This window comes from Streptomyces sp. NPDC016309, from assembly GCF_043077235.1.
Lineage (GTDB): Bacteria > Actinomycetota > Actinomycetes > Streptomycetales > Streptomycetaceae > Streptomyces.
In genome coordinates this window covers 1-56,956 of sequence record NZ_JBIBSG010000013.1, presented here as the reverse complement: position 1 = coordinate 56,956, position 56,956 = coordinate 1, and the positions used below count along the sequence as shown (strand labels likewise).

General features: G+C 71.9%; 53 protein-coding genes, 5 tRNA genes and 1 pseudogene (1 of these 59 cut by a window edge). 17 read left to right on the top strand and 42 right to left on the bottom strand.

Features of this window, described 5'->3' with window-relative positions:
• The 6 genes from ftsH to ACF068_RS27885 all read right to left on the bottom strand — a co-directional run.
• Positions 1–943 carry the 5' portion of an ATP-dependent zinc metalloprotease FtsH gene (gene ftsH, locus ACF068_RS27910; RefSeq protein ID WP_392277050.1) on the bottom strand. 941 nt of this gene lie to the left of the window's left edge, so the window shows 943 of its 1,884 coding nt (coding positions 1–943); its start codon is at positions 941–943; its stop codon lies beyond the left edge, outside the window.
• A gap of 272 nt (positions 944–1,215) precedes the next feature.
• Complete coding sequence (gene ffh, locus ACF068_RS27905) at positions 1,216–2,766, bottom strand: signal recognition particle protein (protein ID WP_392277049.1); 1,551 nt, start codon at positions 2,764–2,766, stop codon at positions 1,216–1,218.
• A 145-nt stretch (positions 2,767–2,911) separates the two neighbouring features.
• Positions 2,912–5,341 carry a [protein-PII] uridylyltransferase gene (locus tag ACF068_RS27900; RefSeq protein ID WP_392277048.1) on the bottom strand — a complete coding sequence of 810 codons (2,430 nt, stop codon included), beginning with the start codon at positions 5,339–5,341 and terminating at the stop codon, positions 2,912–2,914.
• Positions 5,342–5,353: 12 nt separating this feature from the next.
• Positions 5,354–5,692, bottom strand: a complete 339-nt coding sequence (locus ACF068_RS27895; protein WP_037689863.1) for a P-II family nitrogen regulator — start codon at positions 5,690–5,692, stop codon at positions 5,354–5,356.
• Positions 5,689–7,050 (bottom strand): ammonium transporter, encoded by a 1,362-nt coding sequence (locus ACF068_RS27890; RefSeq protein WP_392277047.1) that lies wholly within the window; start codon positions 7,048–7,050, stop codon positions 5,689–5,691. The genes ACF068_RS27895 and ACF068_RS27890 overlap by 4 nt, the downstream gene beginning before the upstream one ends.
• A gap of 392 nt (positions 7,051–7,442) precedes the next feature.
• Entirely contained in the window at positions 7,443–8,915 is a 1,473-nt protein-coding gene (locus tag ACF068_RS27885) for a hypothetical protein (RefSeq protein ID WP_392277046.1), read from the bottom strand.
• Between the two features lie 430 nt (positions 8,916–9,345).
• On the opposite strand from ACF068_RS27885, the gene ACF068_RS27880 reads away from it, so the two are divergent.
• Positions 9,346–9,996 (top strand): bifunctional DNA primase/polymerase, encoded by a 651-nt coding sequence (locus ACF068_RS27880; RefSeq protein ID WP_392277045.1) that lies wholly within the window; start codon positions 9,346–9,348, stop codon positions 9,994–9,996.
• Positions 9,997–10,185: 189 nt separating this feature from the next.
• Here the strand turns inward: ACF068_RS27880 and ftsY are convergent, their stop codons facing one another.
• A complete protein-coding gene (gene ftsY, locus ACF068_RS27875; RefSeq protein WP_392277044.1) occupies positions 10,186–11,412 on the bottom strand; it encodes a signal recognition particle-docking protein FtsY in 1,227 nt (408 codons plus the stop codon).
• Between ftsY and ACF068_RS27870 the strand changes: the two are divergent.
• Positions 11,384–11,572: pseudogene (locus ACF068_RS27870) on the top strand (cytosine permease); the annotation flags it as partial. The gene ftsY and the pseudogene ACF068_RS27870 overlap by 29 nt on opposite strands.
• Before the next feature lie 100 nt (positions 11,573–11,672).
• Here the strand turns inward: ACF068_RS27870 and ACF068_RS27865 are convergent.
• The 4 genes from ACF068_RS27865 to ACF068_RS27850 form a co-directional block, all read right to left on the bottom strand.
• Positions 11,673–13,091, bottom strand: a complete 1,419-nt coding sequence (locus tag ACF068_RS27865; RefSeq protein ID WP_392277043.1) for a sugar porter family MFS transporter — start codon at positions 13,089–13,091, stop codon at positions 11,673–11,675.
• A 221-nt stretch (positions 13,092–13,312) separates the two neighbouring features.
• Positions 13,313–16,933 (bottom strand): chromosome segregation protein SMC, encoded by a 3,621-nt coding sequence (smc, locus tag ACF068_RS27860; RefSeq protein WP_392277042.1) that lies wholly within the window; start codon positions 16,931–16,933, stop codon positions 13,313–13,315.
• Positions 16,934–17,159: 226 nt separating this feature from the next.
• Complete coding sequence (locus tag ACF068_RS27855; RefSeq protein ID WP_073754570.1) at positions 17,160–17,369, bottom strand: hypothetical protein; 210 nt, start codon at positions 17,367–17,369, stop codon at positions 17,160–17,162.
• A 411-nt stretch (positions 17,370–17,780) separates the two neighbouring features.
• Positions 17,781–18,062 carry an acylphosphatase gene (locus ACF068_RS27850; RefSeq protein ID WP_392277041.1) on the bottom strand — a complete coding sequence of 94 codons (282 nt, stop codon included), beginning with the start codon at positions 18,060–18,062 and terminating at the stop codon, positions 17,781–17,783.
• 150 nt (positions 18,063–18,212) lie between these two features.
• On the opposite strand from ACF068_RS27850, the gene ACF068_RS27845 reads away from it, so the two are divergent.
• Positions 18,213–19,064: a CAP domain-containing protein gene (locus ACF068_RS27845; RefSeq protein WP_392277040.1), complete on the top strand. Its 852-nt coding sequence runs from the start codon at positions 18,213–18,215 to the stop codon at positions 19,062–19,064.
• A gap of 23 nt (positions 19,065–19,087) precedes the next feature.
• Here the strand turns inward: ACF068_RS27845 and ACF068_RS27840 are convergent, their stop codons facing one another.
• The 11 genes from ACF068_RS27840 to ACF068_RS27790 all read right to left on the bottom strand — a co-directional run bounded on the left by ACF068_RS27840 (position 19,088) and on the right by ACF068_RS27790 (position 28,925).
• Positions 19,088–19,309, bottom strand: a complete 222-nt coding sequence (locus tag ACF068_RS27840) for a tyrosine-type recombinase/integrase (RefSeq protein ID WP_392277039.1) — start codon at positions 19,307–19,309, stop codon at positions 19,088–19,090.
• Positions 19,310–19,333: 24 nt separating this feature from the next.
• Positions 19,334–19,528 (bottom strand): hypothetical protein, encoded by a 195-nt coding sequence (locus tag ACF068_RS27835; RefSeq protein ID WP_392277038.1) that lies wholly within the window; start codon positions 19,526–19,528, stop codon positions 19,334–19,336.
• A 383-nt stretch (positions 19,529–19,911) separates the two neighbouring features.
• Positions 19,912–20,784, bottom strand: coding sequence for a bifunctional DNA-formamidopyrimidine glycosylase/DNA-(apurinic or apyrimidinic site) lyase (mutM, locus tag ACF068_RS27830; RefSeq protein ID WP_392277037.1), 873 nt, complete (start codon positions 20,782–20,784; stop codon positions 19,912–19,914).
• A gap of 121 nt (positions 20,785–20,905) precedes the next feature.
• Complete coding sequence (gene rnc / locus ACF068_RS27825) at positions 20,906–21,790, bottom strand: ribonuclease III (RefSeq protein ID WP_392277036.1); 885 nt, start codon at positions 21,788–21,790, stop codon at positions 20,906–20,908.
• Positions 21,791–21,798: 8 nt separating this feature from the next.
• Positions 21,799–21,972, bottom strand: coding sequence for a 50S ribosomal protein L32 (rpmF, locus tag ACF068_RS27820; protein WP_030496967.1), 174 nt, complete (start codon positions 21,970–21,972; stop codon positions 21,799–21,801).
• A 2-nt stretch (positions 21,973–21,974) separates the two neighbouring features.
• Entirely contained in the window at positions 21,975–22,610 is a 636-nt protein-coding gene (locus ACF068_RS27815) for a YceD family protein (RefSeq protein ID WP_392277111.1), read from the bottom strand.
• Between the two features lie 141 nt (positions 22,611–22,751).
• Complete coding sequence (locus ACF068_RS27810; RefSeq protein ID WP_392277035.1) at positions 22,752–23,792, bottom strand: cell division initiation protein; 1,041 nt, start codon at positions 23,790–23,792, stop codon at positions 22,752–22,754.
• Between the two features lie 99 nt (positions 23,793–23,891).
• Positions 23,892–24,371, bottom strand: coding sequence for a pantetheine-phosphate adenylyltransferase (gene coaD, locus ACF068_RS27805; RefSeq protein ID WP_392277034.1), 480 nt, complete (start codon positions 24,369–24,371; stop codon positions 23,892–23,894).
• A gap of 26 nt (positions 24,372–24,397) precedes the next feature.
• Complete coding sequence (gene rsmD / locus ACF068_RS27800; RefSeq protein WP_392277033.1) at positions 24,398–24,982, bottom strand: 16S rRNA (guanine(966)-N(2))-methyltransferase RsmD; 585 nt, start codon at positions 24,980–24,982, stop codon at positions 24,398–24,400.
• Between the two features lie 65 nt (positions 24,983–25,047).
• Positions 25,048–27,165: an ATP-dependent DNA helicase RecG gene (gene recG, locus ACF068_RS27795; protein ID WP_392277110.1), complete on the bottom strand. Its 2,118-nt coding sequence runs from the start codon at positions 27,163–27,165 to the stop codon at positions 25,048–25,050.
• A gap of 173 nt (positions 27,166–27,338) precedes the next feature.
• Positions 27,339–28,925, bottom strand: a complete 1,587-nt coding sequence (locus ACF068_RS27790) for a DAK2 domain-containing protein (protein WP_392277032.1) — start codon at positions 28,923–28,925, stop codon at positions 27,339–27,341.
• Positions 28,926–29,167: 242 nt separating this feature from the next.
• Between ACF068_RS27790 and rpmB the strand changes: the two genes are divergently transcribed.
• The gene (gene rpmB / locus ACF068_RS27785) at positions 29,168–29,353 is read left to right on the top strand and encodes a 50S ribosomal protein L28 (protein ID WP_031074643.1); all 186 of its coding nucleotides are present in this window, start codon (positions 29,168–29,170) and stop codon (positions 29,351–29,353) included.
• A gap of 100 nt (positions 29,354–29,453) precedes the next feature.
• Here the strand turns inward: rpmB and thiD are convergent, their stop codons facing one another.
• Positions 29,454–30,260: a bifunctional hydroxymethylpyrimidine kinase/phosphomethylpyrimidine kinase gene (thiD, locus tag ACF068_RS27780; RefSeq protein WP_392277031.1), complete on the bottom strand. Its 807-nt coding sequence runs from the start codon at positions 30,258–30,260 to the stop codon at positions 29,454–29,456.
• Positions 30,257–31,219 carry a thiamine-phosphate kinase gene (locus ACF068_RS27775; protein ID WP_392277030.1) on the bottom strand — a complete coding sequence of 321 codons (963 nt, stop codon included), beginning with the start codon at positions 31,217–31,219 and terminating at the stop codon, positions 30,257–30,259. Before ACF068_RS27775 ends, thiD begins: the two co-directional genes overlap by 4 nt.
• A 203-nt stretch (positions 31,220–31,422) precedes the next feature.
• Between ACF068_RS27775 and ACF068_RS27770 the strand changes: the two genes are divergently transcribed.
• Both ACF068_RS27770 and ACF068_RS27765 read left to right on the top strand, forming a co-directional pair.
• Complete coding sequence (locus ACF068_RS27770) at positions 31,423–31,656, top strand: Lrp/AsnC family transcriptional regulator (protein WP_028802415.1); 234 nt, start codon at positions 31,423–31,425, stop codon at positions 31,654–31,656.
• A 20-nt stretch (positions 31,657–31,676) separates the two neighbouring features.
• Complete coding sequence (locus ACF068_RS27765) at positions 31,677–32,168, top strand: DUF3515 domain-containing protein (RefSeq protein WP_392277029.1); 492 nt, start codon at positions 31,677–31,679, stop codon at positions 32,166–32,168.
• Positions 32,169–32,292: 124 nt separating this feature from the next.
• Here the strand turns inward: ACF068_RS27765 and ACF068_RS27760 are convergent, their stop codons facing one another.
• From ACF068_RS27760 to ACF068_RS27750, 3 genes are all read right to left on the bottom strand, one after another.
• Entirely contained in the window at positions 32,293–33,441 is a 1,149-nt protein-coding gene (locus ACF068_RS27760) for a D-alanine--D-alanine ligase family protein (RefSeq protein ID WP_392277028.1), read from the bottom strand.
• Positions 33,442–33,504: 63 nt separating this feature from the next.
• The gene (locus tag ACF068_RS27755) at positions 33,505–34,542 is read right to left on the bottom strand and encodes an NAD(P)H-dependent glycerol-3-phosphate dehydrogenase (RefSeq protein WP_392277027.1); all 1,038 of its coding nucleotides are present in this window, start codon (positions 34,540–34,542) and stop codon (positions 33,505–33,507) included.
• Positions 34,539–35,291 carry a lysophospholipid acyltransferase family protein gene (locus ACF068_RS27750; protein WP_392277026.1) on the bottom strand — a complete coding sequence of 251 codons (753 nt, stop codon included), beginning with the start codon at positions 35,289–35,291 and terminating at the stop codon, positions 34,539–34,541. Before ACF068_RS27750 ends, ACF068_RS27755 begins: the two co-directional genes overlap by 4 nt.
• 177 nt (positions 35,292–35,468) lie before the next feature.
• Between ACF068_RS27750 and cofC the strand changes: the two genes are divergently transcribed.
• Together cofC and ACF068_RS27740 are read left to right on the top strand one after the other, a co-directional pair.
• Positions 35,469–36,167: a 2-phospho-L-lactate guanylyltransferase gene (gene cofC / locus ACF068_RS27745; RefSeq protein ID WP_392277025.1), complete on the top strand. Its 699-nt coding sequence runs from the start codon at positions 35,469–35,471 to the stop codon at positions 36,165–36,167.
• 10 nt (positions 36,168–36,177) lie between these two features.
• Positions 36,178–36,381 (top strand): hypothetical protein, encoded by a 204-nt coding sequence (locus tag ACF068_RS27740; protein WP_392277024.1) that lies wholly within the window; start codon positions 36,178–36,180, stop codon positions 36,379–36,381.
• Between the two features lie 328 nt (positions 36,382–36,709).
• Here ACF068_RS27740 and ACF068_RS27735 read toward each other — a convergent pair whose 3' ends face one another.
• From ACF068_RS27735 to leuC, 4 genes are all read right to left on the bottom strand, one after another.
• Positions 36,710–37,378 carry an HU family DNA-binding protein gene (locus ACF068_RS27735; protein ID WP_392277023.1) on the bottom strand — a complete coding sequence of 223 codons (669 nt, stop codon included), beginning with the start codon at positions 37,376–37,378 and terminating at the stop codon, positions 36,710–36,712.
• A gap of 140 nt (positions 37,379–37,518) precedes the next feature.
• Complete coding sequence (locus tag ACF068_RS27730) at positions 37,519–37,746, bottom strand: hypothetical protein (protein WP_392277022.1); 228 nt, start codon at positions 37,744–37,746, stop codon at positions 37,519–37,521.
• Positions 37,747–38,231: 485 nt separating this feature from the next.
• Complete coding sequence (gene leuD / locus ACF068_RS27725; protein ID WP_392277021.1) at positions 38,232–38,825, bottom strand: 3-isopropylmalate dehydratase small subunit; 594 nt, start codon at positions 38,823–38,825, stop codon at positions 38,232–38,234.
• A gap of 6 nt (positions 38,826–38,831) precedes the next feature.
• Positions 38,832–40,256: a 3-isopropylmalate dehydratase large subunit gene (gene leuC, locus ACF068_RS27720; RefSeq protein WP_392277020.1), complete on the bottom strand. Its 1,425-nt coding sequence runs from the start codon at positions 40,254–40,256 to the stop codon at positions 38,832–38,834.
• A 188-nt stretch (positions 40,257–40,444) separates the two neighbouring features.
• Between leuC and ndgR the strand changes: the two genes are divergently transcribed.
• Positions 40,445–41,161, top strand: coding sequence for an IclR family transcriptional regulator NdgR (gene ndgR / locus ACF068_RS27715; RefSeq protein ID WP_017947593.1), 717 nt, complete (start codon positions 40,445–40,447; stop codon positions 41,159–41,161).
• Positions 41,162–41,302: 141 nt separating this feature from the next.
• On the opposite strand, the gene ACF068_RS27710 is transcribed toward ndgR, so the two are convergent.
• The 9 genes from ACF068_RS27710 to ACF068_RS27670 all read right to left on the bottom strand — a co-directional run bounded on the left by ACF068_RS27710 (position 41,303) and on the right by ACF068_RS27670 (position 45,272).
• Positions 41,303–41,375 (bottom strand) — tRNA-Glu (locus ACF068_RS27710).
• Positions 41,376–41,395: 20 nt separating this feature from the next.
• Positions 41,396–41,467: transfer RNA gene (locus ACF068_RS27705), tRNA-Gln, on the bottom strand.
• A gap of 16 nt (positions 41,468–41,483) precedes the next feature.
• Positions 41,484–41,556, bottom strand: a tRNA-Glu gene (locus tag ACF068_RS27700).
• 60 nt (positions 41,557–41,616) lie between these two features.
• Positions 41,617–41,689 (bottom strand) — tRNA-Glu (locus ACF068_RS27695).
• A 40-nt stretch (positions 41,690–41,729) separates the two neighbouring features.
• Positions 41,730–41,801 (bottom strand) — tRNA-Gln (locus tag ACF068_RS27690).
• Positions 41,802–41,890: 89 nt separating this feature from the next.
• Positions 41,891–42,610, bottom strand: a complete 720-nt coding sequence (locus ACF068_RS27685) for an HAD family hydrolase (RefSeq protein ID WP_392277019.1) — start codon at positions 42,608–42,610, stop codon at positions 41,891–41,893.
• Positions 42,611–42,755: 145 nt separating this feature from the next.
• Positions 42,756–44,228, bottom strand: coding sequence for a glutamate--tRNA ligase (gltX, locus tag ACF068_RS27680; RefSeq protein ID WP_392277018.1), 1,473 nt, complete (start codon positions 44,226–44,228; stop codon positions 42,756–42,758).
• On the bottom strand, positions 44,221–45,009 hold the full coding sequence (locus ACF068_RS27675) for a fumarylacetoacetate hydrolase family protein (protein WP_392277017.1): 789 nt from the start codon (positions 45,007–45,009) through the stop codon (positions 44,221–44,223). Before ACF068_RS27675 ends, gltX begins: the two co-directional genes overlap by 8 nt.
• Positions 45,010–45,089: 80 nt before the next feature.
• Entirely contained in the window at positions 45,090–45,272 is a 183-nt protein-coding gene (locus ACF068_RS27670) for a hypothetical protein (protein ID WP_392277016.1), read from the bottom strand.
• Between the two features lie 588 nt (positions 45,273–45,860).
• On the opposite strand from ACF068_RS27670, the gene ACF068_RS27665 reads away from it, so the two are divergent.
• The 8 genes from ACF068_RS27665 to ACF068_RS27630 all read left to right on the top strand — a co-directional run bounded on the left by ACF068_RS27665 (position 45,861) and on the right by ACF068_RS27630 (position 56,445).
• Positions 45,861–49,661 (top strand): nitrate- and nitrite sensing domain-containing protein, encoded by a 3,801-nt coding sequence (locus ACF068_RS27665; RefSeq protein ID WP_392277015.1) that lies wholly within the window; start codon positions 45,861–45,863, stop codon positions 49,659–49,661.
• 9 nt (positions 49,662–49,670) lie between these two features.
• Complete coding sequence (locus ACF068_RS27660; protein WP_392277014.1) at positions 49,671–50,084, top strand: roadblock/LC7 domain-containing protein; 414 nt, start codon at positions 49,671–49,673, stop codon at positions 50,082–50,084.
• A gap of 121 nt (positions 50,085–50,205) precedes the next feature.
• A complete protein-coding gene (locus ACF068_RS27655) occupies positions 50,206–50,613 on the top strand; it encodes a DUF742 domain-containing protein (RefSeq protein ID WP_392277013.1) in 408 nt (135 codons plus the stop codon).
• Positions 50,594–51,181 (top strand): ATP/GTP-binding protein, encoded by a 588-nt coding sequence (locus tag ACF068_RS27650; RefSeq protein WP_392277012.1) that lies wholly within the window; start codon positions 50,594–50,596, stop codon positions 51,179–51,181. The genes ACF068_RS27655 and ACF068_RS27650 overlap by 20 nt, the downstream gene beginning before the upstream one ends.
• A gap of 341 nt (positions 51,182–51,522) precedes the next feature.
• Positions 51,523–54,786: a nitrate- and nitrite sensing domain-containing protein gene (locus ACF068_RS27645; protein WP_392277011.1), complete on the top strand. Its 3,264-nt coding sequence runs from the start codon at positions 51,523–51,525 to the stop codon at positions 54,784–54,786.
• 10 nt (positions 54,787–54,796) lie between these two features.
• Complete coding sequence (locus tag ACF068_RS27640) at positions 54,797–55,210, top strand: roadblock/LC7 domain-containing protein (RefSeq protein ID WP_030980891.1); 414 nt, start codon at positions 54,797–54,799, stop codon at positions 55,208–55,210.
• A gap of 97 nt (positions 55,211–55,307) precedes the next feature.
• On the top strand, positions 55,308–55,883 hold the full coding sequence (locus ACF068_RS27635) for a DUF742 domain-containing protein (RefSeq protein WP_392277010.1): 576 nt from the start codon (positions 55,308–55,310) through the stop codon (positions 55,881–55,883).
• Positions 55,864–56,445, top strand: coding sequence for an ATP/GTP-binding protein (locus ACF068_RS27630; RefSeq protein ID WP_014048542.1), 582 nt, complete (start codon positions 55,864–55,866; stop codon positions 56,443–56,445). The genes ACF068_RS27635 and ACF068_RS27630 overlap by 20 nt, the downstream gene beginning before the upstream one ends.
• A 151-nt stretch (positions 56,446–56,596) precedes the next feature.
• Here ACF068_RS27630 and ACF068_RS27625 read toward each other — a convergent pair whose 3' ends face one another.
• Both ACF068_RS27625 and ACF068_RS27620 read right to left on the bottom strand, forming a co-directional pair.
• Positions 56,597–56,794: an acyl-CoA carboxylase subunit epsilon gene (locus tag ACF068_RS27625; RefSeq protein ID WP_392277009.1), complete on the bottom strand. Its 198-nt coding sequence runs from the start codon at positions 56,792–56,794 to the stop codon at positions 56,597–56,599.
• Positions 56,795–56,807: 13 nt separating this feature from the next.
• Positions 56,808–56,956: carboxyl transferase domain-containing protein (locus ACF068_RS27620; protein WP_392277109.1), on the bottom strand; the 149-nt coding region annotated here is incomplete at its 5' end.

Genomic DNA, 56,956 nt, shown 5'->3' with positions numbered 1-56,956 from the left:
TGAGGATCTGGTTCAGCGTCTGTTCCCGCTCGTCGTGCCCGCCCATGGCGGCGCCGCCGCCCCGGGCGCGGCCGATGGTGTCGATCTCGTCGATGAAGACGATCGCGGGGGCGACCTTGCGGGCCTCGTTGAACAGCTCGCGCACCCGGGAGGCGCCGACGCCGACGATCATCTCGATGAACTCGGAGGCGGAGGCCGAGAAGAACGGCACGCCCGCCTCCCCCGCCACCGCCCGCGCCAGCAGCGTCTTGCCGGTGCCGGGCGGGCCCGCCAGCAGCACACCGCGCGGCATCTTTGCGCCCATCCGGCGGTACGCCTGCGGGTTGCGGAGGAAGTCGACGACGTCGTTGAGTTCCTCGGCCACCTCGTCGATCCCGGCGACGTCGGCGAAGGTGGTGCGCTGCCCCACTTCCAGCTCGACCGGCTTGGGCGGGGCCTTGCGGCCGAGCATGCCGCCGGCCCCGAGCCCGGTGCCCCGCATCCGCCGGGCGACGAGCAGCCACAGCACGACCAGCAGCAGGATGGGGGCGAGCGAGTACAGCAGGTTGGCCAGGACGCTCGGCTTGGAGACGACCGGCTTGGCCGTGACGGTGACCTTCCGCTTCGTCAGCTGGGCCCAGAGGTCGTCGTCGGCGAACGCGGGCCGCTGGGTGGTGAAGCGCTCCTTGTTCTTGAGCTCGCCCTCGATGGCGTCGCCCTTGGAGTAGATCTTGGTGACGTTCCCGTCCGCCACCTGCCGGCTGAACTCGGTGTAGGAGAGGCTCCGCTCGTCCCCCTCACCGAAGACGGACAGGGCCAGATTGGTCAGGCCGAAGACGGCCAGGGCCGCGAGGAGCAGCCAGACCCAGTTGGGGGTCTTGCGGCGCGTCGGGGACGGCGGCGGTGCTCCTTCGGAGCGCCAGGGCTGGTCGGTGCGATCGCGCGGGGGTACGGAATTGGCCACGGAGCCATGATGCGAGCTACCGGCGCGAGCGGCATGGCGGACACATCGCCCGGCCCTCACCGGTGCCCGGCAGTGCGCCGGACGGACCAACCGGAGCCGGGTCGGCGAGGAGACCGGGCGGCCAAAGCCCCCGGACGGACGGGGAAGACCGTACGGCCGGAGTCCCCGGAACGGACCGGGAAGGCCGGACGGACCGGGCCCGGAACGGACCGGGCCCCCGGAACGGACGAAGGGCGCCCACCCCGCGGGTGGACGCCCTTCATGACCGCTGGTCAGCCCATGAACTTCTTGAACTCGTCGGGGAGCTCGAAGTCCTGGCCGGGCTGCCCGGCCGGGAGGCCGAACGCCCCGCCCTGCTGGGCCTGCTCGCGGCGGGCGGCCTCGGCCTGCTCCTCGGCCTTCCGCTTCATCGGGTTGCCGCTCTTGCGCTTGCCCTTGGCCTGCTTCTGCTGCTTCTTCTGCCGGCCCGGCCCGCCGCCCATGCCCGGGATGCCCGGCATGCCGGGCATGCCGCCGCCCTGGGCCATGCGCGACATCATCTTGCGGGCGTCGAAGAACCGCTCGACCAGCGACTTGACCGCGCTGACCTCGACGCCGGAACCGCGGGCGATGCGCGCCCGGCGGGAGCCGTTGATGATCGTGGGGTCCTGGCGCTCGGAGGGCGTCATCGACTTGATGATCGCGGCCGTACGGTCCACGTCACGCTCGTCGATGTTGTTGATCTGCTCCTTCATCTGGGCCATGCCGGGGAGCATGCCGAGCAGCTTGGAGATGGAGCCCATCTTCCTGACCTGCTCCATCTGGGCCAGGAAGTCGTCGAGGGTGAAGTCCTTGCCCTTGCTGCTCGCCAGCTTGGAGGCCATCTTGGCGGCCTCTTCCTGGCTGAAGGTCTGCTCGGCCTTCTCGATGAGCGAGAGCACGTCGCCCATGCCGAGGATGCGGGACGCCATGCGGTCCGGGTGGAACGCGTCGAACTCGTCCAGCTTCTCGCCGTTGGAGGCGAACATGATCTGGCGGCCGGTGACGTGCGCGATGGAGAGCGCGGCACCACCGCGGGCGTCGCCGTCGAGCTTGGAGAGCACCACGCCGTCGAAGCCGACGCCGTCCCGGAAGGCCTCGGCCGTGTTGACCGCGTCCTGACCGATCATGGCGTCGACGACGAAGAGGACCTCGTCCGGGTTGACGGCGTCGCGGATGTCCGCGGCCTGCCGCATCAGCTCCTGGTCGATGCCGAGGCGGCCGGCGGTGTCGACGATGACGATGTCGTACTGCTTGGTGCGGGCGTACTCGACGGAGTCCTTGGCGACCTGCACCGGGTCCCCGACGCCGTTGCCCGGCTCCGGCGCGTAGACGCCGACCCCGGCGCGCTCGGCGACGACCGAGAGCTGGTTGACGGCGTTGGGGCGCTGGAGGTCACAGGCGACGAGCAGCGGCGAGTGGCCCTGGCCCTTGAGCCAGAGGCCGAGCTTGCCGGCGAGGGTGGTCTTACCGGCACCCTGGAGACCGGCGAGCATGATCACGGTCGGGGCGGTCTTGGCGAACCGCAGCCGGCGGGTCTCGCCGCCGAGGATGCCGACGAGCTCCTCGTTGACGATCTTGATGACCTGCTGGGCGGGGTTCAGCGCCTGGGAGACCTCGGCCCCGAGCGCCCGCTCCTTGACCTGCTTGATGAAGGACCGCACGACGGGCAGCGCCACGTCGGCTTCCAGCAGTGCGATACGGATCTCGCGGGCGGTGGCGTCGATGTCCGCCTCGGACAGGCGCCCCTTGCCCCGGAGGTTCTTGAATGTCGCTGCAAGGCGGTCGGAGAGGGTATCGAACACGGTGGTCGCGGATCCTCGGGTGTCGGTGGCGGGTCCCCCCGGTTCGAGCGGAGCCGAGAACTGGGGGGAAGGCGGATGGTCGTCCCCCAGGGTATCCGCCCCGCGCGGCTGAGCATCAGCCCCGCCCGGAAGCGGACCCCCTGGGCTACCGGTCGCGCAGGTCGGCCTCCAGGCCGCGGGCCACCTCGGAGGCCTCCGCGGCGGGGAGCGGGGCGCCGGCCGCGTCCGTGACGTAGAACGCGTCGACCGCGTTGGCGCCCAGGGTCGAGACGTGGGCGCTGCGCACGCGCACGGCGGCCGTCTCCAGGGCGTGGCCGATGCGGTACAGCAGGCCGGGGGCGTCGTGGGCGCGGACCTCGATGACCGTGGCCAGCGTGGAGCCGGCCGCCGCGACGGTGACCCGCGGCGGCGGGGCGGCGACCCCGCGGCGGCGCGGGTAGGCCGCCTCGCGCTCGGCCAGCCGGGCGGTGACGTCCAGGGAGCCGTCGAGGACGCGCACGAGGTCGGCGCGCAGCCGGGTGGCCTGCGGGAGGGACCCGTACTCGGCGGCGACACGCCAGTTCAGGACCAGGACGGCGGCCGGGCCCAGCTCGGTGGGCAGGTCGATGGCGCGGAGGTCGGCGGAGCGGACGGTGAGGCGGTGCAGGGCGAGCACCCCGGCGACGGCGGGCAGGACGCCCGGCTGGTCGGGCAGGGCGATGAGGAGCTCGACGCCGACCGGTTCGGGCTCCGTGGTGTCGGACGGGTGCTCGGCGTGCAGGGTGAGCACGGGCTCCCCGGTGCGGAGGGCCTCGACGGCGAGACGTTCCTCCTCGGCGCCGGGTGCCGGGGGCTCCGGTGCGGGCGGGGTCTCGCCGGCGAGGACGCCCGCGACCCGTTTGACCAGGTCGGCGACGAGCGAGGCGCGCCAGGAGGACCAGGCGGCGGGGCCGGTGGCCAGGGCGTCGGCCTCGGTGAGGGCGTGCAGCAGCTCCAGGGTCGAGGGGGAGCCGACGGCGGCGGCGACGGACCGGATGGTCGCCGGGTCGTCCAGGTCGCGGCGGGTGGCGGTGTCCACGAGCAGGAGGTGGTGGCGTACGAGGGTGGCGAGCACGGCCGCGTCGGCGGCGTCGAAGCCGATCCGGCCGGCCACGTCCCGGGCGATGGTCTCGCCCGCCACCGAGTGGTCGCCGGGCCAGCCCTTGCCGATGTCGTGCAGGAGCGCGGCGACCAGGAGGAGGTCGGGGCGGCCGACGCGGCGGGTGAGCGCGGAGGCGCGTACGGCGGTCTCCACCAGGTGGCGGTCGACGGTCCAGGTGTGCACCGGGTTGCGCTGCGGGCGGCAGCGGACGCGCTCCCAGTCCGGGACGAGACGGCTGACCAGGCCCCCGGCCTCCAGCGCCTCCCAGACCGGGACGGTGGACTCGCCCGCGCCGAGGAGGGTGACGAGCTGCTCGCGGGCGTCGGCCGGCCAGGGCTCGGGCAGCGGCTTGGCGGTGGCGGCCAGTAGGCGTACGGCGTACGGCGACAGCGGCAGGGCGGACTGGGCGGCCGCGGCGGCGGCGCGCAGCGGGAGGACCGGGTCGCGTTCGGGCCGGGCGGTACGGGCGAGGACGACCTCGCCGTCCATCTCGACGACGCCCTCGGCGAGCGGGGTGCGCTCGATGGGCGGTTTGCCGCCCAGCATCTTCCGCAGCCGGGGGCGTACGGACCGGGCGCGCAGCACGCGGTTCACCTCGCGCCAGGTGACGTCACCGGCGTACGAGATGGTGCGGGCGGCCTCGTACACCTGGCGGAGCAGAACGTCGGCGTCCAGGACGCCGAGGGCGCCGGCCACCTGGTCCTGCTCCTGGAGGGCGAGGCGGTCGGTGGCCCGCCCGGTGACGAGGTGGAGCGCGTCGCGGGTGTCGAGCAGGGTGCGGCGCGCGTCGGCGAGCCCTTCGCGCGGGGCGTCGGCGAGCCAGGAGGCGGCGACCGCGCGGAGGGCGGTGGCGTCGCGCAGGCCGCCGCGGGCCTCCTTGAGGTCGGGTTCGAGGAGGAACTGGAGCTCGCCCTGGCGTTCGGCGCGCTCGCGGCACAGTGCGTCGAGTTCGGGCAGCCGCTTGGGGGCCTGGTTGCGCCAGTCGGCGAGGACGGTCGTACGCAATCCGGCGACCAGTCCGTGGTCGCCGGCGACGGCGCGGGCGTCGAGCAGGCCGAGCTGGACCCTGAGGTCCTCGGCGGCGGCCTTGCGCGCCTCGGCGGGGGTGCGGACGGAGTGGTCGAGGGCCAGGCCGAGGTCCCAGACCGGGTACCAGATGCGGTCGGCGAGGGCCGCGACGGTGGCGGGGTCGGCGCTGCCGTCGTGGAGGAGGAGCAGGTCGAGGTCGCTGCGGGGGGAGAGTTCGCCGCGGCCGTAGCCGCCGACGGCGACCAGGGCGGTGCCCCGGGGCGGGGCGGCGGCCGCGTGGAGGGCGCTCAGCCAGTCGTCGGTGAGCCGCGCGAGGGCGGCGCGGCGCGGCGGCCCGGACCGCGTCTCCTCCGTGAGGAGTCGCAGCCGGGCCGCCGCGTAGCCGCTGGGTCCCGAGTCGTCGCCGGTCACATCGGTACTCGTCACCCAAGGGCTCCTTTACAGTGCGTCGGGTCCGCGTTCGCCGGTGCGGACGCGTACGGCGGTCTCGACGGGGACGCTCCACACCTTCCCGTCACCGATCTTGCCGGTCCGGGCCGCCTTCACCACCACGTCGATGAGCTGTTCGGCGTCCTCGTCCTCGACCAGCACCTCGATGCGGATCTTGGGGACGAGGTCGACGGTGTACTCGGCGCCCCGGTAGACCTCGGTGTGGCCGCGCTGGCGTCCGTAGCCGCTGGCCTCGGTGACGGTCAGGCCCTGGATGCCGAAGGCCTGGAGGGCCTCCTTGATCTCGTCCAGCCGGTGCGGCTTGACGACCGCGGTGATGAGCTTCATGCGTCCACCTTCTTGTTCCGCTGCTGAGCTGCTGCCCCGGTCTCCGCCCCGGTCGGCACGGCCTTGCGCGATCCGGCGCCGCCGCCCGCTCCGCTGAAGTCGTACGCGGTCTCGGCGTGCTCGGCCTGGTCGATGCCCCGGACCTCGTCGTCCTCGCTGACGCGCATGCCCATCACCTTGTCGATGACGAAGGCGAGGAGCGCGGAGACGGCCAGGGAGTAGGCGAGGACCGCGAAGACCCCGGTGGCCTGCTTGCCGAGCTGCTCCAGGCCGCCACCGTAGAAGAGGCCCTTGGCGTCGGACTGGACACCGCCGGTGGCGAAGAAGCCGACGAGCAGGGAGCCGACCACACCGCCGACCAGGTGGACGCCGATCACGTCGAGGGAGTCGTCGTAGCCGAACCGGTACTTCAGGCCGACGGCCATGGCGCAGAGCAGACCGGCGATCGCGCCGATGGCGATCGCGCCGAGCGGCGAGCAGGAGCCGCCGGCGGGGGTGATGGCGACGAGGCCGGCGACCGCGCCGGAGGCGGCACCCAGGGTGGTGAAGGCGCCGTGGCGGATCTTCTCGTACGCGAGCCAGGCCAGCATGGCGGCGGCGGTGGCCACCTGGGTGTTGACGAACATCACCGCGCCGACGCCGTCGTCGTTGCCGAGCCAGGAGCCGGCGTTGAAGCCGAACCAGCCGAACCACAGCAGGCCGGCGCCGAGCATGACCAGCGGCAGGCTGTGCGGGCGCATCGGGTCCTTCTTGAAGCCGACGCGCTTGCCGATGACCAGGATGACGCCCAGCGCTGCGGCGCCGGCGTTGATGTGGACGGCGGTGCCGCCCGCGAAGTCGATGACGCCCATCTCGAAGAGCCAGCCGCCGGTGCCCCACACCCAGTGGGCGACGGGGAAGTAGACGACGGTGACCCACAGGGTGATGAACAGCGCCCAGGCGGTGAACTTCACGCGGTCGGCGAGGGCGCCGCTGATCAGCGCGGGGGTGATGATCGCGAACATGAGCTGGAAGACGGCGAAGACGTACACCGGGATGGTGTAGCCGTCCCACAGCTCGGTGATCCCGATGCCACTGAGCCCGACGTAGTCGGACGACCATCCGACGACGGAGCCCGAGTCGGTGCCGAAGGCGATGCTGAAGCCGTAGAGCACCCACAGGATCGTGACGATCCCGAGGCTGATGAAGCTCATCATCAGCATGTTGAGGGTGGATTTGACGCGGACCATGCCTCCGTAGAAGAAGGCGAGGGCCGGTGTCATCAGCATCACCAGGGCGGAGCAAATGAGCATGAACCCGGTGTTGGCGGCAGACAGCGTGGGTGTGTCTGCGGCAAGGGTCGTGATGCCTGGGGGCATCGGCGTCTCCTCGTCGTCGGTACGGCCTGTGCGGGGCGGAGCCGGGCTTGCGCGGCTATGAGGGGTGGCCGGTTATGAGCCAGAGATTCGCGCAGCGCGGTTTCCGTCGATGCCGCACGATGTTTCGCCGCAGTGACGAAGAGGGCCGGTGTGTTACGCCGCTATGAACCGCCGGGTCACGAGGAAGTAACGGGCGTACCCTCGCGCACGACACGGGACCGGCCGCGACAGTCACCCTGCTGACCTGGCAATGGGGGAGCCGAGTCGGGCTGTACGGGGTGACGGTCGCGGCCGGGGTCTGGCGGTGTGGCGGTGGTCCGGGGCGGTGACGGTGGCGGTGTGGCGGTGGTCCTGCGGTGTGGCGGTGGCGGTGGTCCGGCGGTGTGGCCGGATCAGACCGCTTCGGCGGTCTCGGGGAGCTGGGCCGTGAGGATGTCGGTGAGCCGGACCACCTCGGGTACGTCGCCGAAGTCGCGGGCGGCGGTGTCGACGGTCTTGCGCAGCCGGGTGTTCACCCGCTCGGAGCGGATCCGCCGGGCGACGCCCAGGGCGGACTCGGCCAGCTTGGTGGCCTCCTCCGGCTCCCGCTTGAGCAGGTGCACGGTGGCCATGCCGACCAGGTTGAGCGCGTACGACCGCTGGTGGTCCTCGTCCTTGGCGAAGAGGTCCACGGCCCGCTGCATCACGGGTTCCGCGAGTGAGGCGTACGTGGGGCTGCGGCCGGCCACATAGGCGAGGTCGCGGTAGGAGTGGGCGTTCTCCCCGTTCAGCTCGGCCTCGGAGAAGAAGTGGATCCAGTCGGGCTCGGGCTCGTCGTCCAGGCCGGCGTCGGCGAAGGTGTCCTCGGCCATGCGCACGGCCCGCTTGCACTTGCTGGGCTGGCCCATGTTGGCGTACGCCCGGGCCTCCATCGCATACAGCATGGCCTGGGTGCGGGCGGTGGCGCAGTCACGGCTGCCGTACTGGGCGAGGTGGATGAGCTCCAGGGCGTCGTCGGGCCGGCCGAGGTGGATCATCTGGCGGCTCATGGAGGACAGGATGTACGAGCCCAGGGGCTTGTCGCCGGCCTCCTTGGCGGCGTGCAGGGCCAGCACGAAGTACTTCTGGGCGGTGGGCTGGAGGCCCACGTCGTAACTCATCCAGCCGGCCAGCTCGGCCAGTTCGGCGGCGCACTTGAACAGGCGCTGCGCGGTCGCGGACGGCTGCGGTTCCTGGAGCAGGTCGGTGACCTCGTGGAGCTGGCCGACGACCGCCTTGCGGCGCAGCCCGCCCCCGCACTGGGCGTCCCACTGGCGGAACATGACCGTGGTGGACTCCAGCAGGTCCAGCTCGGCGCGGGAGAGCCGGGTGCCGCGGCGCGGGGCGGCCTGCTCGGGGCGCGCGGGTTCGGCGGCCGGGGTGGGGACGAGCCAGCGCTGCATGGGCTCGATCAGGGCCGGGCCGGCCGCCAGGGCGAGCGAGGTGCCGAGGAAGCCCCGGCGGGCCAGCATCAGGTCGCTGCGCGAGAAGTCGCTGAGCAGTGCCACGGTCTGGGGGCCGGCCCAGGGAAGGTCGACGCCGGACACCGAGGGTGACTGGTGCGCGGTGCGCAGACCGAGGTCCTCGACCGCGACGACGCTCCCGAACCGCTCGGAGAACAGCTCGGAGAGGATCCGCGGGATCGGCTCGCGCGGCTGCTCGCCGTCGAGCCAGCGCCGTACGCGGGAGGTGTCCGTGCTGATGTGGTGTGCGCCCATCTGGCGCGCCCGGCGGTTCACTTGACGCGCGAGCTCGCCCTTCGACCAGCCGCTGCGCACGAACCACGAGCTCAGCCGCTCGTTCGGGCGCTTCCCGGCATGCGTCCCGTCTGCGCCACTGCCGCCCACTGAAAAGCCCCCATCCGCCGAATCACCCTTGCCCGAACCCGTTATCAGCATGCCGTGAACCGCGGTCGCCCGTCGGGAGGTTGCACCCTTCGAACAGGGAACCGGCTTGCCTCCGACATACCCACCGGCGCGGACGCCACCCCGGAGGTTCGTGCACTGAAAGTAATCCTACGATCACCCGTCCGGCGAGGTCGTTTCCGTAAACGCCACCATTCGCCACCCCTTCGAATGAACTCCCCTGCCGCCAGGCGCGATTCACTTGACACCACGACAATCGGGAGTCGGCGGACCGTAGTGCGGCGAGGCGCGCGCCATGGACCGCACCACCCGGCGCACCACCGCGCACCGCCCGTCGGGGCACGGTGGCGACGGAGCGTCACCGTTGCGCTCCGCGTCGTAACCACCGGCGAGTTCCACCGTTGGAGGGGACATGGGCTTCACGATCGGCGGCACCCGCATCCTGTCCGGCTCGCGGCGGCGCGGCGCCCGCGCCACGGAGTGCACCGTGGTGGCGGAGTACACCGGCCTGTGGGGCTGGGACGTGGTCCCGGGCGCCCGGGCGGTGTCCGGCCGGTGCTCCTGCGGCGACCCGGCCTGTACGGCCCCGGGCGCCCATCCGCTCGGGTTCGCCCCCGAGGTGCCGGCGGGCTCGACGCTCGACACGGTCACCGAGGTGTGGTCGGGGTTCCCGGGCGCGGCGCTGATGCTGCCGGTGGGCCGGGCGTTCGACGTGCTGGAGGTCGCCGAGGCGGCCGGCCGGCCGGCGCTGGTCCGGCTGGAGCGGATGGGTATCCCGCTGGGCCCGGTGTGCGTGACGCCGACGGGCCGCGCCCAGTTCTTCGTGGCGCCCGGCGCGGCGGCGGAGCTGCCGGAGCTGCTGTACCGGATGGGCTGGGACGACGCCGACCTGGACCTGCGGTGCCTGGGCCCGGGCGCCCACATCACGGCGCCTCCCTCGGACCACGGGGGCCTGGGCCCCTGCCGCTGGCTGCGCCCGCCGAGCCTCGACGCGGGCGCCCCGCCCCAGGCCCGGCTGCTGCTGGGCACCCTGGCGTACATCTGCCACCGGTCGGGGACGTGACGGCGACGGTACGGACGTGACGCGGCCGGGGCGGACACGACCGGGGCGGGCCCTTCCGCGACGCACACCAGCGCCGCACCTGACGTGACGCGGCCGGGGCGGCGCCTCCTCTCGGGAGGTGCCGCCCCGGCCGCTGTGCCGGCCCGCCGCACCCGGCGGCCGGCCCGTACCGGACGGGCGTCCGGGGTGTCAGTCCCCGATCAGGGCGTCGACGAAGGCCTCCGGCTCGAACGGCGCCAGGTCGTCCGGGCCCTCGCCCAGGCCGATGAGCTTCACCGGCACGCCCAGCTCCCGCTGGACCGCGACGACGATGCCGCCCTTGGCGGTGCCGTCCAGCTTGGTGAGCACGATGCCGGTGATGTCGACGACCTCCGCGAAGACCCGCGCCTGCACCAGGCCGTTCTGGCCGGTGGTGGCGTCCAGGACGAGGAGCACCTCGTCCAGCGGGCCGTGCTTCTCCACGACGCGCTTGACCTTGCCGAGCTCGTCCATCAGACCGGTCTTGGTGTGCAGCCGGCCCGCGGTGTCGATGAGGACCACGTCCGCGCCCTCGGCGATACCTTCCTTCACCGCGTCGTAGGCGACCGACGCCGGGTCGCCCGCCTCCGGGCCGCGCACGGTCCGGGCGCCGACCCGCTCGCCCCAGGTCTGGAGCTGGTCGGCGGCCGCGGCGCGGAAGGTGTCGGCGGCGCCGAGCACGACGGACTTGCCGTCGGCGACCAGGACCCGGGCCAGCTTGCCGGTGGTCGTGGTCTTGCCGGTGCCGTTGACGCCGACGACCATGACGATGCCGGGCGTGTCGAGGTCGCTCTCGGTGTGGACGGTGCGGTCCAGGTCGGTGCCGATCAGGGCGAGGAGTTCCTCGCGCAGCAGACCGCGCAGCTCCTCCGGCGTCCGGGTGCCGAGGACGCGCACCCGCTCGCGCAGGCGCTCCACCAGTTCCTGGGTGGGGGCGACGCCGACGTCCGCGGTGAGGAGGGTGTCCTCGATCTCCTCCCAGGTGTCCTCGTCGAGGTGCTCCCGCGACAGCAGCGTCAGCAGGCCCTTGCCCAGGCTGTTCTGCGAGCGGGCGAGCCGGGCGCGCAGCCGGACCAGCCGGCCGGCGGTGGGCTCCGGGATCTCGATCTCGGGTGCGGGCGGGGCCGCGACGAGCGGGTCCTCGACGGCGGCGGGGGCCTCCAGGGCCTCTTCGGCCGTCGGGAGGTCCACCTCCTCGATGGTGCGGCGCGGTTCCTCCCGCGGTGTCTCCGCCTCCTCGCCGACGTGCGGCTCGGTGGGCGGAGCGGTGATGGTCGGCGTGCTCGACGGCGCCTGGGGCGGCGGCAGCTGCTTCTTCTTGCGGCTGCTGACCACGAGGCCGCTGATCGCGCCGACCGCGACCAGAGCGATGACTACAGCAAGGATGACGATTTCCATAACCCGTCCAGTATCGGCCACGACCGCCCCGACGGACGGTCTCGGACATGCACCCGGTCACATCCGGGAGCTGTTCCCCACGTGTGTCGCCGCGAACATCAGTGTGCCGCTGCTCACCGTGGGGGCGGGACTGATCGTCTTCAACGGGCTGAACCTCTGGTGCTCCCCGCACCTGCTCGGGGAACACGTACTGCCCCGGCTCAAGGCCGTCGGGGCCTGAACCGGGGCAGTTCTCGTTCCGAGGAGAGGGGCAGCGGGGTTTAGCCCATCTCCTCCAACGCCTTGCCCTTGGTCTCCTTCACGTACTTGAGCACGAAGGGGATGGAGAGCACGGCGAAGACCGTGTAGATGACGTAGGTGCCGGAGAGGTTCCAGTCCGCCAGGGACGGGAAGCTCGCGGTGATGGCCCAGTTGGCGATCCACTGGGCGGAGGCGGCGACGCCGAGGGCGGCGGCGCGGATCCGGTTGGGGAACATCTCGCCGAGGAAGACCCAGACCACCACGCCCCAGGAGAGGGCGAAGAAGAGCACGAAGAGGTGGGCGGCGACCAAGGCGACGACACCCTGGGTGGTGGGCAGCTTGCCGCCGACGAGGTCGGCGGAGAAGGCCCAGGCCTCGAAGGCGAGGGCGATCGCCATACCGGCGGAGCCGACCAGGGCGAGCGGCCGGCGGCCGACCCGGTCCACCAGGATCATCGCGATCACCGTGCCGATGATGTTGATGATCGACGTGGTGAACGAGTAGAAGAACGAGCTCGACGGGTTGATGCCGACCGACTGCCACAGCGTCGAGGAGTAGTAGAAGGCCACGTTGATGCCGACGAGCTGCTGGAAGACGGACAGGCCGATGCCGACCCAGACGATGGGCAGGAAGCCGAAGCGGCTGCCGAGCAGGTCGCGGAAGGTCGACTTGTGCTCGCGGCGCATGGCGTTCTCGATCTCCCGGACGCGGGCGTCCAGGTCGACCCCCTTGCCCTCGACCTCGGCCAGGACCTCCTTGGCCCGGTCCTTGCGGCCGACGGAGATCAGGAACCGGGGCGACTCGGGGATCGCGAAGGAGAGCAGGCCGTAGAGCACGGCCGGGACGACCATGACGCCGAGCATCCACTGCCAGGCCTCCAGGCCGGCGATCTCACCGCGCTGGTCGCCGTCGGCCATGTTGAGGATGGCCCAGTTGACGAGCTGCGAGACGGCGATGCCGACGACGATCGCGGCCTGCTGGAAGGAGCCGAGCCGGCCGCGGTAGGCGGCGGGGGCGACCTCGGCGATGTAGGCCGGGCCGATCACCGAGGCCATGCCGATGGCGAAGCCGCCGACCACGCGCCACACGGCGAGGTCCCACAGGGCGAACGGCACGGCGGAACCGACGGCGCTGATGGTGAACAGGACGGCGGCGATCTGCATGCAGCGGATGCGGCCGATGCGGTCCGCGATGCGGCCGGCGGTCGCGGCGCCGATGGCGCAGCCGATCAGGGCGATGGCGATGACCTGGGCGAGGGTGCCGGAGCCGATCTCGTACCGGTGGCGGATGGCCTCGACGGCACCGTTGATGACGGAGCTGTCGTAGCCGAAGAGGAATCCGCCCATCGCGGCGGCGGCCGTGATGAAGATGACATGGCCGAGGTGGTCGGGATGGGCCTCTCGGGCCCCCGACGCCGGCGGCTGCGCTGTGCTGGTCACGTGAACTCCTGGTACCCGGCGCCGTCGCCGGGCATGGGGGGCGAGCCCTTCCAGTGGCGCACAACTTCACGCCGCCCACCACTTGAAGGTAAAAGCAACGCTGAAGAGACTATTCCTTCAAGTTTCGAAGTCAAGAGTCATTGGACTATGAATCTGAGCGAACGGCGTGTCGGCTTGCGTTCAGAAGATGAAACCAACTGGTCTCGGGGCCGGCGGAGGCCTCACCGCAGGCGCTGGCTGATGACCTTCGAGACGCCGTCCCCCTGCATGGACACCCCGTACAGCGCGTCGGCGACCTCCATCGTGCGCTTCTGGTGGGTGATCACGATCAGCTGCGAGCTCTCCTGGAGTTCCCGCATGATCCTGATCAGCCGCTGGAGGTTGGTGTCGTCCAGCGCCGCCTCGACCTCGTCCATCACGTAGAACGGACTCGGCCGTGCCTTGAAGATCGACACCAGCATGGCCACGGCCGTCAGCGACCGCTCCCCGCCGGACAGCAGCGACAGCCGCTTGACCTTCTTGCCCGGCGGACGGGCCTCGACGTCCACGCCCGTGGTGAGCATGTTGTCGGGATCGGTCAGCACCAGCCGCCCCTCACCGCCCGGGAAGAGCCGCGAGAAGACCCCCTCGAACTCCCGGGCCGTGTCGCGGTACGCCTCGGTGAAGACCTGCTCGACGCGTACGTCCACCTCCCTCACCACCTGAAGGAGGTCGGCCCGTGTCTTCTTCAGGTCCTCGAGCTGCTCGGACAGGAACTGGTGACGCTCCTCCAGCGCCGCGAACTCCTCCAGCGCCAGCGGGTTCACCTTCCCGAGCTGTTGGTACGCCCGCTCGGCCGACTTCAGGCGTTTCTCCTGTTCCGCGCGGACGAAACGTCCCGGCCGGTTGCGGGGGTGGTCCGGGTCGTCCGGCAGCTCCTCCCCCTCGGCGGACGGCGACGGCGGCACCGGCTGGTCGGGCCCGTACTCGGCGACCAGCGCGCCCGGCTCCACACCCAGCTCCTCCAGCGCCCGGGTCTCCATCTGCTCGATCCGCAACCGCTTCTCGGCACCCAGCACCTCGCCCCGGTGCACCGAGTCGGTGAGCTTGTCCAGTTCGCCCTTCAGCTCCCGGCCCCGGACCCGGGCCGCCGCCAGCTCCCGCTCGCGGGCCGCCTTGGCCGCCTCGGCCTCCGCCCGCTCCCGCTCCGCCCGCACCAGGGACACCTCGACATGCGCCAGGAGCTGGCGGGCACCGGACGCCACCGCTCCGGCGACGCCGGCCTCGTGGCGCAGCCGGGCGCGGCGCTCATCGGCCCTGGCCCGCGCCTCCCGCTCGGCCCGGGCGGCCCGGTCGAGGGAGTCGGCGCGCCCGGCCAGGCCCTTGACCCGCTCCTCGTGCGTACGGACCTGGAGGCGGGCCTCCATCTCGGTCTGGCGGGCGTTCGCGCCGTCGGCGGAGAGCCGGTCGCGCACCGAGGTGTCGGGCTCCTCCTCGACCGGGGTCTCCTCGGCGACCAGCAGCCGCTCCGCCAGCTCCTCGGCCTCCTCGGTGGCCCGCTCCAGGGCCTCCTGGGCCCGGGCGGCGGCCGCCGCGGTCCGCTCGGCCTCCCCCGCGGCGCCCCGCGCCTGCCCGGCCAGCCGCCCCAGCGCCTGCGCGACCGAGGACTTCTCCCGGTCCGCCGCCCGGCGCCGCTCGGCCAGCTCCTCGACCCGGGCGGCCGCGGCCCGGCGCCGCTCGCCGGCCGCCGCCTGCGCGGCGGCCAGCTCCTCGCACCGTACGGCCAGCCGGGCCAGTTCGGCGGCGGCCTCGTCCACCGAGGCCTGGACCTCCAGGAGGCTGGGCGCCCCCGCCGAACCGCCCTGCGCGAAGTGCGCGCCCAGCACGTCGCCCTCGGCGGTGACGGCCACCAGTCCGGGGCGGGCGTACACCAGGTCCTCGGCGTCCTCCAGCCCGGCGACCACGACCACGTTCCGCAGCAGCCGCCGCACCGCGGGCATCAGCTCGTCGGGCCCGCGCACCAGATCCGCCGCGTAGATCCGTCCCTCTCCGCGGCCCCGCTCGCCGTGCTCGTCGGGGCCCGCTCCCCCGGGCCGCTGCTCCCCGGAGGCCTCCCCCCGGCCCCGCTCCGCCGGTCCGTCCGGCGGCCCGGCCAGCAGCAGGGCGGCGCGCCCCGCGTCCTGCTTGCGCAGAAGCCGGATGGCCTCCGCGGCCGCCGCCGGGTCCCGTACCGCGATCGCGTCGGCGGCCGCGCCCAGGGCGGCGGCGACCGGCACCTCGTACCCGGGCGCGACGGTCAGCAGCTCGGCCGCCGGGCCCAGCAGGCCGGCCGGCCGGTCCCCGGCGTCCAGCAGCGCGCCGGTGCCGTCCTTGCGGCGCAGGCCCAGCGAGAGGGCCTCGTGCCGTGCGGCCACGGCCGCCCGCCGCCGCTCCGCCGCGGTGGCGTCCTCCCGCGCGGCACCGAGGGCCGCCTCGGCGTCGGCCAGCTCCCGCTTGGCCGCCTCGTGCCGCTCGGCCAGCTCGGCGTCGCCGGCGTCCAGCCCGTCGACCTCCGCCTTGAGCGCCTCGTACTCCTCCTGCGCGGTGACCGCCCGCTGCCGCGCCTCGTCGCGGGCGGCGGCCAGCCGGTCGATCTCCGCCTGCGCGGAGGCGGCCCGGGACCGGGCCGCGCCGACCTGTCCGCTCAGCCGGGCCAGGCCCTCGCGCCGGTCGGCGATCGCCCGGGCCAGGTCCTTCAGGCGCCGCTCCTCCACCGCCAGTTCCCGCTCCAGCTCGGCGCGGTGGGCGACGGTGTCCTCCAGCGCCCGCCGGGCCGCCTCCAGCGCGGCCTCCAGCTCCGCCTCCTGCTCGCGGACCCGGGCGGCCTCCCGCTCCAGGTCCTCGGGGTCGCGGCCGCGCGGCTCCTCGACCGGCGCGGCGGTGGCACTCTTCACCCGCGCGTCGGCCAGCGAGACGGTGCCGCGCACCCGCTCGGCGAGCTGCGACAGCTCGTACCAGGTCTGCTGGGCGCGCTGGAGCCGGGGCGTGAGGAGGCGGACCTCCTCCTCCAGCTCCGCCTCCCGGCCGAGCGCGGCCGTCAGGGCCGCCTCCGCCCGCTCCTTGCGCTCCTTCAGCGCGGCCTCGTCGGCGATCTCGGCCGCCAGCGCTTCCCGGAGGCGTACGAGGTCGTCCGCGAGCAGCCGCAGCCGGGCGTCGCGGAGGTCGGCCTGGATGACGGCGGCCCGGCGGGCCACGGCGGCCTGCCGTCCCAGGGGCTTGAGCTGGCGGCGCAGCTCGTCGGTGAGGTCCTGGACGCGGGCGAGGTTGGCCTGCATCGCGTCCAGCTTCCGCAGCGCCTTCTCCTTGCGCTTGCGGTGCTTGAGGACGCCGGCGGCCTCCTCGATGAACGCCCGGCGCCCCATCGGGTCGGCGTGCAGGACGGAGTCGAGCTGGCCCTGCCCGACGATGACGTGCATCTCCCGGCCGATGCCGGAGTCGCTGAGCAGGTCCTGGATGTCGAGGAGCCGGCAGGTGTCGCCGTTGATCTGGTACTCGCTGCTGCCGCCCCGGAACATGATCCGGGTGATGGTGACCTCGGCGTAGTCGATGGGCAGCGCGCCGTCGGAGTTGTCGATGGTGAGGGAGACCTCGGCCCGGCCGAGCGGCGGGCGGCCGGTCGTCCCGGCGAAGATGACGTCCTCCATCTTGCCGCCGCGCAGCGACTTGGCTCCCTGCTCTCCCATGACCCAGGAGAGCGCGTCCACCACATTGGACTTGCCCGAGCCATTGGGCCCCACGACGCAGGTGATTCCCGGTTCGAACCGAAGAGTGGTGGCGGAGGCGAACGACTTGAAGCCGCGCAGGGTCAGGGCCTTGAGGTGCACGCCCCCGGACTTTACCCGCCGCTTCCCGTTTGCCCCATGAACACGAAGGGCAGATCAGACGGTAAGGATCAGTGGAACGCCGGGTGACGGCGGAGGGAAGGACGGAGTTCCCGGGGGAGGAAAAGAAGAAGGGACGCCGAAGCGTCCCTTGCATATCTCGCGAGAGTGTTTCTCACCCTGCCCGATACCGACGTGCCGATACGGGCCTGGCCGACGGGGGCTGGGTTCAGGTGAGCGCAGGCTCCGCCTTGGGTACGTCGATGTCGATGCCGTCGAGCAGCGACTCGCTGTGTGCGGCGGCGTTCAGCGCGTCGTTCTCGGACTGAATCCGTACGAGCTCGGACTCGAGGTCCTGCACGCGCTGCTGAAGCCGTCGCATCTCGGCGAGAAGTCGCGGGTCGGAACCGCCGACATAACCGAGAAGCGCCTTTGCCATGACTTTTGGTCCTCCACACTGAGTGACCGACCGAAGCGGTGTGGGTCGTGAGGGAATGGCACCCGCGGAGTCCGGCAGTGGGTGGTGCCGCTGCGGTTCTTACTGCCAAACAGCTAAGGTGCGCGGGGCTTCCAGAGTCTCACCAAAAAGTTTGACGGTCAACACGATCACGCCCCGCATCAAGGGGCGACCGGGGGCCTGCGGCCACGAACGGCGCGGCGGCGGCTCTCTCAGCGGTGCCCTGGGGCGTGACGACCGCACGGACCGGGCCGTGGATCATCCTTACCCGCGCAGCCTGGCACGGACCGCCGTTCTTGGCAACCACCAGGCCGTTTCTCCCCGCGCACATGCCCACGGCAGCTCCGCCGGGGCGTCCCGGGCCGACGCGGGGAGGCCCCGGGACCAAGATCGTCAGCGGATCGCGAAGCCGTCGTAACCACCGCGCGGGGTGTCCCAGATCTCAGTCACCCCGTCGACACTTCCGGGTGTGTCGCCGGAGCGAAGCCACTCCAGCAAACGGTGGCAATTCTCACTCGGGCCCTCGGCCACCACCTGCACCCTGCCGTCGTCAAGATTCAGGGCGAAGCCGGTGAGGCCTCCGATCTCCAAAGCATTTGCCCTGGTGAACCAGCGGAAGCCCACTCCCTGTACTCGGCCGCGCACCCAGGCGGTAAGCCGTGCGTCTTCTTTCATGGCTGCACGCTAACCGGCCAATTGCACTCGGAGCACTTCTCCCCCACCCGTCATGGCGTACAGTCCCGACGAAATGGCCTCACCCGTTCGGGCGAGCGACCGACTGACCTTGATGTCCTGACCAGACGTCGACGCAGGAAGGCACAGCAGATGGGACGCCACCGGAAGAACCGGGCCGTGGTGCCCGTACGCACCGGGCTGCTCGGCGCCTCCGCCGCGATGGCGGTGGGCGCCGTCGCCGTGGCCTCCGGCCTGCTCCCCGGTGGCGACACCTTCACCATCGGCGGCAGCGGCTCCGGCGAGCGCGTACACGCCGGGGGCGCCCCCGAGCTCACCACCCAGGGCGGCGCCGACGCCACGCCCCAGCGCCCCTCGACGGCCGCGAGCCGGAGCGCGGAGCGGACCCTCGCCCCCTCCCGGGCCGCCACGCCGACACCCTCCGCCCCGTCCCCCTCCGCGCCGCGGACGACGAAGCCTCCGGCCCCCCGGAAGACGGCCGCCAAGAGCGCCGTGCCCACGCGCCCGGCCACGCCGACCCCCGCGCCCGAGCGGACCGTCGAGCGGCCGGAGCCGCCCGCGGTTCCCGTCCCGTCCTCCGCCGCTGCCGCCGCCGACAACGGCCGGGAGGCGGCCGCCGAGGCCGCGGTGCTCACCCTGGTCAACGCCGAGCGCGCCAAGGTGGGCTGCACCCCGGTGCAGGCGTCCCGCGGACTCGGGGCCCTGGCCGGCGCGTACAGCCGGGACATGGCCGAGCGCGGCTTCTTCTCGCACACCGACCCCGACGGGGCCTCGCCCTGGGACCGTGCCGCCACCGCGGGCGTCCAGGGGCTGGCCGCCGAGAACATAGCCCGGGGCCAGGCGGACGCCGAGGCCGTGATGGAGTCCTGGATGAACAGCGACGGCCACCGTGCCAACATCCTCAACTGCGACTACACGCGGCTGGGCGTCGGCGTGCACTTCGCTGACGGCGGCCCCTGGTGGACCCAGGACTTCGGCTTTTGAGATAAGCGCCGGTCAGAGCGCTATCAGCCCTGCTGGGCCGTCTCGGGGCCGTCATCCGTAGCCCTTGAGGTACCGAAGACCGCATCCACGGCGGCCCGCGTACGGGTCTGGCTGGACGGCATCAGGTGCGTGTACGTCCGCAGGGTGAAGCCGGGACCGTGATGGCCCAGGTATTCGCTGAGGGCCTTGATGCTCTCGCCCGCGTCAAGCAGCACGGATGCGCAGAAGTGCCGTAGGGCGTGCATGTCATGGAATCAGCCTCATGGCGCTCAGGGCGCCCAACCCTGATCGACATTTTTCTTGCGCTCCCGGCGCTTCAATGCGCTCCGGATTAGCAAGTAGGTCGCAATGGCGATCAGGGTCATCCCCATGAGGATCAAGATTGCCCCGATGACGATCAGGATCGTCCCGATAAGGATCAAGATCGTCCCGATGATGAGAAGGAAGATGGCGAGGACGATCACGGCTGCCTCCTGTCCCCCTCCCGACTCTGGCTCCGTCACCTCTCCAATGCAACCACTTCCGGATGAAACGGCGCGGTGTACCGCCCGGCGATGCCCGTCTGCTGAGGTCCGACCCATTCGGGCCAGGTCGTAGCACCGGTGGGGACGTCCCAGGTCATGGCACCGGCTACCACGGCCGGGGAAGTCGGTACCGTCGAGCGCCTTCCCGGGCCTTCACGGAGCCGTGAAAGGGTGCTCGACGGCGACCGACGCTGACAACCGTTGACGGCTCAGCCGCAGGTCACAGCGTTGATCGGTCAGACGACCGCAGGTCAGAGAACCGGCATGTCACTTCTTCGGCTTCTGAGCCGTCGCCGTCAGCGGCCCGCGCCCCGCCGGGAGCGTCAGGCCGGGGTGCGGGGCGCGATGCGCGGGGGTCGCTGGCAGCGCGGGCAGTAGTAGCTGGAGCGGTTCATCCAGGGGCGGCGGCGCATCGGGGTCCCGCAGCGCCGGCAGGGCTCGCCCTCCCGGCCGTACGCGTCCAGGGAGCGGTCGAAGTAGCCCGACTCGCCGTTGACGTTGACGTACAGGCTGTCGAAGCTGGTGCCGCCGACCGCGAGCGCCGCCGTCATCACGTCCCGCACATGCCCGAGGAGCTCGGCGGAGCGGGGGCGGGTGAGGCTCGCCGTGGGACGGTCGTAGTGGAGGCGGGAGCGCCACAGCGCCTCGTCCGCGTAGATGTTCCCGACACCGCTGATCAGCGACTGGTCGAGCAGCGCCCGCTTGACCGTCGTACGCCGCAGCCGCAGCGCCGTGTGGAAGGCGGCGTCGTCGAAGGCGGGGTCGAGGGGGTCGCGCGCGATGTGGGCGATCGGCAGGGGCAGCCCGTCCGGGGTGTTCTCGTGGAGGGAGAGCCCGCCGAAGGTGCGCTGGTCGACGAAGCGCAGTTCGGTGCCCCGCTCGTCGTCGAAGCGGACGCGGATCCGGAGGTGCTTCTCGTCGGCCGCGTCCTCCGGCCGCACGAGCAGTTGCCCGCTCATGCCGAGGTGTCCGAGGACGGACGCGTCGGTGTCGTCCAGCGGCAGCCACAGGTACTTGCCGCGCCGCCGGGCGATCCCGAAGCGGTGCCCCGCCAGCCGCGCGGCGAAGTCCTCGCCGCCGGCGAGGTGCCGCCGTACGGCACGGGGGTGCAGGACCTGGACGTCGGAGACGGTCCGCCCGCTGACCCAGCGCTCCAGGCCGCGGCGTACGACTTCGACCTCGGGCAGCTCGGGCACGTCGCTCCTTCGCGCGGTCGTGAGAAAGCCCCGTCGCGTGTTTCCCCCCGCGCCCGGGGGCGGAGGGGGAGCGACGGGGTGGAAGCGAACGGACCGGGCCGGACACGGCCCGGTCCGGGACTCAGGCCGAGGCCCCGGAGACCGAAGAGGGGTCGGCGACCTCTTCGGGACCGGAGTCCGGGCCGGTGGTGTTCCCACCGGGTTCCGTGCCCGCGTCCGAGCCGGATCCGGCCGCGGCCGCTGCCGCCGCCTCCCGCTCGTCCGCGGCGGCGCGGATGGCCCGCCAGGCGGACTCCGCCGCCTGCTGTTCCGCTTCCTTCTTGCTGCGGCCGGTGCCGGTGCCGTACGAGACACCACCGACGCGGGCAGCAGCAGTGAAGGTCTTCTCGTGGTCCGGTCCGGTCTCGGTGACCAGGTACTCCGGGACGCCGAGACCCTCGGCCGCGGTGAGTTCCTGGAGGCTGGTCTTCCAGTCCAGGCCGGCGCCGAGGTTCGAGGACTTCTCGATCAGCGGGTCGAAGAGCCGGTGCACCAGCTCGGACGCCGCTTCGAGGCCCTGGTCGAGATAGACCGCGCCGATCACCGCTTCGAGGGTGTCGGCGAGGATGGATGCCTTGTCCCGGCCCCCGGTGCCCTCTTCGCCCCGGCCGAGCCGGATGAAGGAGCCCAGGTCGAGGCCGCGGCCGACCTCCGCCAGCGCACGCGAGTTGACCACCGCGGCCCGCAACTTGGCCAACTGGCCTTCGGGCAGGTCGGGGTGGGTGCGGTACAGCGTGTCCGTGACCACCAGGCCGAGCACGGAGTCCCCGAGGAACTCCAGCCGCTCGTTGGTGGGCAGACCGCCGTTCTCGTACGCGTACGAACGGTGGGTCAGCGCACGCACCAGAAGGGCGGACTCGAGGTGGTACCCGAGCCGCCCTTCCAGAAGCGTGTGGGACGAGGCCGTGTTTTCCGCCTGCTTCTTGGCGTCATCCGCCATTTTGTGGCTAGACACGGTGCCTCTCACCAGCCCGCTCAGACCGAGAGGACCTGGCGCTTGTTGTACGTGCCGCAGCTGGGGCACGCGATGTGCTGCTGCTTCGGCTCCTGGCAACGCTCACACGAAACCAGGGTGGGGACCGCAGCCTTCCACTGCGACCGGCGGTGGCGCGTGTTGCTGCGCGACATCTTCCGCTTCGGAACAGCCACGGCTACTTCTCCTGCTTCTCGTCGACGCCCGCTTCGGCGCCGCTCATGTTGTCCTTCTCGCCGGTCCCGAGTGAATCGGCGAGTCCCTGCAGTGCCGCCCAACGGATGTCGACGGCGTCATGGTGGTGGTCCGGGTCGTCGTTGAGGTTGGCGCCGCATTCGGCGCACAGCCCCGCACAATCCTCCCGGCACACCGGCTGCATCGGCAGTGCGAGCACCACCGCATCACGCAGCACCGGCTCGAGGTCGAACATGCCGTCCTCGAGGGGGGTCATGTCCTCGTCGTCCTCGGCATCGTCGTCCGCGGCCGCGTGGCGGCCCCGGTCGTCGGTGTCGGGGTACGAGAACATTTCCTGGAAGTCCGCCGCGACATCCTGGCGCAGCGGCTCCAGACACCTTACGCACTCCCCCTCGGCCGTCGCACGGGAGGTGCCTGTGACGAGCACCCCTTCCATGACCGACTCGAGGCGGAGGTCCAGCTCGACGGGCGAGCCCTGCGGTACGCCGATGACCCCGTCGATGCCGAGGTCCGCGGGGGCCTCGACGGTGCGGGAGATCCGCTGGAGGGCACCGGGACGCCGGCCCAGCTCGTGCGTGTCGAACACGAGGGGGTTGCGGTGGTCGAGGCGCGTACTCAGGGTTCTTCCTGCTTTCGGATCGTCTGGGGGCGGCCCGCGCAGCGGATGTGGAGCCGTTGCGGGCACGCGGGATCGCGGACGTACTCGCGACCGAAGAGCCAGGATACTGGACGCTCCGCCCACAGCCCAATCCGGGCCGGATCAGTGCCCCTGCCCGTGACCCTGCTCGTACTGGCGGAGCTGATCCAGGTCGATCATGCTCGTGTCGAAGAAGCTCGTCTCGTCGAGCGCGGCTGCCCGCGGCTGCTGCTGGGGCGGCTGCGCCTCGTAGGGCGCGGCGTACGGGGCCTGGGCGTCCGCGCCGGGGTACGGCTGCTGCGGATAGCCCTGGCCCTGGTCGTAGCCCTGGTAGGCGTACGGGTCGGACTGGTAGGCGTACGCGTCCTGGGGCGGCTGGTACGCGTACGGGTCGGGCTGCTGGGCCGGGACGGGGGCGGCGGCCGGCTCCGGGTCCGCCAGCTCGGCCAGGCCGGCCAGGTAGTCGGCGTCGCTGGTGTGCTGCCGTCCGCCGCCCGCCGCGTCCTGGGCGGCCATGTGGGCACCCAGGTCGTCGGTGGCGATCCGGCCGTGCAGCTTCTGGCGGCCGCGCCCGACGGCCTCCAGGGTCTTGGTCAGTACGGCCTCGAAGGCGCTGATCTTGGCGTCGACGTACTCGTCCGCGCGCCGGACCAGGGTCTGCGGGTCCGCGCTGTACTCGGGGGCGTCCTCGTCCGCGTACCCCTGGTCGTCCAGGCCGGGCCCCCGGCCGAGGAGCTTCTCCCGGCCGCGGTCGACGGAGCCGATGGTCTTGGTGAGGACCACCTCGAAGTTGGCGAGCTTGGAGTCGACGTAGTCGTCGGCCTCGGCGCGGATCTCCTCCGCCTCCCGGCGGGCCTCGGCGAGGATCCGGTCGGCCTCCTCCTGCGACTGGCGGGCGACCTGGGTGTCGGAGATCAGCGAGCCGCGTTCGGCGTGGGCGGCCTCGATGATCCGCGTCGCCTCCTGCCGGGCCTGCTCGACAAGCTGCTCACGGTCGCCGATCAGCTCCTGGGCCTGGGCCAGCGAGCCCGGCAGGGCCTGGCGCAGCTCGTCGAGCATCGCGAGCAGCTCGGCGCGGTTGACCACGCAGGAGGCCGACATGGGCATGGAACGGGCGCTCGCGACCGTCCCGACGATCTCGTCGAGCTTCTTCTGCACGTCCACCGTGTGCTCGCCACTTCCTACAACCGGTTTGGAGACGGACGGGACGACTGTAAGGCCAGCCGGCGGCTCCCCGACACCGGGTGACGGGCCGTCAGCCGGTCACTTGCCGCCCAGGCGCTCGACCAGGGCCCGGTGCACCACGGGCGGGAGCAGGTGCGAGACGTCACCGCCCCAGGCGGCGACCTCCTTGACCAGCGAGGACGACAGGAAGCTGTAGGTCGGGTTCGTCGGCACGAAGAGCGTCTCCACGCCGGACAGCCCGTTGTTCATCTGGGCCATCTGGAGCTCGTAGTCGAAGTCGCTGACAGCCCGGAGCCCCTTGACGATGGCGGGGATGTCGCGCTCCTTGCAGAAGTCGACGAGCAGGCCGTGGTGGGACTCGACCTTGACGTTGCCGTACTCACCGGTGACCTGGCGGATGAGATCCATCCGCTCCTCGACCGTGAACAGGCCCTGCTTGGCCTGGTTGATCATCACCGCCACGTGCACGACGTCGTACAGCTTGGAGGCGCGGGCGATGATGTCGAGGTGTCCGTTGGTGATGGGGTCGAACGACCCCGGACAGACTGCGCGGCGCAACTGGATTCCCTCGCTCTCCGAACCGGTCATCGTGCGTCTTCGCACGTAGAGGCGGCGCGACCGTACCAAAACGTTCCCTCGCCGTAGCGACGGGCCCGCAGGGGTGCGAAACCGTCCGGCCAGGCGAATTCTCCGCCTCTGGTGCTGCGCTCCACGGTGACGAGCGCGCCGTCGGCGAGCCAGCCTTTGGTGCGGAGTGTGAGGAGGATCTCTCCAAGATCGTCGTCCGGGACGGCGTACGGCGGGTCGAGGAAGACGATGTCGTACGGGTCGGAGGGCGCCGGGGTCGTCACGATCTGTTCCGCTTTGCCGGCGCGGACCTCGGCGCCGGGCAGGCCGAGGGCGCGGACGTTCTCCCGGACCGTACGGGCGGCCCGCTGGTCGGCCTCCACGAGCAGGGCGTGGGTGGCGCCCCGGGAGAGCGCCTCCAGGCCGACGGCGCCGGAGCCGGCGTACAGATCGGCGACGCGGGTGCCGTGCAGCGTGCCGAGGAGCGCCTCCCAGGTGGAGAACAGCCCCTCGCGTGCCCGGTCGGAGGTGGGGCGGGTGCCGTTGCCCGGCGGCACGGCCAGGCGGCGTCCGCCGGCCGCACCGGCGATCACGCGGGTCATCTGAGGTCCTTAACCGGTGGGTGCTGGTGTCTCCACGATATGGGTTCACCGCGCCCGCGCACCGCTCAGCCCTTCTCCAGGTACTGCTCGCGCTCCTTGTCGAGCAGGGCGTCCAGGGCGGTGCGCAGTTCGGGCAGACGCTCCAGACCGGGGTCGGCGGCGACGACGGCGACCGCCTCCTCGCGGGCGGCGGCGATGACCTCCTCGTCGTCGATGACGGCCAGCATGCGCAGCGAGGACCGGACCCCGGACTGGGCCTGGCCCAGCACATCGCCCTCGCGGCGCTGTTCGAGGTCGATACGGGAGAGCTCGAAGCCGTCCAGGGTCGAGGCGACGGCCGCCAGGCGCTGCCGGGCGGGGCTCGCCTCGGGCATCTCGGTGACCAGCAGGCACAGCCCGGGGGCGGAGCCCCGGCCGACCCGGCCGCGGAGCTGGTGGAGCTGGGAGACGCCGAACCGGTCCGCGTCCATGATCACCATGGCGGTGGCGTTGGGGACGTTCACGCCCACCTCGATGACGGTCGTCGCGACCAGGACGTCGGTCTCGCCCGCGGCGAAGCGGCGCATCACGGCGTCCTTGTCGTCGGGGGCCATCCTGCCGTGCAGCACCTCCACGCGGAGGCCCGCCAGCGGGCCCCGGGTCAGCTGCTCGGCGATGTCCAGCACGGCCAGCGGGGGCCGCTTCCCGGCGTCGTCCTGCGTCTTCTTCTTGTCGTCCTCCTCGTCGCCGATCCGGGGACAGACCACGTAGGCCTGGTGGCCGTTGCCCACCTCCTCGCGGACCCGCTCCCAGGCGCGGGCCAGGAAGTGCGGCTTGTCGGCGGCCGGCACCACATGGCTGGCGATCGGCGAGCGGCCGGCGGGGAGCTGGTCGAGGACGGAGGTCTCCAGGTCGCCGAAGACGGTCATCGCGACCGTCCGGGGAATGGGCGTGGCGGTCATGACCAGCAGGTGCGGCGGCTGCTTGCCCTTGCCCCGCAGGGCGTCGCGCTGCTCCACCCCGAACCGGTGCTGCTCGTCCACCACCACCAGGCCCAGGTCGTGGAACTGCACCTTGTCCTCGATCAGCGCATGGGTGCCGATGACGATGCCCGCCTCGCCGGTCACCAGGTCCAGCAGCGCCTGCCGCCGCGCGGCGGTGCCCATGGAGCCGGTCAGCAGCACCACCTTGGTGGCGTGCTCGGCCCCGCCGAGCATCCCGCCCTCGGCCAGCTCGCCCATCATCTCGGTGACGGACCGGTGGTGCTGCTGGGCGAGGACCTCGGTGGGGGCGAGCATCGCGGCCTGCCCGCCCGCGTCGACCACGGCGAGCATCGCCCGCAGCGCCACCATCGTCTTGCCGGAGCCCACCTCGCCCTGGAGGAGCCGGTGCATGGGGTGCTCGGTCGCCAGATCGCCGAAGATCTCCGCCGACACCTTCTCCTGCCCCTCGGTGAGGGTGAACGGCAGCTTGGCGTCGAAGGCGTCCAGCAGCCCGCCCGGCACCGGCTTGCGCGCCACGGCCGGCAACTGGGTGTCCGCGTACCGCCGCCGGGCCAGGGCGACCTGGAGGACGAACGCCTCGTCCCACTTGAGCCGCTCCCGGGCGTCGTCGACGTCCGCCTTGGTGCGCGGGCGGTGGATCTTGCGGAGGGCGTCCGGCAGGTCGGTGAGGCCCCGCCCCTCGCGGAGCGCGGGGGGCAGCGGGTCGACCGCCTCCGCGGCGCTGGGGAGCACCGCGTCGACCGCCTTGGCGATCTTCCAGGACTCCAGCTTGGTGGTGGCCGGGTAGATCGGGATGAGCGCCCCCGCCCAACTGTCCACGGCGCTCTCGCCGTCCTCGCCGCGCAGCAGCTCGTACGCGGGGTGGGCGAGCTGCGTCTTGCGGTTGAACACGGAGACCTTGCCGGCGAACATCGCGCGGGTGCCGGGCAGCAGGTCCTTGTGGGGCTTGTGGACGCCCTTGCCGAAGAACACCAGTTGCAGCCGGCCGCTGCCGTCGGTGATGGTCACCTCCAGCCGCTGGCCGCGCCCCTTGGAGCCGTTGAACGTCAGCACGCGCGCGTCCGCGACGCGGGCGACCACCGTGACGTGCTCGTCCAGCGGGAGGTCGGCGAGCGTGGTGAGCTCGCCGCGCTCGGCGTACCGCCGCGGGTAGTGGTGGAGCAGGTCGCCGACGGTGTGCAGGTCGAGGTGCTCGGCCATCACCTTGGCGGTGGCGGCGCCGAGCTGCTTCTTCAGTGGTTCGTCGAGAGCTGACACGTCTCCATTGCACACCACGCCACTGACAGGCGGCCGCAGCCGGAGCCGTGCCCCCACCCGCCGGGCCGCGGTCGGCGTACGGCCCGGGGCGGGGCGGGCGTGCGGGGGGCTCGGCGTTATTCGACGCCGATGAGGAGGAGGGGGGCCTGGGGGCCGCCCGGGTAGGTGACCGTGTCGACCGCGAGGTGGGTCTCGCGTACGTGGGTCTCCAGCCGCTCCGCCAGCGTCGCGGGGGCGTCGTCCGCCACGACGAGCGTCACCAGCTCGCCGCCCGCCGAGAGCATCCGGTCCAGGACCGTCACGGCCGTGACGGCCACGTCCTGGCCGATCACCGCGACGTCGCCGTCGATCAGGCCGAGCACGTCACCGGCCTGGCACACGCCCGCGGACGTGAACGACCGGGCCTCGGCGACGGCCAGTTCGCCGTACCGGGTGGCGCCCGCCGCGGCGGTCATGGCGACGACGTCCTCGTCGAAGCGCCGCTCGGGTTCGTGGACGGCCAGGGCGGCGATGCCCTGGACGGCGGCGCGCGTCGGGACCAGGGCGACCCGGACGCCCTCCGCGCGGACCTGCTCGGCGGCGGCGGCCGCGGTGTGCCGCAGGGCCGCGTCGTTCGGCAGCAGGACGACCTCCCGCGCCCGGGCGCGCCGGATCGCGTCGACGAGCTCGCCACTGGCGGGCGGCTCCCCGGGGCGGGCCAGCACCGTCGTGGCGCCCGCCTCGGCGCACAGGCGCGCGAGGCCCTCTCCGGGCAGGACGGCCACCACCGCGCGGCCCTCCCGCCGCTCGGGCGCCGAGTCCGTACCGAAGTGCGTGATCCGGATCCGGTACGGGCGGCCCGCCTCGACACCCGCCTCCACCGCAGCCCCGGCGTCGTCCACGTGGACGTGGACGTTCCACAGCCCGTCGCCGCCCACCACGACCAGGGAGTCGCCGAGCGCGTCGAGCCGGTCGCGGAGCCGGGCCACGGCCGCCTGGTCGGCCTCCAGCAGGTAGATGACCTCGTAGGCGGGCCCGGCCTCCGAGCAGGACTCCAGGGCGGGGGCGGCCGCCCGGGGCACCCGCGGGGCGCGCGCGGGCGCCTCGCCGGACAGCGCCTGCACCAGCGCGCCCAGCACCGTGACGAGCCCGCGCCCGCCGGCGTCGACCACGCCGGCCCGCTCCAGGACGGCGAGCTGGGCGGGCGTGGCCTCCAGGGCGGTCCGGGCGCCCGCGTACGCGGCGCGGGCGACGGCCACCACGTCCTCGCCCCCCGCCGCGGCGGACGCGGCCGCGGCGGCGACGCTCAGGATCGTGCCGTCGACGGGGTGGGCGACCGCCTCCCGGGCGGAAACGGAGGCCTGGCGCAGCGCCCTGACCAGGTGGTCTCCGTCACGTCCTTCGGCGAGGACCTCGCTCATGCCCCGCAGCAGTTGCGACAGGATGGTCCCGGAGTTCCCCCGGGCGCCGATCAGCGCGCCGTGCGCCATGGCGCGGACGGTGTCGGCGAAGTCGGGGGCGTCGATCGCGGAGAAGATCGCTTCCACCGCCTGGGAGGCGGACTCGACGGTGAGGTAGAGGTTGGTGCCGGTGTCCCCGTCCGCGACCGGGTAGACGTTGATCGCGTCGATCTCCTCGCGCTCCCGGCCGAGCGCCTCCAGCGCCAGTGAGCACCAGCTACGGACCACTGCGGGATCGAGCGCCTGCGGCAGGGTCTGCGGCACCTGGTGTCCTCCTTGAGCAGGGCTGACTGCACCGCAGGGTAGACCCCGGGCGGGCCGGGGTCCCGGGGCGGGGGCCGGGCGGACCGTGGTAGTTTCGTTGAACCGGAGCAGTCGTTGTATGCTGCTCCGGTTGCCCGATGAAAGTCGGGCCATTCCCCCGGCAACGCCACTTCAGTCATCCAGATCTGATTCCGGCTCGCCGGATTTCACTGTAAGTGCATCTGAAGTCTTTGGAGTGACCCGTGGCTGCCAACTGCGACGTCTGCGGCAAGGGGCCGGGCTTCGGCAACAACATCTCGCACTCGCACCGCCGTACGTCTCGTCGCTGGAACCCGAACATCCAGCGTGTGCGTGCAGTGGTCGGTGGGACGCCGAAGCGGCTCAACGCTTGCACCTCGTGCATCAAGGCCGGCAAGGTCTCGCGCTAACGCCGACGACGGTTCGTCGTAGCGCAGCCTCTGCGGTTGCCTTGAAAGCCGGTCCACCCTTGGGTGGACCGGCTTTTCGCCGTGCCCGAAGGCCCCGCGGCTAGCCGCGCAGGGCCCAGCCGTGGTCCACCGGGCCGATGCCGCCGCCCAGCGCGAAGCCGGCCGCGATGGCCCCGGTCACGTACTCCTTGGCCCGCCGTACCGCGTCGGGCACAGTCAGGCCCAGGGCGAGGCCCGCGGCGACCGCCGAGGCCAGGGTGCAGCCCGTGCCGTGGGTGTGCCGGTTGTCGTGGCGCGGGGCCCGCAGCCAGTGCTCCTCCGTGCCGTCGGTGAGCAGGTCCACGGCGTCGGCCGTGGCCCCGGGCAGGTGGCCGCCCTTGATGAGCGCCCAGCGCGGGCCGTACTCCAGGACCGCTCCGGCGGCCCGCCGCAGGTCCTCCTCGCCCGTCACCGTCACGCCGGTGAGCCGGGCCACCTCGTCCAAGTTGGGCGTGGCGACGGTGGCGGCCGGCAGCAGCAGCTCGCGTACGGAGTCGAGGGCGGAGGCCGCCAGCAGCGGATCCCCGTGCTTGGACACCCCTACGGGGTCGACGACCACGGGCGCGTCCGTCCCGGCCAGCAGCTCCGCCACCGCCTCCACGAGCGGCGCCGAGGCCAGCATGCCGGTCTTCACGGCCTGGACGCCGATGTCGTCGACGACGCTGCGGTACTGGGCCCGCACCGCCTCCACCGGCAGTTCCCAGGCGCCCTGGACGCCGAGGGAGTTCTGCGCGGTGACGGCGGTGATCACGCTCATGCCGTGCGTACCGAGCGCCAGCATGGTCTTCAGGTCCGCCTGGATGCCGGCGCCGCCGCCCGGGTCGGACCCGGCGACGGTCAGGACGCGCGGGGGTGCGGGCCGGGTCACTCGTCGTCCCCGAAGTGGTCCCAGCCGCCCTGGGCGTGCCAGGGGGCGCCGTCGACGGTCACCTGGGGCAGGGCGGAGGGGTTGAGGACCTCGCCGATGACCTTCCAGCGGGCGGGCAGCTTCACGTCGGGCGGGAAGGTGGCGACGATCGCGTGGTCCTCGCCGCCGGTGAGGACCCACTGCATGGGATCGACGCCGACGGCCTGGCCGATGTCGTTCATCTGGGTCGGGATGTCGATGAGCCCGGAGCGCAGGTCGATGCGGACCTTGCTGGCCTCGGCGATGTGCCCGAGGTCGGCGATCAGGCCGTCGCTGACGTCGCACATGGCGGTGGCGCCGAGCCCGGCGGCCGCGGGGCCCGCGTGGTAGGGCGGTTCGGGCCGCCGGTGGGCCTCGACGAAGGCCCGCGGCGAGCGGAACCCGCGGGAGAGGACCGCGTAGCCGGCCGCCGACCAGCCGAGCCAGCCGGTGTAGGCCACGACGTCGCCGGGCTGTGCCCCGCCGCGGGTGACCGGTTCGTGGTTGCGGAGGTCGCCCAGGGCGGTGATGGAGACGGTGATGGTGTCGCCGCGCACGACGTCGCCGCCGACCACGGCCGCGCCCGCGACCTGGCACTCGTCGCGCAGCCCGTCCATCAGCTCGGTCGGCCAGGTGACCGGCAGTTCGGCGGGGACGACGAGGCCGAGGAGCAGCGCGGTCGGTACGGCACCCATGGCGGCGATGTCCGCGAGGTTCTGCGCGGCGGCCTTGCGGCCGACGTCGTAGGCGGTGGACCAGTCGCGGCGGAAGTGCCGTCCCTCCAGCAGGATGTCCGTGCTGGCCACCACGCGCCGGTCGGGTGCGGCCACGACCGCGGCGTCGTCGCCGGGCCCGATCCGTACCGCCGGGGTGGAGGTGAGCCGGGAGGTGAGCTCCCTGATCAGCCCGAACTCCCCCAACTCTCCGACAGTGCCCTTCATCGCTGTGCCCCTTCTGCCCCAGTGCGGTTGCGGTCGCGACCCGTCACTGCTGTAGGTACCGTCAAGTAGACCGTCAACTCGGTGCTTCGTGCGCCGGCCTCGCGCGCCACCGGCCGCGCGGGTCTCCCCGCTGCCCGCGACGACGCGGTACCGTGGCGTCCCTTTCTTCCCCACAAGATCCTCGTGGCCGCCCTGGAGGTTCCGTGGTACAGGCGTACATCCTTATTCAGACCGAGGTGGGCAAGGCGTCGACGGTCGCCGAGACCATTTCCAAGATCCCGGGGGTGATCCAGGCCGAGGACGTCACAGGGCCGTACGACGTGATCGTGCGCGCCCAGGCCGACACGGTCGACGAGCTCGGCCGCATGGTGGTCGCCAAGGTCCAGCAAGTGGACGGGATCACGCGAACGCTGACCTGCCCGGTCGTACACCTGTAGCCCCCGTCTACCCTGGGCCGGTGACGTCTTCGCACCGGCTTCGCCGCTTGCCCGCCCTGCCCGTCGCCGTCGTGGCCGCCACCGTACTGCTGGCGGCCACGGGCTGTTCCTCGACGGACGCGCAGCCGTCCGTCGCGGTTCCCAGCCCGCCGCCCGAGGAGGCGGCCCTGTGCGGCGCGCTGCACGAGGAGCTCCCGGAGACCGTCGCGGGACTCGACCGGAGTGATCCGGAGCCGGGTTCCGAGCTGACCGCCGGTTGGGGGGACGGGGCGATCGTACTGCGCTGCGGCGTCCCCCGGCCCGCCAGGATGAGCGATCCCCGCGCCCAGGCGATCGAGGCGGGCGGTGTGAACTGGATGCTGGAGCAGCGGAAGGGCGACGGGCCGCGTTTCACCTCGACGTATCGCAAGACGTACGTGGAGGTGTCGATGGGCGAGCGCTTCGCGCACGACGCCAGTCCGCTCGCCGCGTTCGCCGACGCCGTGAAGAAGACGGTCCCCCCGAGCGTCTAGGTCATGTCCGCAGGGCTCCCGGCCGGCCCGGGGGTCTCCCCCGCCCGTGGCCGGCCCCGACGACGCCCGTGACCGTCTCCGGTCACGGGCGTCGGTGCGGTGCGGCGCGGGCGCCGTGCGGGGCCTACCGCAGGCCGGTCGGGCGGCGCAGGGCGGCCTGGAGGAGCCGGTCGACGAGCTCCGGGTAGGCGATCCCGCTCTCCTGCCACATGCGCGGGTACATGGAGATCGGCGTGAAGCCCGGCATGGTGTTGATCTCGTTGATGACGAACTCGCCCTCGTCCGTGAGGAAGAAGTCCGCGCGGACCAGCCCCTCGCAGGACGCCGCCTCGAAGGCGGCGACGGCGAGCCGCTGCACCTCGGCGGTCTGCTCCGGGGTGATCGGGGCGGGGACGACGCCGGAGGCCGAGTCGATGTACTTGGCCTCGAAGTCGTAGAAGTCGTGGTCGGTGACGGGCGGGATCCAGGCCGGCACGGACGCGCGCGGCCCGTCCTCGAACTCCAGCACGCCGCACTCGATCTCGCGGCCGGTGAGCAGCGACTCCACGATGACCTTGGGGTCGTGGCGCCGGGCCTCCTCGATGGCGGCGTCGAGGCCGGAGAGGTCGTCGACCTTGGTGATGCCCATGGAGGAACCGCCGCGGGCGGGCTTCACGAAGAGCGGCCAGCCGTGCTCGGCGGCGAATCCGACGATCCTGACACGGGCGGCGGAAGGATCCTGCTCCCACTCGCGGGGGCGGATCACCTCGTACGGGCCGACGGGCAGGCCGAAGGAGACGAAGACCCGCTTCATGTACTCCTTGTCCTGGCCGACGGCCGAGGAGAGCACACCGGCGCCCACGTAGGGCACCCCGGCGAGCTCCAGCAGCCCCTGGAGGGTGCCGTCCTCGCCGTAGGGGCCGTGCAGCATGGGGAAGACGACGTCGACGTCGCCCAGCGCCTTCGGGACCGCGCCGGGCTCGCTGTAGACGACCTCGCGGCTGCCCGGGTCGACGGACAGGACGACGCTGCCCTCGTCGGACCCGGTGAGGTCGGCGACGGTCGGCAGCGTGCGGTCGGCGATGGCCATCCGCTCCGGCTCGTCGGCGGTCAGCGCCCAGCGGCCGTCGGTGGTGATGCCGATGGGCAGCACGTCGTACTTGTCCCGGTCGATGGCGCGCAGGACGGCGCCGGCCGTGACGACGGAGATGGCGTGCTCGGAGCTGCGGCCGCCGAAGACGACGGCCACGCGCGGCTTGCGCCCGGTGCTGGTGGGGAGGTTCTCGCTGCTCATATCGCGATGAGCGTACCTGCTCCCCCCGGCGGCGTCAGCGACCGCGTGGCCGCCTGTCCGCTGTCAGCGCCGCTCGGGCTTGGCGGCGCGCGACATCAGCTCCTTGAGCGCCACCATGGGCGGCTTGCCCTCGTGGACGATGCCGACGACGGTCTCGGTGATGGGCATGTCGACGCCGTGCCGCCGGGCCAGATCGAGTACGGACTCGCAGGACTTGACGCCCTCGGCGGTCTGCCGGGTGACGGCGATGGTCTCCTGGAGGGTCATGCCCTTGCCGAGGTTGAAGCCGAAGGTGTGGTTGCGGGACAGCGGCGAGGAGCAGGTGGCGACCAGGTCGCCGAGGCCGGCGAGGCCGGAGAAGGTCAGCGGGTCGGCGCCCATCGCCAGGCCGAGACGGGTCGTTTCGGCCAGGCCGCGGGTGATGAGCGAGCCCTTGGCGTTGTCGCCGAGGCCCATGCCGTCGGCGATGCCCACGGCCAGCCCGATCACGTTCTTCACGGCGCCGCCGAGTTCGCAGCCGACGACGTCGGTGTTGGTGTACGGGCGGAAGTAGGGGGTGTGGCAGGCGGCCTGGAGCCGCCGCGCGACGGCCTCGTCGCGGCAGGCCACGACGGCCGCCGCGGGCATGCGGGCGACGATCTCCTTGGCCAGGTTGGGGCCGGTGACCACGGCGACGCGGTCCTCGGGCACCCCGGCGACCTCCTGGAAGACCTCGCTCATCCGCTTGGCGCTGCCCAGTTCGATCCCCTTCATCAGGGAGACCAGGACGGTGTCCGGGGCGAGGTCCGGGGCCCAGGCGGCGAGGTTGCCGCGGAGCGTCTGGGAGGGGATGGCGAGCACCGTGAAGTCGGCGCCGTGCGCGGCTTCGGCGGGGTCGGTGGTGGCGCGCACCGACTCGGGGAGTTCGGTGCCCGGGAAGTAGTCGGGGTTGGTGCGGGTGGTGTTGATCGCGTCGGCGATCTCCTTGCGGCGGCCCCAGAGGGTCACCTCGCAGCCCGCGTCCGCGAGCACCATGCCGAAGGCGGTGCCCCAGGATCCGGTGCCGAAGACGGCTGCCTTGACGGGGCGGCCCGCCGGGCCCGCCGTGTCGGGGCGTGTCACTTCGCTTCCTCCCCCGCGGCTTTGCGCCGCTGTTCCAGACGGGCCTTGCGGTGGTCGTACGGCGCGGCGGGGGCCTTCTCGCCCCGGACCTCCTCCAGGAGGGCGGTGATCGCGGCCATGATGACCTCGGTCGCCTCGCGCAGCACCTCGGGTGTGGGTTCCTTGTCGTAGAACCGGCTGAGGTCCACGGGGGGTCCGGCCTGTACGACGAGCGTCTTGCGGGGGAAGAGGCGGAGCTTGTTCTCCTTGGCGTACGGCGGCATCGCCAAGTTGGCGCCCCACTGGGCGACCGGGATGACCGGGACCTTGGTGAGCAGGGCGACGCGGGCGGCGCCGGTCTTGCCCGCCATGGGCCACATGTCCGGGTCGCGGGTGAGGGTGCCCTCGGGGTAGAAGGCGACGCACTCGCCCCGCTCGATGGCGGCGACGGCGGCGCGGAAGGCGTCCAGCGCGTTGGTCGTCTCGCGGTAGACGGGGATCTGTCCGGTGTTGGTGAGCATCATGCCGACGAACGAGCCCTTGAACAGGGCGGCTTTCGCGAGAAAGCGCGGAACCCGTCCGGTGTTGTACTGATAGTGCGCGTACGACAGGGGGTCGAGGTACGAGTTGTGGTTGACCGCGGTGATGAATCCGCCGTCGGCCGGAATGTGCTCCATTCCCCGCCAGTCCCGCTTGAACAGAACCACCAGTGGTGGTTTTGCGATGACCGCCGCAAGGCGGTACCAGAAGCCGATTCTGCGGCGGGACACTCGGACACCTTCCTCTGGGACTGGTTCGCCGGGGGTCAAGTGTCGCCCCAGCCCCCTGGTCTGTCGAGAACACCGTACGCCCCGCCCCCGGCACCGTTGCTCCGGGTCGCACCGGTGCCGCGCCACAATGGGCCCCGTCAGTCCCGGCCCGCCGGACGGCCGTCGTGCCGCCGGGCGGTGGCCGCCGTACGAGAAGGGGAGCACGCCACGAACGCCGACCCGACCGGCTCCTGGTCCCTGATCGTCCCGCTGAAGCCGCTCGTCCTGGCCAAGAGCAGGCTCGCCGGTGCCGCCGGCCCCCGGGTGCGGCCGCGGCTGGCGCTGGCCTTCGCGCAGGACACGGTGGCCGCGGCGCTGGCCTGCCCGGCGGTGCGGGATGTGTCGGTCGTCACGGACGATCCGGTGGCGGCGCTGACGCTCGGCGCGCTGGGGGCCCGCGTCGTCCCGGACGGTCCGGGCGCCGGGCTGAACGCCGCGCTTGCGTACGGCGCGGGTGTGGTGCGGGCGGGGCGCCCGGACGCCGCGGTGGCGACCCTGAACGCCGATCTCCCGGCACTGCGGCCGGCGGAACTGTCGCGGGTGCTGGCAACCGCCTCGGAATTCCCGCGGGCTTTTCTCGCGGATGCCGCCGAAATCGGTACGACATTGCTGGCGGCGGGTCCGGGAGTGGAATTGCGTCCGGCTTTCGGCGGGGCTTCGCGGCGCCGGCATTTGTTGTCGGGCGCGGTGGAAATCCGGCTGGACGGCGTGGGCTCGGTCCGGCGGGACGTGGACACGGGCGAGGACCTGCGGGCCGCGCTGGGGCTGGGGGTGGGGCCGCGCACGGCCGAGCGGTGGGCGGTGGACGCCGGCGCGGCGGGCGGGGCGGCCGGATAAGCTGCGGTCCATGCAGGCGACCGCGTACACCTACGACCCAGAATCCCGCAGCGGGAGTGTGCTGCTCGACGACGGCACGCCGGTGGACTTCGCCGCGGCGGCCTTCGACGCGGGCGGGCTGCGGCTGCTGCGGCCGGGGCAGCGGGTCCGTATCGAAACCGAGGGCGAGGGCGACGCCCTGCGCATCACGCTGGTGACGCTCCAGACGTTCTGACCGGCGGCCGGGCCGTCCGGCGGCCCCTCCGTACGCACCGCGGGCCGGGCTCCCTCTCGGGAGCCCGGCCCGGCGCGTGAGTGGCCCTAGGGGGTGTCTTGTCGATCATGCCGGATCGGCGAGAGCCCGGCCTGATCGGCGAGGCACCCCCTGGGGGGTGTCTTGCCGATCAGGCCGGGTCAGGGAGCGGCGTCCGGTGCCGTGGATCGCAAGGCGGAGGAGGGAGTCGATGCGGAGCATCGGCGACCGACGACAACGCGGCGAGGCGCGGTGCCGGACGCCGCGAGCCCGGCAGGATCGGCGAGGCACCCCCTGGGGCTCGTGCCGCTTACTTGCTGCGCGAGGTGGTCTTCTTGGCGGTGGTCTTGCGCGCCGTCGTCTTCTTGGCGGGCGCCTTCTTCGCCGTGGCCTTCTTCGCCGGCGCGGTCTTCTTGGCGGTGGTCTTCTTGGCGGCCGCGGTGGTGGTCTTCTTGGCCGGGGTGGCCTTCTTGGCGGCGGTCTTGGCCGGGGTGGCCTTCTTCGCGGTGGTCTTCTTGGCGGCCGCGGTGGTGGTCTTCTTCGCCGGGGTGGCCTTCTTCGCGGTGGCCTTCTTCGCGGCCGCGGCGGTGGTCTTCTTGGCGGCGGCCTTCTTGCCGGCGGTCTTGGCAATGGTGGGCGGGGGACCCGAAAGGCTGCCCTTGGGGGCCTTCTTGACCGCGACCTCGCCGCCCTTGGGGAGCTTCTTCGAGCCGCTGACCAGGTCCTTGAAGCCCTGACCGGCACGGAAGCGCGGAACGGAGGTCTTCTTGACCCGGACGCGCTCACCCGTCTGCGGGTTGCGGGCGTAGCGGGCCGGACGGTCGACCTTCTCGAACGAACCGAAGCCGGTGACCGAGACACGGTCACCGGCGACCACGGCACGGACGATCGCGTCGAGTACCGCGTCGACAGCATCGGCGGCCTGCTGGCGGCCGCCCATCTTGTCGGCAATCGCTTCTACGAGCTGCGCCTTGTTCACGTCTTCCCCTTCGGAGACATTGCCGGAACGAAAGTGTTCAAGCTTTTCGCACGTTAGGCAGATATATACCGCAAATCAAACACGAAACGGGCTAATCACCCTAGTGCCGCAACGAAGTCGGCCGCCGCGGAGTTGGAGTGTCAGTCCCCTTCAGGGAATCGGCCCTCGTCGAGGTCCTTCATCAACCGGTCCAGCCGCCTTGCCGCGCCTGCGAGATCGTGCTTCGCCACGGCCGTGGTGGCCAGCAGCTTCCGGGACAGCGCCATCCTTACGCCCTCCGGGACTTGCAGTTCGCGCACTCGGGTGTGCGCTTCTTTCAGTCGGGCTGCGACGGCCTGATAGAGCTCGAGTTGGCTGTCGCGTTCCATGCACCGATTGTGCCATCTGGGGCGAGTTGTCGCCTCCGTAGGGGGTAACTGGCCTGCTGTGGCGGCGTTTCACGACCCGGGCGCGGACCGGGCCTCCGACCGGCGTCTACCCCGCAATACGCGCCTCATGTAAGGCAGTTGACCCCTTCCCGCACCCCGTTCGAGGGTGCCGGAAGGGGTGCCCACGAGGCCCCCGGCAATGTCAGCCGGATGGCCCCCCGGAGGCCCCTCCAGGCGGCCGGCAAGGTCAGTTTCGGCCATCGTCACGACGCTTCGTGCGGCGGAGTTGGGCACCCCTCGGGCCCGGTGCCGGACTCTCCCCCCGGCCGGGCCCCGCACCCCGTCCGGCGGGTGGCACGGAGGGGCTCTCCGGGTGGTGCGCGCGGAGGCGCTCTCCGGGCGCCCGTCCGGCCGCGGACACGACGGTGCCCCCGGCCGGGGATCGGCCGGGGGCACCGGTGGGTGACGCGGGGGGGTCGGTCGGATCAGACCTGGAGGGTGCGCGGCTTGTGCGCCGGACGCTTGGCCTCGTACGCGGCGATGTCCGCCTCGTTCTGGAGCGTGATGCTGATGTCGTCCAGGCCGTTCAGCAGCCGCCAGCGGGCGTTCTCGTCGAGCTCGAACGCGGCGGTGATGCCCTCGGCGCGCACCTCGCGCGCCTCCAGGTCGACGGTGACCTCCGCCTGCGGGTCGGCCTCCGTCAGCTCCCACAGCGCGTCCACGATCTTCTGGTCGAGGACCACGGTGAGCAGGCCGTTCTTCAGCGAGTTGCCGCGGAAGATGTCGGCGAAGCGGGAGGAGACGACGGCCTTGAAGCCGTAGTTCTGGAGCGCCCAGACGGCGTGCTCGCGCGAGGAACCGGTACCGAAGTCGGGGCCGGCGACCAGCACGGTGGCGCCCTGCCGCTCGGGGCGGTTGAGGACGAACTCGGGGTCCTTGCGCCAGGCCTCGAACAGGCCGTCCTCGAACCCGTCCCGGGTGACCTTCTTCAGCCAGTGCGCCGGGATGATCTGGTCGGTGTCGACGTTGCTGCGGCGCAGCGGCACGGCCCGGCCGGTGTGCGTGGTGAAAGCTTCCATGGTTGCTCAGACTCCGGCGGTCGCGGGGGCTTCGGACAGGTCGGCGGGCGAGGCCAGGTGGCCCAGTACCGCGGTGGCGGCGGCGACCTGGGGCGACACCAGGTGGGTGCGGCCGCCCTTGCCCTGCCTGCCCTCGAAGTTGCGGTTGGAGGTGGAGGCGGAACGCTCACCGGGCGCCAGCTGGTCGGGGTTCATCCCCAGGCACATCGAGCAGCCCGCGTGCCGCCATTCGGCCCCGGCCTCCTTGAAGACCTTGTCCAGGCCCTCCTCGACCGCCTGGAGGGCGACGCGCACCGAGCCGGGGACGACCAGCATCCGTACGCCGTCGGCGACTTTGCGGCCGCTCAGGATGCCGGCGGCGGAGCGCAGGTCCTCGATGCGGCCGTTGGTGCAGGAGCCTACGAAGACGGTGTCGACCTTGATGTCGCGCAGCGGCTGCCCGGCGGTCAACCCCATGTACTTCAGGGCGTTTTCGGCGGCCAGGCGCTCCGAAGCGTCTTCGTACGAAGCCGGGTCGGGGACGGACGCCGAAAGCGGCGCTCCCTGGCCGGGGTTGGTGCCCCAGGTGACGAAGGGGGCCAGCCCGGCGGCGTCGATGACGACCTCGGCGTCGAAGACCGCGTCCTCGTCCGTCCGCAGGGTCTTCCAGTAGGCGACCGCCGCGTCCCAGTCCTCGCCCTCGGGCGCGTGGGCGCGGCCCTTGAGGTAGGCGAAGGTGGTCTCGTCGGGGGCGATCATGCCCGCGCGGGCGCCGGCCTCGATCGACATGTTGCAGATGGTCATGCGGGCTTCCATCGAGAGCTTCTCGATGGCGGGGCCCCGGTACTCCAGGACGTACCCCTGGCCACCGCCGGTCCCGATCCTGGCGATGATCGCCAGGATGAGGTCCTTGGCGGTGACGTCCTCGGGCAGCTCGCCGTCGACGGTGATGGCCATGGTCTTGGGGCGGGCCATGGGCAGCGTCTGGGTGGCCAGGACGTGCTCGACCTGGGAGGTACCGATGCCGAAGGCCAGCGCGCCGAAGGCGCCGTGCGTGGAGGTGTGGGAGTCGCCGCACACGACGGTCGTGCCCGGCTGGGTCAGGCCGAGCTGGGGTCCCACGACGTGGACGACACCCTGCTCGACGTCGCCCAGGGGGTGCAGGCGGACGCCGAAGTCCGCGCAGTTCTTGCGCAGCGTCTCGAGCTGGACCCGGGAGACCGGGTCGGCGATCGGCTTGTCGATGTCGAGGGTGGGGGTGTTGTGGTCCTCGGTGGCGATGGTGAGGTCGAGGCGCCGCACCTGCCGGCCGCTCTTGCGCAGGCCGTCGAAGGCCTGGGGGCTGGTCACCTCGTGCAGCAGGTGCAGATCGATGAAGAGCAGGTCGGGCTCGCCTTCGGCGCGCCGGACGACATGGTCGTCCCAGACCTTCTCCGCGAGAGTCCTACCCATCGCTTTCCCTCCGGCCGACGTGGTGTGCCGGCTCCTCTAGAGATCTGTGGGCCCACGCCCGTAAACCCACGTTTCACGTGCTGGACGTCGACATCGGACCCGGTGGTCGTCGGTCCGTACGTACAGGGTGGCAAGTTCCTGGAGAAATTGAACTTGCGTTTCACAGAGTGAGACGTGAGTATCGTTGCATGGACAACTCTAGCGGCGTCGGCGTTCTCGACAAGGCGGCTCTGGTATTGAGCGCCCTGGAGTCCGGTCCGGCCACCCTCGCCGGGCTGGTCGCGGCGACAGGGCTCGCACGACCCACGGCACATCGCCTCGCCGTGGCACTGGAACACCACCGGATGGTGGCGAGGGACATGCAGGGCCGGTTCATCCTGGGCCCGCGGCTGGCGGAGCTCGCCGCCGCGGCCGGCGAGGACCGCCTGCTGGCCACGGCCGGACCGGTACTGACACATCTGCGTGACGTGACCGGGGAGAGCGCGCAGCTCTACCGGCGCCAGGGCGACATGCGCATCTGCGTCGCCGCGGCGGAGCGGCTGTCCGGCCTGCGGGACACCGTGCCGGTCGGCTCCACGCTCACGATGAAGGCCGGCTCCTCGGCCCAGATCCTGATGGCCTGGGAGGAGCCGGAGCGGCTGCACCGGGGCCTCCAGGGCGCCCGCTTCACCGCGACGGCCCTGTCGGGCGTACGGCGCCGCGGCTGGGCCCAGTCGATCGGTGAGCGCGAGCCGGGCGTGGCGTCCGTCTCCGCGCCCGTACGGGGCCCGTCGAACCGCGTGGTGGCCGCCGTGTCGGTCTCGGGGCCGATCGAGCGCCTGACCCGCCACCCGGGCCGGATGCACGCTCAGGCGGTCATCGACGCGGCCGCCCGCCTGTCGGACGCCCTGCGCCGCTCGGGCTGACCCCACCGTTCCTGCTGCCGGCTCCCGGCCCACCGCTCCAACGCCGCAGCGGTGGGCCGGAGTTGTTCCCGCTCGCGCCCGTCCACCCCTTCGGTGAACGCGAAGAAGCCCTCCCCTGCTGGGGAGGGCTTCTCCTGTACGTACCCCCGACCGGATTCGAACCGGCGCTACCGCCTTGAGAGGGCGGCGTGCTAGGCCGCTACACAACGGGGGCGTGCATCCTGATGTGACGCGCTGGGCTACCAGGACTCGAACCTAGACTAAATGAACCAGAATCACTCGTGCTGCCAATTACACCATAGCCCATGGTGGTTTAGACCAGTACCCCCGACCGGATTCGAACCGGCGCTACCGCCTTGAGAGGGCGGCGTGCTAGGCCGCTACACAACGGGGGCCCTAGCGATCCTGCATCGTGACCATGGGAGCTACCCAGACGGTCACGCGGGAAGGATCTGTACCCCCGACCGGATTCGAACCGGCGCTACCGCCTTGAGAGGGCGGCGTGCTAGGCCGCTACACAACGGGGGCTTTGCGGATGTGATCCGCGACGCAGATAAGCTCTGCGGAGCTGGCCTACCAGGACTCGAACCTAGACTAACTGAACCAGAATCAGTCGTGCTGCCAATTACACCATAGGCCACCAAAACGCAACCCCCGGTGGGGATTTTGTTCGGGTTACGCTTCCGGGTTCCGGCCTTTCGGCCCGCTCCCCTCGGCGCAGAAAGAACATTACCCGAAGGAGTCCGGGGCTCCAAAACGGGTATCGCCGCGCAGCAGGGCGGGGAGCTCGTCGAGGCCCGAGATCGAGGTCAGCTCGGGTCTGCCGCCCGCTCCGGCCCGGTCCAGCCAGATGCCGGTCAGCCCGGCCTCCACGGCGCCCCGGGCGTCGATGTCCGGGTGGTCGCCGACGTACGCCACCTCCGCCGGGCGCAGCCGGAGGGCGTCACAGGCGGCGTGGAAGGCCGCCGGGTCGGGCTTGGCCACGCCCAGCTCGGCCGCGCAGAGCAGCACCTCGAAGCGGTCCCGTACGCCCAGCACGCGAAGCTTGCGCTCCTGGTTGTGGACGGAGGAGTTCGACAGGGCGGCGTGCCGGTAGTCGGCGGCCAGCAGCTCCAGGGCGGGCAGGGTGTCCGGGAACAGCTCCCAGGCGGCCTCGTAGTGCCGCAGGTAGCGCTGGAACCAGGCGTCGGCCTCCGCGTCGGTGAGCGGTGCCCCCAGGAAGTCGCGCACCCGGTCCCGGCGCTGCGCCTCGAACGTGACGCCGCCGGCCTCGAAGCGCCGCCAGTGGACGGCGGTGAGCTCCTTCCAGCGGGTGAGGGCCTCGTCGACCGACGCGTACCCGTCCGTCAGGCCCTCGGCCCGCAGGTGGAGCCGCATGCCGGCGCGGTCGGCGCTCGCGTAGTCGAAGATCGTGTCGTCGATGTCCCACAGGACCGCGCGGATCGCCATGTCCCCGACGGTACCGCCGGGGCACGCGCCCCGCGGCGGTACATGGCGATCCGCGGCGGCGCGGGGCGGAGGTGTACCGGCCGGGGGTACGGCGGAGGGGCGCCGGCCGTGGTGGCCGGCGCCCCTCCGGGCGTACGGGGACCCTTTACGCGGCGAGCTTCGCCAGCGCGGCGTCGATGCGGGCCAGGGTGCGGTCCTTGCCCAGGATCTCCAGGGACTCGAACAGCGGCAGGCCGACGGTGCGGCCGGTGACCGCGACGCGGACCGGGGCCTGGGCCTTGCCGAGCTTGAGGCCGTGCTCCTCGCCGGCGGCGAGGACCGCGCCCTTCAGGGACTCGGGGCTGGTCCAGTCCGCGGCCTCCAGCTTGGCGCGGGCCGTGCGCAGCAGGGCGTCGGAGCCCTCCTTCATGGCCTTGGTCCAGGAGGCCTCGTCCTGGACCGGCTCCTTCAGGAACAGGAAGTCGACGTTGGCCGTGATCTCGGAGAGGACGGTCAGCCGGGTCTGGGCGTGCGGGGCGATGGCCTCCCACGCCGCCCGGTCGAAGTCCTCCGGCGCCCAGGGGGCGTGCGGGGCCCGGAGCCAGGGCTCGCAGGCGTCGGTGAACGCCTTCACGTCCAGCATGCGGATGTGGTCGCCGTTGATCGACTCGGCCTTCTTGAGGTCGAAGCGGGCCGGGTTGGCGTTGACGTCCGCGATGTCGAACTTCTCGATCATCTCGGAGACGGTGAAGACGTCCTGGTCGGCGGAGAAGGACCAGCCGAGCAGGGACAGGTAGTTGAGCAGGCCCTCGGGGAGGAAGCCGCGCTCCCGGTAGATGTTGAGGGAGGCCTGCGGGTCGCGCTTGGAGAGCTTCTTGTTGCCCTCGCCCATCACGTACGGCAGGTGGCCGAAGGCGGGGACGTCCTTGGCGATGCCCAGCTCGATCAGCGCCTTGTAGAGGGCGATCTGGCGCGGGGTGGAGGAGAGCAGGTCCTCGCCGCGCAGGACGTGGGTGATCTCCATCAGGGCGTCGTCGACCGGGTTGACGAGCGTGTAGAGGGGGGCGCCGTTGGCGCGGACGATGCCGTAGTCCGGGACGTTGTCCGGGGTGAAGGTGAGCTCGCCGCGGACCAGGTCGGTGAAGGTGATCGGCTCGTCGGGCATGCGGAAGCGGACGATCGCCTCGCGGCCCTCCGCCTCGTACGCGGCCTTCTGCTCGTCGGTGAGGTCGCGGCACGTGCCGTCGTACCCGGACGGCCGGCCGGCGGCGCGGGCGGCCTCGCGGCGCTCGTCGAGCTCGGTGGCGGTGCAGTAGCAGTGGTACGCGTAGCCGGCGGCGAGCAGCTTGCCGGCGACGTCCCGGTAGATGTCCATGCGCTGCGACTGGCGGTACGGGGCGTGGGGGCCGCCGGTCTCGGGACCCTCGTCCCAGTCGAGGCCGAGCCAGCGCAGCGAGTCGAGGAGCTGCTGGTACGACTCCTCCGAGTCGCGGGCCGCGTCGGTGTCCTCGATGCGGAAGACCATGGTGCCCTGGTTGTGCCGGGCGAAGGCCCAGTTGAACAGGGCGGTGCGGACCAGGCCCACGTGGGGGTTGCCGGTCGGCGAGGGACAGAAACGTACGCGGATCGCGTTAGCCACGCTTGATCACCTTGTTGGTGAGAGTGCCGATGCCTTCGATGGTGACGGCGACCTCGTCGCCGACGTTGAGCGGTCCGACTCCGGCCGGGGTGCCCGTGAGGATGACGTCGCCCGGGAGCAGCGTCATGGCCTCGGTGATGTGGACGACGAGGTCCTCCACGGAGCGGACCATGTCGCTCGTACGACCCAGTTGGCGCTGTTCTCCGTTGACGGTGCACTGGATCGTGACGTCGGAGGGGTCGAGCTCGGTCTCCACCCACGGGCCCAGGGGGCAGGCGGTGTCGAAGCCCTTCGCGCGCGCCCACTGCTTCTCGCGCCGCTGGACGTCCCGGGCGGTGACGTCGTTGGCGCAGGTGTAGCCGAGGACGACGTCCTTGACGCGCTCGCGCGGGACCTCGCGGCACATGCGGCCGATCACCACCGCGAGCTCGGCCTCGTGGTGCAGCTCGCTGGAGAAGGAGGGGTACTCGATGGCGTCGCCGGAGCCGATGACCGAGGTGGTGGGCTTGAAGAAGGCGACGGGGGCGTCCGGGACCTCGTTGCCGAGCTCCGCGGCGTGCTCCGCGTAGTTGCGGCCGATGGCCACGACCTTGTTGGGCAGGACGGGGGGCAGCAGCCGGACCTTGCTCAGCGGGACCTTGGTGCCGCTGAGTTCGAAGTCGCCGTACGGAATACCCTTGATGATGTCGAGGACGAGACCGCCCTCCTCGCCGGGGGCGCTGTCGCCCTCGACCGCGCCGAAGGCGACATTGCCGTCGATGGAGAACCTGGCGATGCGCACGGGATGCCGCGCCCCTTACTTCCGCTGGCTGGAGTCTGACGCTCCAGGCTAACGCGGCAGGCGCCCGCCACCCGCCGTTCTCAGCGGGCGGCCGGGACCGGGGCGTCCATCAGGGTCGTGCGGCGCGGGTTGGCGGTGCTGGCGGGGAGGTCCACCGAGTGCTCCGGGCGCGCCCCCTGGTCCAGCTCCCCGGCGTCGGCCAGGTGCATCAGGGTGGTGCGGCGGGGGTTGGCGATGCTGCGCATGGTCATCGTCGTCTTCATCGGTGGCTGCAGACCTCGGTGTGCGGACGGCGCCGGGGGCGCCTGGTGGACAGAGCTTCGACTATGTAAAGCGTCAGGCTAAACATGTGATTCCCAGCAAATGACGGTAGATGGCAACGATCTATATGTGAGTTTGCTCACGCACCATGGGACGTTCCCGACATTCCGGATGGACGCCAGGGGTGGAACAAGCGGACATTAGGTACCTGAATGCAGCATTCCGCTGCTGATCATGGCGACTGGGACACCCCCCACCTTCCACGACCCCACCACCGATTCGTACGCGAACGTCCGATTCCTCCCTGATTTGCTTCTACGCCCGGTGACCCGCCCCTCACGGCCGGTGACCCCGTCCAGGGGGTGGGCCGTCGGCCTTGTTGGAGATCCGGCACTGTGCTGGAATTCCACGCACCGCCGCGGATTCCAGACCGGCGCGCTGGGGCGCAACACAGCGCCGAGCGGCGGTGAGGAAGGGGGATCTGCGCCGGTCACTCACGACCACCACTGGAGCGCGCTCGCGCTCCACGACGCCGACACCGTCCTGTCCGTTCGCGCGGAAGGACGCCTGGTCCAGAGGTTGCGACGCTAGTGCAGGGACGTTTCAAGAGGGATGGCAACGGGTCTCCCCAGGCCCGCCAGGGCCGAGGGGAAGCTGCGGCGGAGCAGGAGCCGCGCGGCGGGACCGACCGCGGCTCCTCGCCCCAGCACACCCAGAACCCGGGACCGGCGACCGCCGGCGACGGCGGCGGTGACCGTGCGGGACGTTCGGGTGCCGGGCAGGGCGGCGACGCCAAGGCCGGCAAGTCCAGGGCGGCCAAGCTCGGCAAGGGCGGCCGGGCCGCGAAGGACAAGGACACCAACGACGCCGCGGCGTCACCGGCGGTGAAGAACCCCACCGACGCCGGGTCGCGAATAGCCCTGCGCAACTGGCGCATCAGCACGCGTCTGGTCTCGCTGCTCGCCCTCCCCGTGGTCGCCGCGACCACCCTGGGCGGCATCCGTATCAACGAGTCCATGAACGACATGGAGCAGCTGGACCACATGCAGCTGCTCACCAAGCTGACCCAGGAGGCGACCAACCTCGCCCAGGCGCTCCAGGAGGAGCGCGACCTGACGGCCGGCCCCCTGTCGAACGGCGTCGCCCCCAGCGACTACAAGGTCGCCCAGTGGCGCACCAAGGCGGACCGCGCCCGTGACGCCTTCCTCGACGCCACCACGGACATCGGCGAGACGGAGGACGACGAGGCTCTCCAGAGCATCCGCTCCAACGTCGAGCAGATCGCCCGCCAGGTGGTCACCCTCGGCCACATCCGCGGTGGCGCGTACAACGACAAGTCCCAGGACTTCCAGACGGTCGAGCGTTACAACCGTCTGATCAACTCGCTGCTCAGCCTGTCCCAGGACATGGCGCAGGCGACCAGCAACCCGGAGATGATCAAGCGGACCCGCGCGCTCGCCGCGTTCTCGTCCGCCAAGGAGTACGCCTCCATCCAGCGCGCCGTCATCGCGGCCGCCCTTCCCACGACGAACCAGCAGAAGGGCGCGCTGGACCCGAACGACCGCGAGTACGGCGCGGCCGCCCGGGAGAACGAGCGGCAGGCCCTGGACTCGTTCGCGCTCATCTACAGCTCCCTGGGCGGCGACCCGACGGAGCTCATGGCGCCCCTGGGTCCCAACAACCCCTCCATCTCCAAGGCCGACGCGTACGCGGAGATCGTGCTCCGCAACGACAAGGGCATGGACCAGCAGGACCCGCGCGGTTACCTGGACTGGACCGACGCCTACGCGCCCAAGATGCAGGTGATGGACACCATCGAGGCCTCGCTGCTGGGCGACATGGACAGCACGGCCCGTGAGCTGCGCCAGGAGGAGCAGCGCGACGCGATCATCAACGGTGCGCTGATCCTCCTCGTGCTCGGTGTCTCGCTGGTCGGCGCCTTCGTGGTGGCCCGGTCCATGATCCGGTCGCTGCGGCGGCTCCAGGACACGGCCACCAAGGTCGCCCAGGAACGGCTGCCCGAGCTGGTCAAGCAGCTCTCCGAGGCCGACCCCCAGGACGTGGACACCTCCGTGGAATCGGTCGGTGTGCACTCCCGGGACGAGATCGGCCAGGTGGCCGCGGCCTTCGACGACGTGCACCGCGAGGCGGTCCGCCTCGCCGCCGAGCAGGCCCTCCTCCGGGGCAACGTCAACGCGATGTTCACCAACCTCTCGCGCCGTTCCCAGGGCCTCATCCAGCGCCAGCTTTCGCTGATCTCCGAGCTCGAGTCCCGCGAGGCCGACCCGGACCAGCTCTCCTCGCTGTTCAAGCTGGACCACCTCGCCACGCGTATGCGCCGGAACGGTGAGAACCTGCTCGTCCTCGCGGGCGAGGAGCCGGGGCGCCGGTGGACCCGGCCCGTCCCGCTCGTCGATGTGCTCCGTGCCGCCGCCTCCGAGGTGGAGCAGTACGAGCGCATCGAGCTGGCCTCCGTGCCGGCCACCGAGGTCGCGGGCCGCGTGGTCAACGACCTCGTGCACCTGCTCGCCGAGCTGCTGGAGAACGCCACGTCGTTCTCCTCCCCGCAGACCAAGGTCCGCGTCACCGGTCACGCGCTGCCCGACGGGCGGGTGCTCGTCGAGATCCACGACACCGGTATCGGCCTGTCCCCCGAGGACCTCGCCGCGATCAACGAGCGGCTCGCGTCGCCGCCCACCGTGGACGTGTCGGTGTCCCGCCGCATGGGTCTGTTCGTGGTCGGCCGCCTGTCGCTGCGGCACGGCATCCGGATCCAGCTCCGCCCCTCCGACTCCGGCGGTACGACCGCGCTGGTCATGCTCCCGGTGGACGTCGCCCAGGGCGGCAAGAAGCTTCCCGGCAAGCCCGGCCAGGGCGGCCCCGGCGGCCAGGGCGCGATGCCGCAGGGCCCGTCGGGCCCCGGTGGCCGGCTGACCGGCGGCCCCGGCGCGGCCGGTGGCGGCCGTCCCGGCCTGGCCGGCGGCCCCGGTGCCGGCGGTCCGGGCGGTGCGTCCGCGGGCCGGCACGGTCTCGGTGCCGGTGGTGCCGGTGGTGCCCGTGGCCAGGTCGGTGCGGGAGCCGGTTCCCGGCCCGCGCTGCCCGGCCGGGACGAGGCGGCCGGGCGACCGGGCGCGTTCCAGGGCGAGCCGGGCCAGGGCGGACCGCAGGGCGGCCGTCAGGGCCGGCCGGGCCAGGGCCAGGGCGCTCCGGCGGGCCGGCCGCAGCAGCCCCAGCAGCAGCCGCAGGACCCGCAGCGTCAGGGTGCCGGTGCCACGGGCGCCTTCGGCGGCGGTGCCGGTGGCGGCCGGGGCACGCGGGACAACGGCATCCCGACGCGCTCGGACGTCTGGCAGAACGGCCCCGGCGAGCAGGGTCCCCGGCCCGGCGAGCAGCAGGCGCCGCTCTCCGGCGGTCCGCGTGCCGAACTGCCCGGTGCCGCTCAGCAGTCGCAGCAGTCGCAGCAGCCGCAGCGCCCGCAGCAGCAGGGGCAGAGGGGACAGCAGGGCCGGCAGGGGCAGCAGCCCCGGCAGTCCGCGCAGCCTCTCCAGCCCACGCAGCAGCAGCAGCAGGCGCAGCAGCCCCAGGCGCAGCGCCCCCAGCGCCCGCAGACCACGAGCTGGGGCGCGGACGTGCCGCGCGGCCACGAGGAGCCGGAGACCACCGGTCAGTACGGCCGCCCGTCGGCCGACCGGCAGGGCCACCAGGACCCCGCGTCCACGGCCCAGTTCGCCCGGCCGGACTACGACGCCCCGCGCCCGCAGGCGGAGGCGCTGCCTCCCGCGCCCGGCGCCGGGGACGGCCGTACGCCGCTGTACGACACGCTGGAGACCAACTGGTTCCACCAGAACGGTCAGGCCCAGCAGGCCGCCCAGCCGCAGGCCCCGCAGCAGGACCGGTCCGCGCGCGGCAACGCCACGGGCCAGTACCCGGCCCTCGACCAGACCGTGGCCACCCCGGCCGTACCGCAGCAGCCGGTGCCGCCGGCGCGGCCCTCGCAGCAGCGGCCCGCACCGTCGCTGCCGTCCCGCCGCGACGGGCAGGGCGCGGGCCAGGGTGCCGGCGCCGCCCAGGGCACCGACCCGGCCGCCACGACCGGTTCGTGGCGCACCTCCCCCAACGACGAGCTGGTGCGCCAGGCCGAGCGGGTCCGCAAGCCCGCCGCCGGCGGCGTCACCACCTCGGGCCTGCCCCGCCGGGTCCCGCGTGCCAACCTGGTACCGGGAACCGCGCAGGAGTCGGCCCACCAGACCGGTCCGCAGGTCTCGCGTGCGCCTGACGACGTACGCGGCCGCCTGACCAACCTCCGCCGCGGCATCCAGCAGGGGCGTCAGGCAGGCAGCTCCACCACGGGCAGTTTCCCTCTCGGCCCCACCCACCAGCAGGAGCGTTAGTTGAGACCGATGAGCCAAGCGGCCCAGAACCTGAATTGGCTGATCACCAACTTCGTGGACAACACCCCAGGGGTGTCCCACACGGTGGTGGTCTCCGCCGACGGGCTCCTGCTGGCCATGTCCGAAGGGTTCCCCCGCGACCGCGCCGACCAGCTCGCGGCCGTGGCGTCCGGACTGACCTCGCTGACCGCGGGGGCGTCCCGGATCTTCGAGGGCGGCGCCGTCGCCCAGACCGTGGTGGAGATGGAGCGCGGCTTCCTCTTCCTGATGTCCATCTCGGACGGCTCCTCCCTGGCCGTGCTCTCGCACCCGGATGCCGACATCGGCCTCGTCGGTTACGAGATGGCACTGCTCGTCGACCGCGCGGGCAGCGTCCTCACCCCTGACCTGCGCGCGGAACTGCAGGGCAGCCTGCTGCACTGAGGCGGTACGCCCCAATCCGTACCGTCCCCCCTCACGCCTTGTTCACCGTCGGCCGCCCCCTCCGGCCCCCCACCGGCCCAGTCAGACGACAGGCAGACCACCTGCTGTCACTGGAGGATCAATGACCCCGCCCCCCGCCTCTCACGATCCGTACGGCGTCTCCATGGACGCCGGGTACGGGCTTGAAGGCGACCAGCCGCTGGTCCGGCCCTACGCCATGACCGGCGGCCGGACCCGGCCGCGCTACCAGCTCGCGATAGAGGCGCTGGTCAGCACCACGGCCGACCCGGCCCACCTGGGAAGCCTGCTTCCCGAGCACCAGCGGATCTGCCACCTGTGCCGTGAGGTGAAGTCGGTGGCAGAGGTGTCGGCGCTGCTGTCGATGCCGCTGGGCGTCGCCCGGATCCTCGTCGCCGACCTGGCGGAGGCGGGCATGGTGGCGATCCACCAGCCGGGCAATGGAGAGGCCGGCGGAACGCCGGATGTGACACTGCTCGAAAGGGTGCTCAGTGGACTTCGCAAGCTCTAGCGGCGGCTCCGGAGGCGGGCGTTCGACCACCTCCGCCAAGATCGTGGTGGCGGGCGGGTTCGGCGTGGGCAAGACCACGTTCGTCGGCGCCGTCTCGGAGATCAACCCGCTGCGTACCGAGGCCGTCATGACGTCTGCGTCCGCGGGCATCGACGACCTCACCCACACCGGCGACAAGACGACCACCACGGTCGCCATGGACTTCGGCCGCATCACCCTGGACCAGGACCTGATCCTGTACCTGTTCGGTACACCTGGTCAGGACCGCTTCTGGTTCATGTGGGACGACCTGGTCCGCGGCGCCATCGGCGCGATCGTCCTCGTCGACACCAGAAGACTGGCCGACTGCTTCCCGGCGGTCGACTACTTCGAGAACAGCGGCCTGCCGTTCGTCGTCGCCCTCAACGGCTTCGAGGGGCACCAGCCGTACACCCCGGAGGAGGTCCGCGAGGCGCTCCAGATCGGTCCGGACACCCCGATCATCACCACCGACGCCCGCCACCGCGCCGACGCCAAGAGCGCCCTGATCACCCTGGTCGAGCACGCACTCATGGCACGTCTCAAGTAGTCGCGGCCGTACGGCAGTTGTCGTAGGGACGAATCGGGGCCGAGTGTGTCCTTTGACACGGTCGGCCCCGGTGTTCATAACGTTTCGACAGAGAATTGCGGGGCGCCGGACACGAGACGCATCCGTATGGTGCCACTGTGCTCACATGAGCCCCGTCTTTTGACGGGGCTCGCTCTTTATGCCCGTTTTATCTGAGGTCTGTACCACTGGTAACGACCCGATCGAGGGGTTTGGAACGCGGCCGCTTTACGTGCTGCAATGCGACGAACTCCCGAGTAGTACGGCCCCTGAACAGAAAAACGGCACAATGTAGGTGCCGGCGCCGAGAGGTTGTTGGTCGAGTGAGGCGAAGCACGAAAAGCGCCGCAGAGCAGCAGGCGCGGGGCAACTTCACCCCGCCCGCACGCACAGCGGTGCCGCCTGCCGATACGCCCGGAACGCCATCGGCCGCCTCCGGCGGCGGTGCCGGCTCGGGCAGCTCCAGCAAGCTGTCCCCGCGCAACTGGCGCGTGGCGACGCGGCTGAACGCCATCCTCCTCATACCCGTGCTCGTCGGGCTCGTCATGGGCGGCTTCCAGGTGAAGACGGCCATCGACACCTGGCAGGAGGCGCAGGACGCCGAGAAGACGGCGCTCATCGTGCGCGCCGCCTCGGAGTACGGCCAGGCGCTGCTCAACGAGCGTGACCTCACGGCCGAGCCGCTGCTCCGGGCGAAGAGCGCCGCGGACCGGCAGAGCAAGGACGTCACCGACCACTACGCCAAGACCGAGGCCGCGAAGAAGAAGTTCGACGAGGCCGTCCAGGACATGCCCTCCGGGCAGGGCCTGGAGCGCCGCCTGGAGCAGTTCAGGGTCGAGGAGCCGGAGCTCCAGAAGCTTCGCCAGGCGGCCTACTCCAAGGCCCTGGACCCGGTGAAGACCGAAGAGGGCTACACCAAGGTCCAGCACTACCTCATGGAGTTCGCCAACGAGCTCGGGCTGGGCACCGGCAACGTCACCTCCTACGGCCGCATGGTCTACGCCATCCAGCTCGCCCAGGCGGCCCAGTCCCTCCAGCGCTCGATCGGCGCCCACCTGCTGGTGCGGCCGAGCAAGGACGACGCGACGTTCGCCGCCCAGAGCAGGGCGTTCAGCTCGTACAACTACCTGGAGCAGATCGCGCTCGGCGAGTACAACTCGGGTGGTACCGAGGAGGACGTCGAGAAGCTGACGGCGGTCATGCAGCGCCGGGCCGCCGAGGGTGACAAGGCCCTCCAGGCCGCGGGCATGACCCTGCCCAAGGACGAGCGGGGCTCGGTCCTCGGGCCCATGGTCCAGGCCATCGGCGAGGCCGAGGACGCCGACGCGATCAAGGAACTCCAGGCCAAGGGCATCACCAGGGAGACCTGGCTGGGCGCCTCCACGTCCAAGTTCGACGGGTACGGCGAGGTCAGCACCGAGCTCGTGAACAAGGCCGTGGACGAGGCCGCCGAGATCTCCGCCGACGCCAAGACCGACGCCATCGTCAACGGCGCCATCGTCGTGGTCGCCCTGCTCGCCGCCTTCATCCTGGCCGGGATGATGGCGCGCCAGATGAGCACGTCGATGAGCCGGCTGCGCAGTGCCGCCTTCGGCATCGCCGAGCAGCGCCTGCCGATGCTGGTCGACCAGCTTTCCCGTACCGACCCGGGCCGTGTCGACACCCGCGTGCAGCCGATCCCGATCGACTCCCAGGACGAGATCGGCGAGGTCGCCCGCGCGTTCGACCAGGTCCACCGCGAGGCCGTCCGGCTCGCCGCCGAGCAGGCACTGCTGCGGGGCAACGTCAACGCGATCTTCACCAACCTGTCGCAGCGCAACCAGTCGCTGATCGAGGGCCAGCTCACCCTGATCACCGAGCTGGAGAACAACGAGGCCGACCCGGACCAGCTGGAGAACCTCTTCCGGCTGGACCACCTGGCCACCCGTATGCGCCGCAACGGCGAGAACCTCCTCATCCTCGCCGGCGAGGAGCCCGGCCGCCGCTGGAACCAGCCGGTCCCGCTGGTGGACGTGCTGCGTGCCGCCTCCTCCGAGGTGGAGCAGTACGAGCGCATCGAGCTCACCGGTGTCCCGGAGTCGGAGATCCACGGCCAGGCCGTGACCGACCTCGTGCACCTGCTGGCCGAGCTGCTGGAGAACGCCACCACCTTCTCCTCGCCGCAGACCAAGGTCCGCGTCACCGCGACCCGGCTGCCCGACGGCCGGGTGATGGTCGAGATCCACGACAAGGGCATCGGCCTGACCGCCGAGGACTTCGCCGACATCAACCACAAGCTGGCCAACCCGCCGACCGTGGACGCCGCGATCTCGCAGCGCATGGGCCTCTTCGTGGTCGGCCGCCTCGCCGACCGGCACGGCATCCGCGTCCAGCTCCGCCCCTCGGGCGAGCAGGCCGGTACGACGTCCCTGGTGATGCTCCCGGACGCGATCACCCACGGTGGTGGTGGCGACCCGGCCATGCAGGACGACTTCACCGTCTCCCAGATCATCCCGGAGCAGCAGGCCTTCGAGCCGGCCCCGATGCGGACGGCCGCGGAGCTCGGCTTCGACGACTCCCGCTACGAGCAGCAGCAGGCCGGCGACGGCAACGCCCTGGACCCGGTGGGCCGCTCCCGGCTGCGCGAGGAGCGCCGTGCGGCGCTGGGCGCGCAGCTCCAGGGCGCCACCGAGGACGACCGGCCGGTGTACCGCGACGAGGCGGCCCAGGACCAGCAGGCGCCCGCGTACGAGCAGCAGAACGGCCAGGAGCAGTACGGCTACGAGCAGCAGCAGTACGAGCAGCAGAACGCCTACGCCCAGGACGGGTACGACGGCTACCAGCAGCAGCAGCAGTACGACGGCGGCGACTATGCCACCGGCGAGTACACGACCGGCGAGTACGCCACGGGTGAGTACGCGACCGGTGACTACGCGACCGGCGAGTACCGGGAGCCGTCCTATGCGGAATCCGATTTTCCGGCTCAGGAGTCGCAGCAGCCGCAGTACGACAACCAGTTCGAGCCCCAGCCCCACCAGGGCGAGTGGCCGGAACAGGGCACGTACGAGGGCGGCCACGACTCCGGGTACGCGGCGGAATCGGAATCTTCCCAGGGCGCTCCCACGAACGGCCCGGAACGCGTAGGCTTCTCCTCGGGCCCCACCCCGAGCACCGGTCACGAGCTGACCGACGCCGGTCTGCCGCGCCGCGGCAGCCAGCAGCAGGCTCCGGCCCCGCAGCAGCAGGTTTCTCGGGCGGAGCAGACGCAGCCGGTCCAGCGGGTCTCGCAGAGCAGCAGCGAGGACAACGGTTCCGAGGGCTGGCGCTCGACCAACGACGAGCGCTGGCAGCGGGCCGAGAAGCTCCGCGAGCCCAAGGCCGGCGGGGTCACCCCGTCCGGACTCCCGCGGCGCGTTCCCAAGGCCAACCTGGTCGAGGGCACGGCGGAGCAGACCCCGCAGGGCGGCCCACAGGTCTCCCGCGCCCCGGAGGACGTGCGCGGCAGGTTGAGCAACCTGCGGCGCGGTGTCCAGCAGGGGCGCAACGCGGGAACGGACACGAACGGATCGGGCCTCGGCCCGGGTAGTACCTACAACCAGGAGCGTTAGTGTGAGCCCGATGAGCCAGGCGGCGCAGAATCTGAACTGGTTGATCACCAACTTCGTGGACAACACCCCCGGGGTGTCCCACACGGTGGTGGTCTCCGCCGACGGACTCCTGCTGGCGATGTCCGAGGGTTTCCCCCGTGACCGTGCCGACCAGCTCGCGGCGGTGGCGTCGGGACTGACGTCACTGACCGCCGGGGCGTCCCGGATCTTCGAGGGTGGCGCGGTCAACCAGACGGTGGTGGAGATGGAGCGCGGCTTCCTCTTCATCATGTCGATCTCGGACGGCTCCTCGCTGGCCGTCCTCGCCCACCCGGACGCCGACATCGGTCTGGTCGGCTACGAGATGGCCCTTCTGGTGGACCGCGCGGGCACTGTCCTCACCCCGGATCTCCGCGCCGAGCTCCAGGGAAGTCTTCTCAACTAGCAGACGGACCGTGCGTTTCTCGCCACCGCACCATAGGGTGCGGTGGCGCGGCTCCACAGGGACATGGAACCGGTGAACGGCAGTCGGAGGAGGAAAAGTGGCAACACCCCCAGGCGGACACCACCCATACGATGGTGCGCACCGGTCGCAGGGTGAGAACGCCCAGAACCGCTTCAACTTCCCTTCCGCACCGAGCGGTCAGGGCGGCATGCAGCAGCCTCAGCCCTACCAGCAGCCGCAGCCGGGCCCCAGCTACGTCCAGCCGCAGGCACCGCGTACCCAGCCGGTGCAGCAGCGACGGCGTCCGGATCCCGCGCCCACGTCGGGCAACCACAACCCGCTGGTCCGTCCGTACGCCATGACCGGCGGCCGGACGAGGCCCCGGTACCAGCTCGCCATCGAGGCGCTGGTGTCCACCACGGCCGATCCGGCCAGGCTGCAAGGGCAGTTGCCCGAGCACCAGCGGATCTGCCGGCTGTGCATCGAGATCAAGTCGGTCGCCGAGATCTCGGCACTCCTCTCCATTCCCCTCGGCGTTGCCCGGATCCTCGTCGCCGACCTGGCGGAGGCCGGACTTGTCGCCATCCACCAGCCCGGCGGCGACGAGTCCGCCGGCGGCCAGCCAGACGTGACACTGCTCGAAAGGGTGCTCAGTGGACTTCGCAAGCTCTAGCGGCGGTGCAGCCCGCTCAACCACCAGCGCGAAGATCGTGGTGGCGGGCGGATTCGGCGTGGGCAAGACCACGTTCGTCGGCGCCGTCTCGGAGATCAACCCGCTGCGTACCGAGGCCGTCATGACGTCTGCGTCCGCGGGCATCGACGACCTCACCCACACCGGCGACAAGACGACCACCACGGTCGCCATGGACTTCGGCCGCATCACCCTGGACCAGGACCTGATCCTGTACCTGTTCGGTACGCCCGGTCAGGACCGCTTCTGGTTCATGTGGGACGACCTGGTCCGCGGCGCCATCGGCGCGGTCGTCCTGGTGGACACCCGCCGTCTCGCCGACTGCTTCCCGGCGGTCGACTACTTCGAGAACAGCGGCCTGCCGTTCGTGATCGCGCTGAACGGCTTCGACGGCCACCAGCCGTACACCCCGGACGAGGTCCGCGAGGCGCTCCAGATCGGACCGGACACCCCGATCCTCACCACCGACGCCCGCCACCGCGCCGACGCCAAGAGCGCCCTGATCACCCTGGTCGAGCACGCGCTGATGGCGCGCCTGCGGTAGACCGCCCCGCCACGCCCGCGCGCGTGAAGGCCCGCACACCCCTGGGGTGTGCGGGCCTTCGCCGTACCCGCTCCGTACGGCAGGCAGTACGGGGCGGGTACGGCGAAGGGCCCCGCACCGGTGTGGTGCGGGGCCCTTCGGAGCGGCGGGGTCAGCCCTGCCAGGAGTGCGGGGCGCGGAAGCCGCCCTGGCGCTCCAGGCGGCGCCAGCCGGCGGTGGAGCGGACCCGGCGGGCCGGGGTGGCCGCGGGGCGCGCGGACGCGCGGGCCAGGAGGACGGCGGTGATGGCCGCGAGCTCCTCGGGGCCGGCGTGGCCCTTCTCGACGCGGAGCAGGTTGGTGTCGGTCACGTGGGGCTCCCTCTTACTGGGGCGGGTTGCCGTGCTTGCGGGACGGCAGGTCGGCGTGCTTCGAGCGGAGCATCGCCAGGGAGGCGATGAGGACGGAGCGGGTTTCGGAGGGGTCGATGACGTCGTCGACCAGACCGCGCTCCGCGGCGTAGTACGGGTGCA

Excerpts from the sequence above, each read along its gene's own strand:
- ACF068_RS27845 (WP_392277040.1), top strand. The coding sequence starts at position 18,213 with ATGGGACGCCACCGGAAGAACCGGGCCGTGGTGCCCGTACGCACCGGG.
- ACF068_RS27850 (WP_392277041.1), bottom strand. The coding sequence starts at position 18,062 with ATGAAAGAAGACGCACGGCTTACCGCCTGGGTGCGCGGCCGAGTACAG.
- ACF068_RS27640 (WP_030980891.1), top strand. The coding sequence starts at position 54,797 with ATGAGCCAGGCGGCGCAGAATCTGAACTGGTTGATCACCAACTTCGTG.
- ACF068_RS27660 (WP_392277014.1), top strand. The coding sequence starts at position 49,671 with ATGAGCCAAGCGGCCCAGAACCTGAATTGGCTGATCACCAACTTCGTG.
- ACF068_RS27855 (WP_073754570.1), bottom strand. The coding sequence starts at position 17,369 with ATGGCAAAGGCGCTTCTCGGTTATGTCGGCGGTTCCGACCCGCGACTT.
- ndgR (WP_017947593.1), top strand. The coding sequence starts at position 40,445 with ATGGACAACTCTAGCGGCGTCGGCGTTCTCGACAAGGCGGCTCTGGTA.
- ACF068_RS27655 (WP_392277013.1), top strand. The coding sequence starts at position 50,206 with ATGACCCCGCCCCCCGCCTCTCACGATCCGTACGGCGTCTCCATGGAC.
- ftsY (WP_392277044.1), bottom strand. The coding sequence starts at position 11,412 with ATGGAAATCGTCATCCTTGCTGTAGTCATCGCTCTGGTCGCGGTCGGC.
- ACF068_RS27730 (WP_392277022.1), bottom strand. The coding sequence starts at position 37,746 with ATGGAACGCGACAGCCAACTCGAGCTCTATCAGGCCGTCGCAGCCCGA.
- ACF068_RS27775 (WP_392277030.1), bottom strand. The coding sequence starts at position 31,219 with ATGAAGGGCACTGTCGGAGAGTTGGGGGAGTTCGGGCTGATCAGGGAG.
- leuC (WP_392277020.1), bottom strand. The coding sequence starts at position 40,256 with ATGGGTAGGACTCTCGCGGAGAAGGTCTGGGACGACCATGTCGTCCGG.
- ACF068_RS27740 (WP_392277024.1), top strand. The coding sequence starts at position 36,178 with ATGCAGGCGACCGCGTACACCTACGACCCAGAATCCCGCAGCGGGAGT.
- recG (WP_392277110.1), bottom strand. The coding sequence starts at position 27,165 with ATGGCCGAGCACCTCGACCTGCACACCGTCGGCGACCTGCTCCACCAC.
- leuD (WP_392277021.1), bottom strand. The coding sequence starts at position 38,825 with ATGGAAGCTTTCACCACGCACACCGGCCGGGCCGTGCCGCTGCGCCGC.
- ACF068_RS27760 (WP_392277028.1), bottom strand. The coding sequence starts at position 33,441 with ATGAGCAGCGAGAACCTCCCCACCAGCACCGGGCGCAAGCCGCGCGTG.
- ACF068_RS27880 (WP_392277045.1), top strand. The coding sequence starts at position 9,346 with ATGGGCTTCACGATCGGCGGCACCCGCATCCTGTCCGGCTCGCGGCGG.
- ACF068_RS27890 (WP_392277047.1), bottom strand. The coding sequence starts at position 7,050 with ATGCCCCCAGGCATCACGACCCTTGCCGCAGACACACCCACGCTGTCT.
- ACF068_RS27840 (WP_392277039.1), bottom strand. The coding sequence starts at position 19,309 with ATGCACGCCCTACGGCACTTCTGCGCATCCGTGCTGCTTGACGCGGGC.
- ACF068_RS27895 (WP_037689863.1), bottom strand. The coding sequence starts at position 5,692 with ATGAAGCTCATCACCGCGGTCGTCAAGCCGCACCGGCTGGACGAGATC.
- ACF068_RS27685 (WP_392277019.1), bottom strand. The coding sequence starts at position 42,610 with ATGGCGATCCGCGCGGTCCTGTGGGACATCGACGACACGATCTTCGAC.
- ACF068_RS27670 (WP_392277016.1), bottom strand. The coding sequence starts at position 45,272 with ATGAAGACGACGATGACCATGCGCAGCATCGCCAACCCCCGCCGCACC.
- rsmD (WP_392277033.1), bottom strand. The coding sequence starts at position 24,982 with ATGACCCGCGTGATCGCCGGTGCGGCCGGCGGACGCCGCCTGGCCGTG.